The following is a 56,216-nucleotide window of genomic DNA, read 5'->3' as shown; positions in this document are numbered from 1 at the left end:
GTAGACCATGCCGACCTGGCCGATCACCACCGGCAGCCCCTCGGGCGGCTGCGATCCGGCGTAGCCCAGGCCGATCACCGACGCCACCAGCAGCCAGAAGCACCAGCGGTAGATCGGGCGGAACCGGGCGCTGCGCACCCGGCTGGTGTCGAGCCAGGGCAGCACGAACAGGATGGCGATGGCGCCGAACATGGCGATCACGCCCAGCAGCTTCGCCGGGATGCCGAACAGGCTGAAGGTGATCGAGCGCAGGATCGCGTAGAACGGCAGGAAGTACCATTCCGGAACGATATGCGCCGGCGTCTGCAGCGGGTTGGCCTGGATGTAGTTGTCGGCATGCCCCATCAGGTTCGGCGCGAAGAACACGATGAAGGCATAGAAGATCAGGAACACGGCGATGCCGAAGCTGTCCTTGGCCGTGTAGTACGGGTGGAAGGGCAGCGTGTCCTGCGGGCCCTTGGGGTCGATGCCCGAGGGGTTGTTCGAGCCGGTGATGTGGAAGGCGCCGACATGGATGACGACGACGCCGAGGATCACGAACGGCATCAGGAAGTGGAGCGAGTAGAAGCGGTTCAGCGTCGGGTTGTCGACCGCGAAGCCGCCCCACAGCCAGGTGACGATGTTCTCGCCGACCAGCGGGATGGCGGAGAACAGGTTGGTGATGACGGTGGCGCCCCAGAAGCTCATCTGGCCCCAGGGCAGCACGTAGCCCATGAAGGCAGTGGCCATCATCAGCAGGAAGATCAGGACGCCGAAGATCCACACCAGCTCGCGCGGGCTCTTGTAGGAGCCGTAATACAGGCCGCGGAAGATGTGGATATAGACGGCGATGAAGAACATCGACGCGCCGTTGGCATGGAGATAGCGCATCAGCCAGCCGTAATTGACGTCGCGCATGATGCGCTCGACCGACTGGAAGGCGTAATCGACATGCGGCGTGTACTGCATCGACAGGAACAGGCCGGTGGCGATCATGATCACCAGCATCATCCCGGCGATGGCGCCGAAGTTCCAAAGATAGTTGAAGTTCCGCGGAGCCGGGTACTCGCCGTACTCCTTGTACATCATCGAGAAGATCGGCAGGCGCGAGTCGACCCAGCGGATCACCGGGTTCTGGAAGTTCGCGGGCTGGGCTGAGTGGGCCATGGGAAGTCTCCGGAGCGAGCGGCTCAGCCGATCTTGACTTTGGTGTCGGCGGTGAAGGCGTAGGTCGGCACGGCGAGGTTCGCCGGCGCCGGTCCCTGCCGGATGCGCCCGGAGGTGTCGTAGATCGACCCGTGGCAGGGGCAGAACCAGCCGCCATAGGGGCCGCGATTCTCACCCGGGTTCTGGCCCAGCGGGATGCAGCCGAGATGGGTGCAGACGCCGACGACGATCAACCATTCCGGCTTCTGCACGCGGGCCGAGTCGGGCTGCGGGTCGGGCAGCTGGTTGAGCGGCACGTCCTCGGCCGCCTTGATCTGGTCTTCCGGCCGGTGCCGGATGAACACGGGCTTGCCGCGCCACTTCACCGTCAGGGACTGGCCGACCGCCACCGGGGTCAGGTCGACATCGATCGACGCCAGGGCCAGGACGTCCTTAGACGGGTTCATGCTGTCGATCAGGGGCCAGGCCACGCTGGCGACGCCGACGGCGCCCACCGCGCCGGTCAGGAGATACAGGAAGTCGCGACGAGTACCCCCCTCCCCGGATCCGTGATCCCCGGTCGGCGTATGGCTCGGGCCCGGCGTGCCCTGCAGGGTGGTATCCGACATTGTTGCAACGGTCCTTCTTGGTCGACCTTTATCCCCCGCGCCCCCCCGAGCTGGCTTCGGTCCCCGACGGCGCGAACACGCAATCCGGGCAGGAGGCGGCTCCGGGTCTATACAATGCCATTCCGACCCTTGCAATTCGCTAGAACCGCACAGCGACGCACCACCGCGCCCGAGCCCCGACCGACCATGCGCCTCGTCCTCTTCGAACCCGACATCCCGCAGAACGCGGGCACCATGATGCGGCTGGCCGCGGCGCTCGGCGTCGCCGTCGACCTGATCGAGCCCTGCGGCTTCCTGGTCGACGACCGGCGGCTGCGCCGCGCGGCCATGGACTACGCGGATTTCCTGGATCTCACGCGCTGGACCAGCTGGCGCCGCTATGCCGAAAGCCCCCATCCCGGGCGGCTGGTGCTGCTGACCACCCGGGCCAGCCAGCCCTATACCGGCTTCGCCTTCGCGCCCTCCGACCGGATCATGGTCGGGCGCGAGAGCGCCGGCGCGCCCGACGACGTGCATGATGCGGCGGATGCCCGCATCGTCATTCCGCTGCGGCCGGAGGCGCGGTCGATCAACGTCGCCACCGCCGCGGCGATGGCTCTGGGCGAGGCGATTCGCCAGATCGGGGCCTCGTTCTGACCCCCTGATCCCGCGGCGCCAATGGACGTTTCGCGCCTCCTCCGGCCGTCCTATGGTGCCGCCGCCGCAACGGAGGCCCGCATGAGCCCGACACCCGATCTGGTCGAATCCCGCAAGGCCGAGGCTGCCGCCTGGTTCGCGACGCTGCGCGACCGGATCTGCGCCGCCTTCGAGGCGATCGAGGATGACTATGCCGGCCCGTTGTCGGACCGGCCGCCGGGCCGGTTTGAGCGCAAACCCTGGGACCGGCCGGGCGGGGGCGGCGGTGTGATGTCGACGATGCGCGGCCGGGTGTTCGAGAAGGTCGGCGTCAACATCTCGACCGTGCATGGCGAGTTCTCGGAGGCCTTCCGGGCGCAGATCCCGGGCGCGGCCGGCGACGGCCGGTTCTGGGCCTCGGGCATCAGCCTGGTGGCGCATCTGCAGAGCCCACTGGTGCCGGCGGTGCACATGAACACACGGCGGATCGAGACCTCGATCGGCTGGTTCGGCGGCGGCGCCGACCTGACGCCGATGCTGCCGGACGAGGCCGACACGGCGGAGTTCCATGCCGCGCTGAAGGCCGCCTGCGACCGGCACGATCCCGGCTACTACTCGCGCTTCAAGGAGTGGTGCGACAAGTACTTCTTCCTGCCGCACCGGGACGAGCCGCGCGGCGTCGGCGGCATCTTCTTCGACAATATCGACAGCGGCGGCTGGGACGCCGACTTCGCCTTCACCCGCGATGTCGGGCTGGCCTTCCTCGACGCCTATCCGCGCATCGTCCGCCGCCACATGGACCGGCCCTGGACCGAGGAACAGCGCGCCCACCAGCTGCAGCGCCGCGGCCGCTATGTCGAGTTCAACCTGCTGTACGACCGCGGCACCACCTTCGGCCTGAAGACCGGCGGCAACACCGAGGCCATTCTCATGTCGTTGCCGCCCTTGGTGGCCTGGCCCTGAGCGAGCCGCAGCCCGGCACTGCCGATTTACCGGGTGGACAGCGGAGAATGGCCGTCGTGAACTCGCCCTCTTGGATAGAAATCCCAGGGGAGGCGCAGGAATGGCGGTGCAGGCTTCGGGTCCCATCGGGCTTCGCGACGCGAAACGGCGGCACGCCATCGCGGCGGCCACGATCGGCAACGGGCTCGAATGGTTCGACTTCACCGTCTACGGCTTCTTCACCCCGATCATCGCCCGGCTGTTCTTCCCGGCCGGCGACGACCTGACCTCGATCCTGCTGACCGTCGGCACCTATGGCGTCGGCTTCTTCATGCGGCCGGTCGGTGCCGTGGTGCTGGGCGTCTATGCCGACCGCGCCGGGCGCAAGGCGGCGCTGACCCTGACCATCCTGCTGATGGCGGTGGGCACCGCCCTGCTGGGCTTCGCCCCGACCTATGCCCAGGCCGGCATCGCCGGGCCGCTGGTGATCGTGCTGGCGCGGCTGATCCAGGGCTTCTCAGCCGGCGGCGAGATCGGCGGCGCCACCGCCTTCCTGATCGAATACGCCCCGGCGAAGCGGCGCGGCTACTACGCGAGCTGGCAGCAGACTAGCCAGGCCCTGGCCGTGGTGCTGGGTGGCATCTGCGGCACCATCGTCACCCAGGCGCTGGACCCGGCCGCGATCGATAGCTGGGGCTGGCGCGTGCCCTTCCTGTTCGGCCTGCTGATCGGCCCGGTCGGCTTCTACATCCGCGCCCGGATCGACGAGACGCCGGTCTTCACCGACGACCGCACCCGCAAGAGCGAATCGCCGCTGCGCGACGCCCTGGCCGAGCATCCGCGCGGCATCGCCTCCGGCTTCGGCGTCACCATCCTGTGGACGGTCTGCACCTATGTGCTGCTGTTCTACATGACCACCTATGCCAACAAGCAGCTCGGCATCTCCCTGGCCGACGCCTTCATCGCCACCACCATCGGCGGCGTGGTGCTGATGCTGGGCTGCCCGGTGGCCGGCATGCTGTCCGACCGGATCGGCCGCCGGCCCCTGCTGCTGGCCGCGGCAGTCGCCATCGGCGTGCTGGTCTGGCCGCTCTTCGCCTGGGTCAACGCCACGCCGACCCTGGCCGTGCTGGCCGCGGTGCAGGCCATCCTCGGCCTGCTGCTCGCCGCCTTCACCGGGCCCGCCCCGGCCCTGCTGGCCGAGCAGTTCCCGGCCGGGCTGCGCTCCACCGGCCTGTCGCTGGCCTACAATTTCGCCGTGACCATCTTCGGCGGCTTCGCGGCGGTGATCGTCACCCTGCTGATCGAGGAGACCGGCAGCAAGCTTGCGCCCAGCTTCTATGTCATCGCCGCCGCGGTGGTCAGCGCCCTGACCCTGCTGGCGATGCGCGACCGCACCGGCCAGCCGATCGACTGAGGCCGGCCTCGCCATTCGCCTGCGCAAAACCGTGGCGCAGGGCCGGGCGCATCCGCGGCCCGCACCGCGCGACGAGGCTCCGCCACCCGCGCCTACATCGGCTTCGGATCGAAGCTGTCGGCGCGGGCCAGGGCCCAGCTGTCGGAATAGAGCGGGCTGCGCGACGTGCCGTCCAGTAGCTCGCCCGGCTTGGCGAAGTAGTGCAGCTGCGAGAACAGCCGGATCTCCGCCGTGCCGGTGCGCTGTACCAGATGGTGCGGCCCCAGCTGCGACGGATGCTCCAGCCCCGCCGCCGCCAGCATCTCGGCCAGCGCCTTCATGGTGTTGCGGTGGAAGTTGCGCACCCGCTCGGCCTTGTCCGGCACCACCAAAGCGCGCTGGCGCAGCGGGTCCTGGGTGGCGACGCCGGTCGGGCAGCGGTTGGTGTGGCAGCTCTGCGACTGGATGCAGCCGATCGCGAACATGAAGCCGCGCGCCGCATTGGCCCAGTCGGCGCCGATCGCCAGCACGCTGGCGATGTCGAAGGCGCTGACCACCTTGCCGGCCACGCCGAGCTTGATCTTGCCGCGCAGATCGGCGCCGACGAGGGTGTTGTGCACGAACAGCAGCCCTTCGCGCATCGGCACGCCGAGATGGTCGGTGAACTCGACCGGCGCGGCGCCGGTGCCGCCCTCGGCCCCGTCGACGACGATGAAGTCGGGCAGGATGCCGGTCTCCAGCATCGCCTTGACGATGCCCATGAACTCCCAGGGATGGCCGAGGCAGAACTTGAAGCCGACCGGCTTGCCGCCCGACAGCTCGCGCAGCCGGGCGATGAAGCCCATCATCTCGATCGGGGTCGAGAAGGCGCCGTGGCGCGAGGGCGAGATGCAGTCCTGCCCCACCGGCACGCCGCGGGTCTCGGCGATCTCGGGCGTCACCTTGCGCGCCGGCAGGATGCCGCCATGGCCCGGCTTGGCCCCCTGGCTCAGCTTGATCTCGATCATCTTGACCTGGTCGCCCTGCGCCTGGGCGGCGAAGCGCTCCGGGTCGAACTGCCCGTCGGCGGTGCGGCAGCCGAAATAGCCGCTGCCCAGCTCCCACACCAGGTCGCCCTGGTTCTCGCGATGGTAGGGACTGATGCTGCCCTCGCCGGTGTCATGGGCGAAGCCGCCCATCTTGGCGCCCAAGTTCAAGGACCGGATGGCGTTGGCGCTGAGCGCGCCGAAGCTGATCGCCGAGACGTTGAACACCGAATGCGAATAGGGCTTGGCGCATTGCGGCCCGCCGACGGTGATGCGGAACGTCGCCGGGTCGGGCACCGGCACCGGCCGGGTGGAATGGCCGATGAACTCGTAGCCCGGCTCGTAGACGTCCAGCAGCGTGCCGAACGGCTTCTCGCCGCCCTCGTTCTTGGCCCGGGCATAGACCAGCGAGCGCTGGGCGCGGGAGAAGGGCAGCTTCTCGTTGTCGGCCTCCAGCAGGTATTGCCGGATCTCCGGCCGGATCGCCTCGACCAGATATCGGATATGACCGATCACCGGATAGTTGCGGCGCACCGCATGCGGCGCCTGGGTCAGGTCCCAGATGCCGACCAGGCTGAGCAGCGCGGCGATCAGCGTCACCGGCCACAGCCAGTGCGCCTGCGCGATCAGCGGCAGGGTGACGAGGGTGATCAGCACCAGCAGCACGAAGGCGATATAGCGGTTCAGCAAGGACATCGGCGGCTCCGCGGTTCGCGATTCGCCCCGACGATACGCCGACGGGACGAAGCGGCGAAACCGCCGCGTCCTTCCACGCGAAAAGTTCAGACGAGGTGTCGGCACCGGCCGTGCTCGCCCGTCCTGTGTGCGACCCCGGCCTGACCTCAAACGGCGCGAAGCGCGATAGGCCACATGACAGGAGAACCGAGATGAGAAAGGTCATCACCGCCGCTTTCGTCAGCCTGGACGGTGTGATGCAGGCCCCGGGCGGGCCGGAGGAGGACCCGACCGGCGGCTTCGCCTTCGGCGGCTGGCTGTTCCATCACTGGGACGAGGCCTCGGGCAAGGTGATCGACGAGACCCTCGGCAGCCCCTACGACCTGCTGCTCGGCCGCAAGACCTATGAGATCTTCGCCGCCTACTGGCCGTATGTCGCGGCGGACGATCCGATCGGCAAGGCCTTCAACGCCGCGACGAAATACGTCGCCTCCCGCTCGGCGACGCCGCTGACTTGGCAGAATTCGGTGCCCCTGCGCGGCGACGCGGCCGAGGCGGTGGCCGAGCTGAAGCGGCACAGCGGCCCGCCCCTGCTGCTGCAGGGCAGCACCGACCTGATCCAGACCCTGCTGGCGCACGACCTGATCGACGAGTTCCGGCTGATGACCGCCCCGGTCCTGCTCGGCCCCGGCAAGAAGCTGTTCGGCCGCGGCACCATCCCTGCCGGGCTGAAGCTGGTCAGCAGCCGGACCTCGACCACCGGGGTGGTGATGAGCACCTATGTCCGGTCCGGCGAGGTGACGACCGGGTCTTTCCTGCAGATCGAGCCGACCGAGGCCGAACTGGCCCGGCGCGAACGGATGCGGCGGGAAGGATGAGGCGGTCGGAGGCCGCCGGATCGGGCGGCCTCCGCGATATTGGTCGCTAGGCCGGCAAGGCGCCGGAGCGCTTGGCGGTCCAGGTGGCGACGTAGTCCATCAGCCCCGGGGAGAGGCAGTCATAGGGCGGCAGCCCCAGATCCTTCAGCCGGGAGCGCACACCCTCCATGCGGCTGGGATCGACGCCCGCTTCGATGATCGAGGAGACGAAGGCGGCGAAGGTCGGCGCGGCATAGCCGCTGCTGTCGAACCGCTCCGGATGGATGAAGGACAGGCCCTTGAACGGGTGGTCGCGCTCGACCGGCCCGTACAGATGCACGCCGCACTGCTTGCAGGCGTGCCGCTGGATCAGGGCGCTGGGGTCGACCACCGCCAGCTTGTCGCCATTCTCCAGCACCGTCACCTTGTCGGACGGCACCACGGCGACCACCGAGAAGGCGACGCCCTTCGGCTTCCAGCATTTGGTGCAGCCGCAGGCATGGTTGTGGGCGACATCGCCCTCGATGCGCACCTTGACGGGACGGTCGGTGCACAGACAGGTCAGCGTTCCGCCCTGGAAGCTGCCGGACCCCTGGCGCACGCCGCCGTCGACGACCGGGTGTATGGACTCGCTCATCGCGTTTCTCCCTTTGGTGTTCGTTGACCCGGATGGTCGTTCCGGCGGAAGTGTCGGCCAACCGGGGCGGAATCTCTATTGGACCCTCGGATGAGAAATGGGGTCGAAACCGGCCGCCCGGGCGGGATGCGTGCGTGACCGCCGCGCCTCCCGGCCATTGCCTCTTGGCGGGCGCCGCCGGATCGGTCCAGGATCGGGGCATCGGCCCGCCGGACGGCGATTCGTCCGGGATGCGCGGCCCTGCCCGAGGAGCGATCATGCCCGATCCGATTGAGCGCCGCGCGGTCGGCCGCATCCCGTTGCGCGTGTCCCGCCTGGGCATCGGCGGCGGCAGCCTGTTCAGCTCGATCGGCGACGACGCCGTGGCCGCGCTGGTCGACCATTGCTGGGACCGCGGCCTGCGCCATTTCGACACCGCCGCCCTCTATGCCGGCGGGGTCAGCGAGACGCGCTTCGGCACGGCGCTGGCGGACCGGCCGCGCGACGAGCATGTGCTGTCGACCAAGGCCGGCCGCACCACCGAGGACGGGCAGAACCGCTTCGACTACACCCGTGACGGCATCCTGCGCTCGGTCGAGCGCAGCCTGGCGAAGCTGAAGCGCGACCGGCTGGACATCGTCTTCATCCACGACGTCACCCCCGACCTGCACGGCGACGCCTACGACGCCCGATTTGCCGAGGCGATGGACGGCGCCTACCCGGCGCTGGACGAGCTGCGGCGCCAGGGTGTGGTCGGCGCCATCGGCGTCGGCGTGGGGAACTGGCAGGTGTGCCAGCGCTTCGCCGGGGCCGGCGACTTCGACTGCATGATGCTGGCCGGCGGCTACACCCTGCTGAAGCAGGATTCGGTGGCGTTCCTGGACGATTGCGTGACGCGAGGGATCTCGGTGCTGGTGGCGGCGCCGTTCAACACAGGCATCCTGGCCACCGGTGCGGTCGAGGGCGCGCGCTACCACTACAAGCCGGCGACGCCGGAGGTGATGGAGCAGACCCGCCGGATCGAGGCGGTGTGCCGCCGCCACGAGGTGAAGCTGCCGGCGGCGGCGCTGCAATTCCCGCTGCGCCACCCCGCGGTGATCAGCGTCGTCGTCGGCCACCAGTCGGCTGCGGAGGTCGACCGCAACCTGGCGCTGCTGCAGCACGATATCCCCGAGGCGCTGTGGGCCGAGCTGGCAGCGGAGACTGCGGCGGCGTAGGTCCGGCTACCGGGAGTGGCCGCCCCCTCATCGTCATTGCGAGGAGGCGAAGCCGACGAAGCAATCCAGGGGCCGGTGCGCACCGGCCCCTGGATTGCTTCGCTGCGCTCGCAATGACGGTGCTGGAATCCGAAGAGATTTCCGGCGCCCGAAGATGACAGTCCGATGGGCGCAGGGACCTCTGTCCCTACCTCCCCGCCAGCTCCCGCAGCCGGCCGAGGCTCTCGTCCCGGCCGGGGCGGAGGCCCTGGCCGATCCACCAGCGCTCGACCTCGGCCAGCGCCTGGCCGACGGCGGGGCCGCTGAGGCCGAGCGCGACCACGTCGCGGCCGCGCACCGGCAGGGCCGGCACCGGTTCCTTCTCCAGGGCCGCCAGGGCGCGCTTGAAGCTCCAGCGCTTCGGCGCCGCGGCCCAGGCCAGGCGCAGCCGGTCGCGGCCGCCGGCCCGGCCGTGCCGGTACAGCAGGAGGCGTACCCCGACCTCGTCCGGCGCCTTGTCCAGCGTGCTCTCCCGCAGCCCGACCAGCCGGTCGCGCTCGTCATTCGACAGCTTCAGCCGGGCCGCCACCGCCGCCGCGTCGCCGCGCAGCAGTGCCGCCAGCCGCAGCAGCGGGTCGGAGTCCGGCGCCACCCGGACCAGCCCCTGCAGCCGGTCGATGTCGCCATCCTCGCCGATCACGCGCCAAGCGATGTCCGCCTCCGCCATCTCGCGCCACACCGGCACCGGGTCGGGCGCGGCCAGAAGCTTCAAAAGCTCGGCCTGCACCCGCTCGCCCGACAGCCGGTCCAGCCCGGCGGCGCCGTCGAAACAGGCGGCCAGCGCCGGCGGGTCGAGCTCGCCCTGGCCGTAATGGGCATGGAAGCGGAAGAAGCGCAGGATGCGCAGCGCGTCCTCGGCGATGCGTTGGCCCGGGTCTCCGACGAAGCGGACCCGGCCGGCCAGCGCGTCCGCCACCCCGCCGAAATAGTCGTGCACCACGCCTTCGGGGTCGGCCGACAGCGCGTTCATGGTGAAGTCGCGCCGCGCCGCATCGGCCCGCCAGTCGGCGGTGAACTCGACGATGGCGTGGCGGCCGTCGGTCTCGATATCGACCCTGAGCGTCGTCACCTCGAAGCTCTTGCCGCCGGAGCGGGCGGTGACGGTGCCGTGCTCGAATCCGGTCGGGATCACGCCGAGGCCGGCATTGCGCAGCGCCACCATCACCGCCTCCGGCCGCAGCGGCGTGGCGATGTCGACATCCGCCGCGTCGCGGCCCAGCAGCGCGTTGCGAACGCAGCCGCCGACGAAGCGCGGGTCGAAGCCGGGGATCGACAGCGCGGCGATCACCGCCCGGGCGGCGGGATCGGTGGCCCAGCCGGGCAGCGGCGATAAACGATAGGCTGTCGTCATTCGGCCGTCCCGAGCAGCACGTCGCGGAGGTTCCTGAGGATGCCCGCGGTGACGCCCCAGACATAGCGGTCGCGATAGGGAAAGGCCCAGTATTGCCGTTCCACTCCCTGCACGGTGATGCGGTGCCGCTTCGGGTTGTTCGGGGCCAGGATGAAGGCCAGCGGCACCTCGAAGATCTCCGCCACCTCGAACGGGTCCGGCGCGGTCTCCAGGGGCGGCGTCAGCAGGCCGATGAAGGGCTGGATCTCGAAGCCGGTGCGGCTGATATAGGTGTCGAGCCGGCCGGCGATCTCCACCTTCGCCCGCGGCAGGCCGATCTCCTCCTCCGTCTCGCGCAGCGCCGCCGCCAGCGGGTCGGCGTCGCCCGGGTCGATGCCCCCGCCGGGGAAGGCGATCTGGCCGGCATGGGCGGTCAGGTGCGGCGTGCGCAGGGTCAGCAGGATGGTGTCGCCCTCCGGCCGCCGGACGATCGGCACCAGCACCGCGGCGGGCTTCAGCGTCGCCAGCGGCTTCAGGTCCGGGTTCAGGTCGTGGTCGCCCCTGGACAGGCGGGGGATGTACTGCCGCAGCCGTGCCAGATCGGCCGCGACCGGGGCCGGCCCGCCGCTCACGCTTGGTCCAGCGGGAAGAATGTCCGGTGGCTCCATACCCCCATCCGGCCGTCATGGCTGACGGCGATCTCGGCCAGCTCGTAGAACACCGGGCGCGACAGCAGCGCGTCGAGCCCCTCGGCGATCCGGATATAGGGCGACGGCTCCCCGGTGTCCGCTGCAAAGGTGACGCGGATCGGGTGCTCCGGCCCGGCCTCGCGGACATGATCGAGATTGGTGCGGAAGGTCAGCACCTGGTCCTCGCCCCTGCCCGTGACATCGACCGCCACGGCGACGAAGGGCGCGTCGTCGACCGTGATCCGCCCCCGCTCGGCCGGGGTGATCAGCCAGTAGTCGCCGGCGACGTCGCGCCGCAGCACGGTGGCGAACAGCTTGACCAGGGCCAGGCGCCGGATCGGGCTGCCGTGATAATACCAGGTGCCGTCGCGGCCGATGCGGATGTCGTAGGCCTCGTCCGCCACGGTGGGTTCGCGCCGGGCGCCGGCCAGCGCCGACGCCACGTCTCCGGCCCCGGGCTGGGCCCGTGCGCCTGCGTCAGACTGCGCCTGCTGCTTTTTCTTGGACTCGCCGTCGCTCAATTCCGCCATACTCTTTCAATAAATCCGTCAGTCCCCTCGCAGAGCGGAACGCCGATGCAGACGACCGTCCCGACCGATCTCGACACCCCGGCCACGCCCGGCGACATCGATGCGGCCGTGGAGCGGCTGGCCGCTATCCGCAGCATGATCGGCCGGGTCATCTTCGGCCAGCAAGACGTGATCGACCAGAGCCTCGTGACGATCCTGGCCGGCGGCCATGTGCTGCTGGTCGGCCTGCCCGGCCTGGCCAAGACCCGGCTGGTCGAGACGCTGGGTACCGTGCTGGGCCTGGACGAGCGGCGGGTGCAGTGCACGCCGGACCTGATGCCGGCCGACATCCTCGGCTCCGAGGTGCTGGAGGAGAGCGAGACCGGGCGCCGCAGCTTCCGCTTCATCCCCGGCCCGGTGTTCAGCCAGCTGCTGATGGCCGACGAGATCAACCGCGCCAGCCCGCGCACCCAGTCGGCGCTGCTGCAGGCGATGCAGGAGCACCGGGTGTCGATCGCCGGCCGCTACCTGCCGCTGCCGGAGCCGTTCCACGTCCTGGCCACCCAGAACCCGCTGGAGCAGGAGGGCACTTATCCGCTGCCCGAGGCGCAGCTGGACCGATTCCTGATGCAGGTCGATGTCGGCTATCCCGACCTGGCGGCGGAGCGGCGGATGCTGCTGGCCACCACCGGCATCGCCGACGCTCAGGTCGAGGCGGTGATCAGCCCCGACGCGCTGCAGCGGGTGCAGCGCCTGGTGCGCCGCCTGCCGGTCGGCGAGACGGTGCTGGAGGCGATCCTGTCGCTGGTCCGCGCCGCCCGGCCGGATTCGACCGATCTGCCCGAGGTGCAGCGCATGGTCGGCTGGGGCCCCGGCCCGCGCGCCAGCCAGTCGCTGATGCTGGCCTGCCGCGCCCGCGCCCTCTTGACCGGCCGCCCCTCGCCCTCGGTCGACGACGTCGCCGCTTTGGCTCGGCCGATCCTGCAGCACCGCATGGCGCTGACCTTCGCCGCCCGAGCCGATGGCGCGACCATCGCCGACGTGATCGAGCGGCTGATCTCCCGCCTGGGCTGAGGCCGAGGGTGGCGGACGGCTCCTCACCCCTGACCGGCGCTGCGCGGCGCAAGGCGGCCGATGCGCTGGCGGCGACGCTGCCGCCGCTCTTGATCGCCGCCGACCGCGTGGCCTCCACCGTCGCCCAGGGCGTGCATGGCCGCCGCCGGGTCGGCGTGGGCGAAAGCTTCTGGCAGTTCCGCCGCTACCAGGCGGGCGAGCCGATCGGCCGGATCGACTGGCGCCAATCCGGCAAATCCGAGGGGCTGTTCCAGCGCGAGACCGAATGGGCTGCGGTGCAGACCGCCTGGCTGTGGCGCGACGCCTCGCCGTCGATGGACTACCGCTCCGCCCGGTCGCTGCCGACCAAGCGCGAGCGGGCCGAGGTGCTGCTGCTGGCCCTGGCCTCGCTGCTGAACCGCGCCGGCGAGCGGGTGGCGCTGATCGGCGGCGACAGCCCACCGGCGACCGGCCGCGCCAGCCTGCTGCGCCTGGCCATGGCGCTGGACCGCGGCACCTCCGACGACGCCAGCAAGGCGGTGCCGTGGGAGCTGCGGGTGCCGCGCCACGCCGCCATGGTGCTGCTGGGTGACTGCCTGGCCCCGCTCGACGAGTTCGGCGCCTCGGTCGCCGCCTATGCCGCGCGCGGCGTGCGCGGCCATATCCTGCAGGTCCTCGACCCGGCCGAGGCGACGCTGCCCTTCGAGGGCCGCATCCGCTTCGAGGGCATCGAGGAGGTCGAATCGGCGCTGATCCCCCGCGTCCGGTCGGTGCGCGACGCCTATCGCGAGCGCCTGGCCGAGCACCAGGACGGGCTGGCGGCGATCGCCCGCCGCGCCGGCTGGAGCTTCGCCGTCCATCGCACCGACAAATCGGCCGAGGCGGCGCTCTTGAGCCTGTGGGGCGTGATGTCCGGCGCCGCGACCGGCAGGGCCAGATGGTGACGCCCAGATGGTGACAATCGCTGGCCTCGTCTTCCTGGCGCCCGCCATCCTGGCGGCGCTGATCCTGCTGCCGGTGATCTTCTGGCTGCTTCGGGTGACCCCGCCGGCGCCGCGGCGCCTGAGCTTCCCCGCCATCCGCCTGCTGCTGGGCCTGCAGGCGCAGGAGGAGACGCCGGAGCGGATGCCCTGGTGGCTGCTGGTCCTGCGGCTGCTGCTGGCGGCGCTGATCATCGTCGCCCTGGCCCATCCGGTGCTGAACCCCGGCTCCGCCTTGCCCGGCAGCGGCCCGGTGCTGCTGGTGGTCGACAATGGCTGGGCCTCCGGCAAGGGCTGGCCGGAGCGGCAGCAGGCCCTGCGCGATGCCGTCGACAAGGCGGAGCGCGCCGGCCGCGACCTGGTGCTGCTGGCCACCGCGCCGCAGGCCCCGGGCGAGCCGGTGACGGCCAGCCGGCTGCTGCGCCCGAGCGAGGCCCGCGGCCTGATCGACAGCTTGGCGCCCAGCCCCTGGCCGACCGACCGCGCGGCGGCGCTGAAGGCGGCCGATGCGCTGCGCCTGCCCGGATCGGTCCACGTCGTCTGGGCCAGCGATGGCATCACCGGCGAGAAGGAATCGGCCGGGGTGCGCGACTTCGCCGCCCGGCTGCAGCGCTTCGGCAGCCTGCAGGTGCTGGCCCCGCCGGCCTTCGGCCTGGCCCATCTGGTCGGCACACCGCAGGTGGTCGACACCGCCCTGACCGTGCCGGTGAAGCGCGCCGTCGCCGCCGGCGACGTGCCGCTGGTGCTGCGCGCCACGGCCGAGGACGGGCGCCCGCTGGCCCGCACCGAGGTGCGCTTCCCCGAAGGCCAGCGCCAGGCCGAGGCGCGATTCGACCTGCCGTCGACCGCGCGCAACGCCATCACCGCGGTGTCGATCGAGGGCGAGACCACGGCCGGCGCCACGGTGCTGGTCGATGAGCGCTGGCGCCGCCGGCCGGTCGGGCTGGCCACGCCGCAGGACACCGCTCGCGCCCAGCCGCTGCTGACCGAGAACTACTATCTGCAGCGGGCGCTGGAGCCCTTCGCCGAGATCCGCCGCGGCAGCGTCGCCGACCTCTTGGGCAGCACCCAGCCGACCGACCGGCTGGCCGCCCTGCTGCTGCCCGACGGCACCCTGTCGACCGAGGCCGACCGCCAGGCCGCGGAGCGCTGGATGGAGGGCGGGGGCGCCCTGATCCGCTTCGCCGGGCCGATCCTGGCCGCCAATCCGGACCCGCTGGTGCCGGTGCCGCTGCGCTTCGGCGACCGCACCCTGTCCGGCGCCATGTCCTGGACCGCGCCGATGCCGCTGGCGCCGTTCGCCGCCTCCACCCCGTTCCAAGGCCTGAGCATTCCGGACGACGTCCGCATCCAGCGCCAGGTGCTGGCCGACCCGTCGCCGGACCTGGCCGACAAGACCTGGGCCCGGCTGACCGACGGCACCCCGATCGTCACCGCCGAAAAGCGCGGCCGCGGCTGGCTGGTGCTGGTGCACACCACCGCCGGGCCGGCCTGGTCGAACCTCGCTTTCTCCGGCCTGTTCGTCGACATGCTGCGGCGCCTGGTGGCGCTGGGCAGCGGCATCGGCGGCGACAACGGCCAGGCCGCGCTGCCGCCAGTCCGGCTGCTGGACGGGTTGGGCCGGCTGGTGCCGCCGCCGCCGCTGGCCCTGCCGATCCCCGGCCCGGCCTTCGCCGGCACCGTGCCGGGGCCGGAGCATCCGCCCGGCTTCTACGGCACTGAGGACAGCCGCCGCGCCCTCAACCTGGGGTCCGCCGTGACCAGCCTGGAGCCGATCACCGACCTGCCGACGGGCGTCTCGGTGTCGGGCTATGAGGCCCCGGCCGAGATCGACCTGCGACCCTGGATCTTCGCCCTGGCCTTCGCGCTGCTGATCCTGGACGGGCTGATCGCCCTGTTCATGCGCGGCCTGCTGACCCCGCCGCGGCGCGCCACCACGGCGGCCCTGCTGCTGGCCGGCGCCGTCGCCGCGTCGCTGCTGGCGCCCGGCCCGGCCCGGGCCCAGGCGCAGGACGACAGCCGCATCATCGCCATGGCCAACCATGTGCGCCTGGCCTATGTCGAGACCGGACAGCAGGATGTCGACAGTGTCAGCCAGGCCGGGCTGGAGGGGCTGGCCCAGGTGCTGCGCGACCGCACCTCGGTCAATGCCGAGGGCGCCGTCGGTATCAATGTCGAGAGCGACGAGCTGGCCTTCTTCCCGCTGCTGTACTGGCCGGTGACGCCGCAGCAGCCGGCCCTGTCCGACGCCGCGATCGGCAAGCTGAACGCCTTCCTGCGCACCGGCGGCACCATCTTCTTCGACACCCGCGACCAGGCGATGGGCGGCGGCACGGCCCTGGCCGGACCCGGCGCCGAGAAGCTGCGCGAGCTGACCCAGGGCCTGGACATCCCGCCGCTGACGCCGGTGCCGCCGGACCACATCCTGACCCGCGCCTTCTACCTGATGCAGGATTTCCCCGGCCGCTACACCGGCGGCGACGTCTGGGTGGAGACCGCGGACGCCACGGTGAATGACGGCGTTTCGACCATCATCATCGGCGCCAATGACTGGGCCGGCGCCTGGGCTGTCGGTGCGGGCGGCGCGCCGATGCTGCCGGTGGTGCCGGGCGGCGAGCGGCAGCGCGAGATGGCCTATCGCTTCGGCGTCAACCTGGTGATGTACGCCCTGACCGGCAACTACAAGTCGGACCAGGTGCATGTGCCGGCGATCCTCGAGCGGCTGGGACAGTGACCATGGACGCTGCTTCGGTTGCTTTCGCCCCTCTGTTGCCCTGGACCGTCCTAGGCCCGCTGTTCGGCCTGGCCGTGCTGGCGCTGCTGGTCGGCGCCTGGCGCCGCGCGCCCGGGCTGGGCTGGCGCGCCCTCGCCTTCCTCGCCCTGGCCGCCGCCCTCTTGAACCCGTCGCTGGTGGAGGAGAAGCGCGACCCGATCCACGACGTCGCCGTGGTGGTGGTCGACCGCTCGCCCTCGGACCAGATCGAGGACCGGCCGGCCCGGATCGATGCCGCTTTGGCCGACCTGCGGACCAAGCTGGCGGCGTTCCCCGATCTCGACACCCGCTTCGTCACCGTCGGCGAGGGCGCCAACGCGCCGCTGGACGAGACCCATCTGTTCGAGGCGCTGGGCGCGGCCACGGCCGATGTGCCGCGGCGGCGCCTGGCCGGCGCCATCCTGGTCACCGACGGCCAGGTGCATGACGTGCCCACCGACCCGGCGGCGCGCACCGCCTTCGGCCCGGTGCACACGCTGCTGACCGGGCGGCCGGACGAATTCGACCGCCGCATCGTCGTGGCCCAGGCGCCGAGCTTCGGCCTGGTCGGCCAGGACGTGACCGTGACCCTGCGGGTGGACGACCTGCCGAAGGCCGAGCCCGGCGCCGTCGCCACCGTGACCGCGACCAAGGACGCCGGCGCGCCCGAGGCGCTGCAGCTGCCGGTCGGGCGCGACACCCAGGTGACCTTCCGCCTGGACCATGGCGGGCCGACCGTGTTCGAATTCGCGGTCGAGGGGCTGCCGGGCGAGCTGAGCCAGGCCAACAACCGCGCCGCCATCGTCGTCAACGGCGTGCGCGATCGGCTGCGCGTGCTGCTGGTGTCGGGCGAGCCGCATCCGGGCGAGCGCACCTGGCGCAACATCCTGAAATCCGACCCCTCGGTCGACCTGGTGCATTTCACCATCCTGCGGCCGCCGGAGAAGCAGGACGGCACCCCGATCAACGAGCTGTCGCTGATCTCCTTCCCGATCCGCGAGCTGTTCGAGACCAACCTCAAGGATTTCGACCTCATCATCTTCGACCGCTACCGGCGGATGGGGGTGCTGCCGAACCTGTATCTCGGCAACATCGCTCGCTACGTGCAGGAGGGCGGCGCCTTCCTCGAGGTCTCGGGTGAGGCCTTCGCCGAGCCGCTGAGCCTGTACCGCACGCCGATCGGCAACATCCTGCCGGCGGAACCGACCGGCGACGTGATCGAGCAGGGCTTCCGCCCGACGGTGACCGAGCTGGGCCAGCGCCACCCGGTGACGGCGACGCTGGACGGCTCCACCGGGGGCCCGGGCGGGGGGCCGAGCTGGGGCCGCTGGTTCCGCCAGATCGACGTGGTGCCGCATGGCGGCAGCGTGGTGATGACCGGGGCCGGCGGGCGGCCACTGCTGATCCTGAACCGGGTCGGCGAGGGCCGGGTGGCGCAGATGGCGTCGGACCAGATCTGGCTGTGGAGCCGCGGCTTCGAGGGCGGCGGCCCGCAGGCGGAGCTGCTGCGCCGCCTAGCCCATTGGCTGATGCGCGAGCCGGAGCTGGAGGAGAACGTGCTGCGCGCCGAGGCCGCCGGCCAGCGCATCGAGATCCGGCGCCGCAGCCTGGACCAGAGCAACCCGCCGGTCACCGTGACCGACCCGGACGGCAAGACCCAGAGCGTGACGCTGAGCGAAACCACGCCCGGCCTCTATGTCGGCCGGGTCAACGCCCAGGGGCCGGGCATCTACCGCGTCAGCGACGGCGACAAGACCGCGCTGGCGGTGGTCGGCACCCTGAATCCGCCGGAGCTGAGCGACATGCGGGCCGTCACCGACAAGCTGGCGCCGGTGACCGAGGCCAGCGGCGGCGGCGTCGCCTGGCTGGCCACCGACGGCGTGCCGACGATCCGCCGCACCCGGCCGGACCGGGCGGCGTCCGGCGCCGGCTGGATCGGCCTGCGCGGCAATGGCGACTACACCGTCACCGGCATGACCGAGACGCCGCTGCTGCCACCGCTGATCGCCCTGTTCCTCGGCCTCGGCGGACTGATGGCCGCCTGGCGGCGCGAGGGGCGGTAAGGGCCGCCCCCTCGGCGCCTCCGGCGGACGGCATTGCCGTTGCCTCCGGAAAAGCGTAGTATTTTAACAACATTCTATTCTTCGGACGATTGTTTCGGCTGTTCCAGCGAGCCCTTCGGGGAAGGCCAAGACGATGGTGGAATGGGAATTGACGGCGACGGAGCTCGCCAACTGCAATTGCTCCTATGGCTGTCCGTGCCAGTTCAACGCCCTGCCGACGCATGGGCATTGCCGCGCCGCCGCCGGCTTCCTGATCGAGAGCGGGCATTTCGGCGAGGTCAGCCTGGACGGGCTGCGCGGCGGCGGCCTCTATGCCTGGCCCGGGCCGGTGCATGAGGGCCGCGGCACCATGCAGCTGATCATCGACGAGCGGGCCGATGCCGCGCAGCGCGACGCGCTGCTCAGGATCATGACCGGCCAGGACACCGAGGAGATGGCGACGATGTGGTGGGTGTTCGCCGCCATGTCGCCGAACCGGCTCGAGACCCTGTTCAAGCCGATCGACATCGAGATCGATGTCGACCGCCGCCGCGGGCGCGTCGTCGTGCCGGGCGTGGTCGAGATCGAGGCCGAGCCGATCCGCAACCCGGTGACCGGGGCCGAGCATCGTGTCCGCATCGACCTGCCGCACGGCTTCGAGTACCGCCTGGCCGAGATCGGCAGCGGCACGACCAGGGCCCGCGGCGGGGTCGAGCTGAACCTGGCGGGCACCTATGCCCAGTTCGCCCGCATCCATCTCAGCAACACAGGCATCGTGGCGTAGCTGGCGGGGATGGACACCAGCGCCCCCTCCGCGATCGAGGCGGTGCTGCGTCGCGACCGCCTGGTGACGCTCATCGCCCTCGCCTGCGTCTGCATCGCGGCCTGGACCTCGATCGGCTTCGGGGTCGGCGCGGAGATGCACGGCCCGGACATGCCCGGCATGGCGATGGACCCCGCGGTCCCCATGCCCTGGACCGGCGCCACCTTCGCCCTGATGGCGGCGATGTGGGCGGTGATGATGGTGGCGATGATGCTGCCCGGGGCGGCGCCGATGGTGCTGACCTACGCCGCGCTGCAGCGCCATCGCCGCCGGGCGGCCCCGCATGGCGCGACCCTGCTGTTCGCGCTCGGCTATCTCACGGTCTGGACCGGCTTCAGCGTGCTGGCCGCGGCCCTGCAGTGGCGGCTCGATGCGCTGGCCCTGCTGTCCCCGGCGATGGCGGCCGCCGACACGGTGCTGGCCGGCGGCACCCTGGTGGCGGCCGGTGCCTGGCAGGTGGCCTCGCCGAGGCAGGGCTGCCTCGTCCGCTGCCGGTCGCCGGTCGAATTCCTGACCCGGCACCACCGGTCCGGGCCGTTCGGCCTCGGCCTGCGCCACGGCCTGTTCTGCCTCGGCTGCTGCTGGGCGCTGATGCTGCTGCTGTTCGTCGGCGGCGTGATGAATCTCGCCTGGGTCGGCGGCATCGCGCTGTTCGTGCTGCTGGAGAAGACGATCCCCGGCGGCCCCTGGCTCGGCCACGCCGCCGGCATCGGCTTGATCGCCTGGGGCGGCTGGATGCTGATGGCGGCGGCGTAGGCCGGGATCGCCCGGCCCACGCCGTTCCGCCTCAGTTCATCACGATTTCGACCCGGCGATTCTGCGGCTCGCGCACGCCGTCGGCGGTCGGGACCAGCGGGTCGGATTCGCCGACGCCGCGCACGATGATCAGGTTGTCGGCGACCCCGTCGGCCACCAGTTCGCGCCGTACCGCCTCGGCCCGGCGCACCGACAGCGCCTGGTTGTAGGCGTCGGTGCCGGACCGGTCGGTGTGGCCGGTGACGTCGATCCGGGTCGATTCGCCTCGCAGCGCGTCGGTGGCGGCGGAGGCGACGATCGACCGCGCCTCCGGCGTCAGGCGCGAACTGTCGAAGTCGAAGAACACCAGATAGCTGCGCTGGCCGGTGTCGACCGGTGTCTCAGGTGCGGGCTCGCCCGAGGCAGCGCCGAAGTCGAAGACGTATTTGACGCCGGCCAGGATGGTGTGGTGGGCCGGGGCATCGAGCTTGACCTTGGTGTCGCCTGACGTGAACTCGGCATCGGTCTCGCCGAAATAGCGGTACTCCACATTCACGGCCAGCTTCGGCGTGATGTAGTAGGACACGCCGGCGATGCCCTGATAGGCGAAGAGCGGCGAATCGTAGTCGAAGTCGATATTCGCGTCCTTGGCCTTGACCTTCCAGTTGTTGAAACCGACGCCGATACCGCCGCCGACATAAGGCACGAAGGGCGAGCCGAACTCGAAATCATAATAGACATTGGCCATCAGGCCGATGGTCCGCTCATGGCCCTTGACGTTGACCTTGACGTCGTCAGCGCCGGGAACGGTGATGAACCGGTTCAGCCGGAAGGAATCATAGCTGAGCCTAGTCGTGCCGATGTCGTTCTGGCGGAAGCTGCCTTCGAGATCGGCGCGAATCGCCCCGAAATCATAGCCGATATAGATATTGCCGGCGGGCGCCGTGTCGAAGCCGACATCGGCATGGCCATCCGTGCGCGGGTCGTCGATGGTCCAGCGCTGGTCCTGCCGGAGGTTCACGCCGGCGCCGGCCCCGAGATAGATCCCCCTCGCCTGCTGGGCCATGCCGGGCGTGGCCAGCAGCACGGCAAGAGTCCCTGCCGCGCACAGAGCCAAAATCTTCATGTGCCGCCATCCTGGTCAGAGTTCGGGCCAGGGTGCCTGTTCCCGGCATCTCGATGCAGGGTTTCGCTCGGCCCCCGCCGCATCAATACGGAGGGTTCGAGAGGCGATCAACCTGAAAACAAAGGATTCGATACGAACATCTGGCGACATCTTTACCAGATCGAAAGGTTTGGATGTGAATCGATCTTTAGTTCATCTTTAATCAAATGCCATGCAACTGGCGCGAATCCTGTCCAGCCGCCGGGCGATCTAGCGCCGCCGGCAGTCGAACAGGTGGTTGCGGTTGACGCGGAAGCGGCGGCGCAGATGCGGGCGCAGCAGGGCCCGGCTGTCGACCGCCATCGGCGCCAGCCCGGCAGCCGCCAGCCGGTCGGGGAAATCGCGGCCGTTGATGCGGTAGTGATAGGGATGGCCGAAGCGGCGCATCCGCTCGGCGGGGTCGGCGATCCCCGCCCCCTCCTGCGTCGGCCCCTTCGGGTCGAACGGCACCATCAGCACGGCGCGGCCGCCCGGGCGCAGCACCCGCGCCAGTTCGGCGATCGCCGCCGCATCGTCGGGGATGTGCTCCAGCACATGGTTGGCGATCACCACGTCGAAGGTGCCGTCGGCGAAGGGCAGCGCCGTCAGGTCGGCCTGGACATCGGCGAAGGGGTTGAAGCGGTCGAGCGAGCGATAGCGCAGGTTCGGCAGGCCGCGCAGCCGCGCCTCCAGCCACGGCTCGGGCGCCGCATGCAGCACCCGGTGCCGACCGGTCAGCAGGTCGGTCCGGGCGGTGAGGTAGAGCCAGAGGAAGCGGTGCCGCTCGACGCTGCCGCAGCCGGGGCACATGGCGTTGCGCCGGCCCTCCAGGCCGAAGCGCAGGAAGCGGCGGGCCCGGGTGCCGCAGATCGGGCACTCCAGCACGCCCGGCGGCCCGGCGGGCGCCCGCGGCCGGGCGTAGAGCCGCTCGCGCCGGTACACCGCCGCCTCGTCCAGCCGGTCGCGGGCGATGGCGCCGACGACGCGGCCGAGGTCATGCAGCATGCGACGGCTCCCGCGCCGCCTTTTCGCCCCCGCCCCCTCCCGGGCCGTCGCCGTTCGCCGCCTCGTTGCGGGCGCCGTCGCGCTCGCGCACCGCGGTCGCCAGCACCTGCACCGCCTGCGGCAGCGAGATGTCGGTCGCCGGCTGGAAGGCGAGGCCGGCCTCGCGGAACGCCTTCCAGATGGCGAAGCGCAGATCGGTGCCGACGCCGGCGAAATTGTCGACATCCGAGATGTGGCAGCGCAGCTCGAGGTCCAGGGTGCCGGAAGCGAAGCTCTTGAACGCCACCACCGGCGCCGGGAAGGCGCTGATGCGCTTGTCCTCCTTGGCAATCGCCAGCAACATCTCGCGCGCCTTCTCGACATCGGCCGAAGCGGCGATCGACACCGGGATGTCGACCCGGCCGTTCTTGTCCTTGTGGGTCCAGTTGACGACCTGGGACGAGATCAGGTTGCCGTTCGGCACGATCACCGAGGCGCGCTGGAAGGTCTGGATCTCGGTAGCGCGGACGCTGATGCGCCGCACCGTGCCCTCGGCCCCGCCGACCACCACCCAGTCGCCCACCTTCACCGGCCGCTCGACCAGCAGGATCAGGCCGGCGACGAAGTTCTGGACGATGTTCTGCAGGCCGAAGCCGATGCCGACCGACAGGGCGGAGGCGATCAGGGCCAGGTTCGACAGATCGAGCCCCAGGAGGCCGACAGCGAAGATGGCGACGATCAGCCCGCCGAGATAGCCGATGCCGGTGCGGATCGAGTTCTTCAGGCCGCGGTCGATCTGCAGCTTCTCGATGAAATGCGTGTCCAGCCGGCGCTGCAGGAAACGGGTGGCGACGATGCCGACGGTGAAGGCGACGATGGCACCCAGGATGTTCAGGGGCGCGATGCGGACGCCGCCGACCGTCGCCCCGTCCAGCACCGCCGTGCCGATCGCCGACAGGTCGGTGCCACTGAGCCCCAGCACCGGCGCCAGCGCCACCAGCGCGGCCAGGCCGATGACGATGTCGGTGCAGAGGCCGGTGCCGGTCTCGAACACCCATAGGCCGCGATCGTTGGGGAACAGCGAATGGCGCATCCGGGCCATGCGCCCGACCGGCTGGGTCAGGAACCGGCCGATCGCCTCCTGCGCCACGCTGCGCAGGATCAAGGCAGCGGCGCCGATGCCGATCGCGGCGGCGAGCAGATAGGTGATGTAGAGCGCCAGCTTCTGGTAGCCGATCACCGCGACAACCAGCACCGCGACGGTCAGGAGGGCGGCCAGGATCCGCGCGCGTGGCCAGCGCCCGGACGGCCGGGCGGCCGCCCGCGCGTCATCGGCCGGCTCCCCCTCCGGCAGGGCTTCGAGATCGGCGCGATAACCCCACAGCGATCCCGGCAGCAGGGACAGCAGCGCCAGCGCGCCGGCAGCCAGCGCCGACGCCACCAGCAGCGACCGCAGCTCGTTCTGCATCAACACGCGGCCGTCGGCGATGGCCAGCGTCACCCCGGCCACGGCCCAGACCACCGCCGCCGCCCGCAGCCGGCGGCACAGGGTGCGGGCCGAGGCGTCGGTCAGGTCGATCAGGCGCCAGGGCGGATCGTCGGGCGTCAGCGCCGCCGAGATCGCGGCCGAGGCGACGAAATAGGCGACGATGCCCCAGGCCAGGACCCCGAGGACGATCAGGGCGACATAGCTGGCCGGGCGGTCGCCGAGCCAGCCGGCGCAGACGATCGCGACCGCCAGCGTCATCATCGCCGGCAGCACGCCATGGGCGACGGTGTGCACCAGCGCCGCGGCCACCCGGCGCCGCAGGGTCGGCACGGTCTCGGAGGGGCGGCGGCCGAAGCGCCCCAGCAGCCAGCGCCGCGCCAGCCAGCCGATGCCGAGGACGGCGGCGGCGAACAGGATGCGGCGCGCGATCTCGCCCACCCCGTCCCAGCCGGGGCCGGACCGGTCCTGCAGCGGCAGCAGCAGCCGAGCGCCGAGATAGCCGGCCTGGTCGGGGATCGGCTCCCAGGTCTTCGGGTCGAAGGCGGCCGGCGCCACCGTCAGCAGGTCGCGCCGGAACTGGTCGACGCGGGCGGCATCGGCGGTCTGCTGCAGGATCTGGACCTGGGTCTTGATCGCCTCGGCCTGCCGCACCTGCCCGGAGAACTTGGCGATGGCATCCGCCAGCTGCTGCCGCTGCTTCGTCACATCGGCCGTTTCCGGCGGCGCGCCTTCCGCCGGCGGCGGGCCCAGCGCGTCGCTGACCTGCTTGATCTTGCCGAGGGTGTCATTCGCGGCATCGGCTGCCGCCTGGGCCTGGTCGCTGACGGCGGCCAGCTGGGTGCGCAGCCCGTTGTAGTCGTCGTCGGACAGGTTCTGCACCGACAGCTTGACGTAGAGTTGCCGCAGCGTGCTCTGCCACCCGGCGTTCTGCTGGTCGAAATCCGGGTTGGTCTGGGCCGCGGCCGGCAGGGCGGCGCAGACCAGGCCGAACAGCAGCAGCAGGCGGGGGAACAGCGCGCGAAGGGTCATGACCGGCCGGGTGAATAACCGCGATGGGGTGGGAGAAGCCTCCACCCTGCATGCCAAAGCGGCGACAAGAAGGCGAGACCGCCTGGCGTCGCAGCAGCAATGCATCCGATTACCGGGCGAAGCGGGACGCGATCAGGCCGTGGCCAGGGACGGGGGCATCTTGCTATGAATGCGGGATCAATCGGCCGGGGCGCGCCCACCTGGCCGGCACGGTGAGAAACGATCGATCGGGGAGACCCCATGAGCAGCGACACCAGCCTGTTTCCCGTGTCCGATGACTGGGCCAAGCGCGCCTGGGTGGATGCCGCCCAGTACAAGGCGATGTATGAGCGCTCGATCAGCGATCCCGAGGGCTTCTGGGCCGAGCACGGCAAGCGCGTCGACTGGATCAAGCCCTTCACCAAGGTGAAGGACACCAGCTACACCGGCGACGTCCATATCCGCTGGTTCGCCGACGGCACGCTGAACGCCGCGTACAACTGCATCGACCGGCACCTGGCGAAGCGCGCCGACCAGACCGCGATCATCTGGGAGGGCGACGACCCCAAGGACAGCCGCCACATCACCTATCGCGAGTTGCACGAGCAGGTGTGCCGGCTGGCCAACGTGCTGAAGGCACGCGGCGTCAAGAAGGGCGACCGGGTCACCATCTACCTGCCGATGATCCCGGAGGCGGCCTATGCCCTCCTGGCCTGCGCCCGGATCGGCGCCGTCCATTCCGTGGTGTTCGGCGGCTTCTCGCCCGACAGCCTGAAGGACCGCATCCTCGACTGCGGCTCGACCGTGCTGATCACCGCCGATGAGGGGCTGCGCGGCGGCCGCGCCGTGGCGCTGAAGGCCAATGCCGACGAGGCGCTGAAGAGCTGCCCGGAGGTCGACAGCGTCATCGTCGTGCGCCGCACCGGCGGCAAGGTCGGCTGGACCGAGGGCCGCGACCTCTGGCTGCACGAGGCTGCCGCCAAGGTCTCCGCCGACTGCCCGCCGGAGGAGATGGGGGCCGAGGATCCGCTGTTCATCCTCTACACCTCCGGCTCGACCGGCAAGCCGAAGGGGGTGCTGCACACCACCGGCGGCTATCTGGTCTACACCGCGATGACGCACCAGTATGTGTTCGACTACCATGACGGCGACATCTACTGGTGCACCGCCGATGTCGGCTGGGTCACCGGCCACAGCTACATCCTGTACGGGCCGCTGGCCAACGGCGCCACGACGCTGATGTTCGAGGGCGTGCCGAACTATCCGGACACCTCACGCTTCTGGCAGGTGGTGGACAAGCACAAGGTCAACATCTTCTACACCGCCCCGACCGCGATCCGCGCCCTGATGCGCGACGGCGAGGAGCCGGTGAAGACCACCAGCCGCGCCTCGCTGCGCCTGCTCGGCTCGGTCGGCGAGCCGATCAACCCCGAGGCCTGGCTGTGGTACCACCGCGTTGTCGGCGACGGCCGCTGCCCGATCGTCGACACCTGGTGGCAGACCGAGACCGGCGGAATTCTCATTACCCCGCTGCCCGGCGCCATCGCCCAGAAGCCCGGCTCCGCCACCCTGCCCTTCTTTGGCGTCGAGCCGCTGATCGTCGACAATGACGGCAAGCCGCTGGACGGCGCGACCGAGGGCAATCTCTGCATCGCCGACAGCTGGCCCGGCCAGATGCGCACGGTGTTCGGCGACCATGAGCGCTTCGTCCAGACCTATTTCTCGACCTTCAAGGGGCTGTATTTCACCGGCGACGGCTGCCGCCGGGACGAGGACGGCTACTACTGGATCACCGGGCGGGTCGACGACGTCATCAACGTCTCCGGCCACCGCATGGGCACCGCCGAGGTCGAGAGCGCGCTGGTCGCCCATGCCAAGGTGGCCGAGGCCGCGGTGGTCGGCTATCCGCACGACATCAAGGGCCAGGGCATCTACGCCTATGTCACCCTGATCGCCGGCGAGGCACCGACCGAGGATCTGCGCAAGGAGCTGGCGCAATGGGTGCGCAAGCAGATCGGCCCGATCGCCACGCCGGACCTGATCCAGTGGGCGCCGGGCCTGCCGAAGACCCGCTCCGGCAAGATCATGCGCCGGATCCTGCGCAAGATCGCCGCCAACGAGCATCAGGCGCTGGGCGACACCTCGACCCTGGCCGACCCGGCGGTGGTGACCGACCTGGTCGACAACCGGATGAACCGGGGGTAGGCGCCGCTTCGCGACGGGAGAATGCCGTGTGGACCGTTGAAGACGCGAAGGTCCATCTGTCCGAAATCCTGCGGCGCGCCAGGGCTGGCGAGCCGCAGGTGATCGGAACGCGAGATCCCTGCGTGGTGATCTCCGCCGAGGCTTTCGCCGCGTTGACGAGACCTGACGACCAACATCTCGGCTGCTGGCTGATCCAGCATGCGCCTTCCGGGATCGAGATCGAGCTGCCTTCTCGTAAGTGAGGATCCCTCGGCTGCAGGCTATGGAGCTCGCAGATCAGTCGGTGTAGTACGCGTCGCCTCTCCCGCTTGCGGGAGAGGTCGGAGCCGCGCCAGCGGCTCCGGGTGAGGGCTTCGCGGCGGTGAAGCCCGGATCACCGCTACAGGATGGGCTGGTTCGTGCGCTCGCTCGCGGCGAGGCCTGTGAGCGCGGCAAGGCCGCTGGCCCTCACCCGGACATCCTTCGGATGTCCGACCTCTCCCGCAAGCGGGAGAGGCCACGCATAGCACCTTGCGATTGCCGGTCAGGCACGCACCGTCGCCGCGCGCAGCCTGACATCGGTGCGCGGGCCGGCGCCGGGGCGGAGCAGTGTCACCAGCAGCGCGGCGACGAGCCCGGCCGCCGCGAGCACATAGAGCCCCGCCGCGGTGGACTGGAAGCCCTGCTCCACCGCCGTCTTGACGTTCGGCGCGAAGAAGCCGCCGAGATTGCCGATGGCATTGATCGCGGCGATCCCGCCCGCGGCCGCCGCGCCGCCGAAATAGCCGGTCGGGAAGGTCCAGAAGATCGGCTGCGAGGTGATGATCCCCATCGTCGTCAGGCACAGCGCCGCGATGGCGATCGCCGGCGGCGCATTGGCCGAGATCACCAGGCCGGCGGCAATCCCCAGCAACGAGACGAAGGCGAAGCTGCGGCGGTAGCCGGTGCGCACCGCGAGGCCCGGCCAGAATGTCGCCGCCACGATGGCGCAGGCCCAGGGAATCGCCGAGACCAGGCCGACCATCAGCCCGACCTTCATGTCCAGCAGGGCGGCGACCTGGGTCGGCAGGTAGAAGGCGACGCCGTAGCCGCTGATCTGGATCAGGAAATAGATCGCCGCGAAATGCAGCAGCCTGGGGTCGGTCAGCACCGCGCGGAAGCCGACCCGGCCGGCCGCCTGCTTCTCCCGCTCCTCCGCCGCGATCGCCCGGCTCAGCGCCTCGCGCTCCTCGGCCGACATCCAGCGCGCCTCGGACGGGCGGTCGGTGAGATAGAAATAGGCCCAGACGCCGACCAGGGAGGCGAGCAGACCCTCGATCAGGAACATCAGCTGCCAGCCATGCAGGCCGAACAGCCCGTCGAGGTCGAGCAGCACGCCGGAGACCGGGCCGCCGAGCATCAGCGCCAGCGGCGAGCCGAAATAGAACAGCCCCATCACCCGGCCGCGCGCCTTGGCCGGGAACCAATAGGTCATGAACAGGATCGCGCCGGGGAAGAAGCCGGCCTCGGCCGCGCCGAGCAGCAGCCGGATCACCGAGAAGGCGGTCTCGCCATGGGCGAAGGCCATGGCCGCCGCGACGATGCCCCAGGTCACCATGATCCGAGCCATCCAGACCCGCGCCCCGACCCGATGGAGGATCAGGTTGCTGGGCACCTCGAAGGCGGCATAGGTCAGGAAGAAGATGCCGGCGGCGAAGGCGAAGACCGCGTCGCTGATGCCGGTCGAGGCCTGATAGGCCTGCTTGGCGAAGCCGATATTGGCCCGGTCCAGATAGGCCATCATGTACATCAGGATCAGGAACGGCACGAGCCGCCACGTCGCCCGCCGGATCGCACGGTCCAGCACGGCCTCGTCCGGCGGCGCCGCTGCCGGCGCCGGTGGTGTCGTCGTCATCTTGGCTCCCTCTCGGCTGCTTTGGTTTCGCCCGGGCCGGTCCGGGCGATCGGGCTACAGGACCTTGCCGGGGTTGAGCAGCCCGCGCGGGTCCAGCGCGTCCTTCAGCCGGCGCATCAGCGCCAGCTCCGCCTCGCTGCGCACATAGGGCAGGAACGGCTTCTTGGTCAGGCCGATGCCGTGCTCGGCCGACACCGTGCCGCCGAATTCGCGCACCATGGCGTAGACGGTCTCGACGATCTCCTGCTTCGGCTGCGGCTCGACGCCGGGCACGCCGGCGACGATGTGCAGGTTGCCGTCGCCGATATGGCCGTAGAACAGCGCGAAGATGCCGGGCAGGCGCTGCTCCAGCGCCGCGCGGCAGGCCCGGACGTAGTCGTCCATCGCCGCCACCGGCAGGCCGATGTCGAAGGATTCATGCGGCCCCAGCACCTGTTTGAACTCGGCCGCGGCGTCGCGCACGCCCCAGAAAGCGCGGATGTCGCTGAGCGACTGCGCCACCGCCGCATCGGCGATCACGCCCTCCTCGGCCTGGCGTTCGAGCCAGGCCTGGAAGCGCGGCCCGTCCACCGCCTCGTCGATGCCCTGCGCCTCGACCAGCACATAGCCGGCATGGCCGCCGGAGATCGGGCTGCGGATGCCCGGCACCTTCTGCGTCACCACGTCCCAATAATCCGGCCACATCACCTCGAAGGCCGACAGCAGCGGCCCCAGCCCGCGCCGGGCGGCGTTCAGCAACCGGACCGTGTGCTCGTAGCTGGACAGGCCGCACAGCGCCGCCATGGTGCAACCCGGCTTCGGAAACAGGCGCAGCACCGCCCGGGTGATGACGCCCAGCGTGCCCTCGCTGCCGATGAACAGGTGCTTCAGATCGTAGCCGGCATTGTTCTTCAGCATCTTGTTGAGGCTGGTGACGACCTCGCCGCCCGGCAGCACCACCTCGATCCCCAGCACCATCTCGCGCGCCATGCCGTAGCGGATCACCCGGTTGCCGCCGGCATTGGTCGAGAGGTTGCCGCCGATGGCGCAGGAGCCGCGGGCGCCGAGGTCGAGCGGGATGAAGAAGCCGGCCTCGTCCGCCGCCTGCTGCACCGCCTGCAGCGGCGTGCCGGCCCGCACCGTCATGGTGGCGGAGGCGGTGTCGACCTCCTCCACCCCCACCATCCGCTCCAGCGACAGGGCGACCGAGCCGGCGACCGGCCGCGCGCCGCCGCACAGCCCGGTCAGCCCGCCCTGCGGCACCACCGGGACGCCGTGCTCGGCACAGATCCGCATCGCCGCGGCCACGCCCGCCGTGTCGACGGGGCGGACCACCGCCAGCGGCCGCAGCGGGCCGAGCGTGCTCCAGTCGGATTCGTTGCGCGGCGGAATGTCGGGGCCGGCCAGGACCGAAGCAGCGCCGAGCGCGGCGGCCAGGGACGGGATCAGGGCATCCGGAAGCCGGTCGGGGGCCGTCGCCTGCTGCACCATCCTGTCCTCCCTCTCGCCCGGACCTGCCGTCCGCGCTTCGCCGCGCCGGGGATGCAATGCCTATTCCGGGCATCCAATCCGCTGTTTCATGTCAGACATAACATCTGACATGTTAGTGAGGCAATGGTGAATGTCGGACAAACCGTTCAGGCACGGGAAAGCGCCCGCGCCCGGCCGCGCGGTGACCTGTCAGCAGGGCTCGGAGGACGGAAAGGACGGTCAGGCGACGGCGCGCAGCGCCACCACCGCCACGACGCCGACCAGGATGGTGGCCAGCAGCGGCAGGCGGGTGGCGGCAAGGGCGGTGACCAGCGCCGCCGCGGTCTCGGGCCAGCCGGTGGCCAGCACCATCGGCGCGATCACCGCGGTCAGCACCGCCGGCGGCGCCGCGTCGAAGGCCGCCTTCATCCGGCCCTGCAGCCGCAGCCGCCCGGCCAGGAACAGGCCGGAGATCCGGGTCAGATAGGTTACCGCCGCCATGCCCAGGATGGCGGCCAGGGTCGCGGGATCGACGCTCACGCCGGCACCTCCTCGGGCTCCGCGGCCAGCCAGGCGGCGGCGATGCCGGCCAGCGCCCCGGCCGCGACATGCCAGGGCGGGCCGGCGAAGCGGTAGACCAGCGCGGCGGTGACCAGGCTGGCGGCGATGGTGAATGTGCTGCGATGGCCGCGCCAGAAGCCGACCACCAGGCCGATGAACAGGGCGGTGAAGGCGAAGTCGGCGCCGATCCGGGCCGGGTCGCCGATCGCCGCGCCGACCACGGCGCCGAGCGTCCCCCACACCAGCCAGTTCAGGTAGAAGAACCCGCCCATCCCCAGGAAATAGGCCGGCGTCAGCGCGCGCCCCGCGGCCCGCCGCTCCGCCATCGCCCAGTTCTCGTCGGCCAGCACGGCATAGCCGAGCAGGCGCTGCCCCCAGGTGAAATGGCCGGTGCGGCGGGCCAGCGACAGGCTCATCAGGATGTGGCGGGAGTTGATCAGCAGGGTCGACACCACCAGCGTCGCCACCGGCACCGGCCAGGACCACAGGTCGATCGCCGCGAACTGGGCACCGCCGGCGAAGACCAGCGCACACATCAGCGCCATTTCGGCCGGCGACAGACCCTTGGCGGCGCCGAGCGCGCCGCAGAGCAGGCCGATCGGGATCGCGGCGATGGCGGGCGGGAGGATGTCGCGGATGCCGTCCAGGGCATCGCGCCGGAGGTCTCGGGTCATGCGGCAGCCGATGGGGTCAGGGGTGGAAGCCGGCCCGGTAGGCGCCGGGGGCGACGCCGAGCCGCGCCTTGAAGGCGTGGGTCAGATGGGCCTGGTCGCAGAAGCCGGTGGCGGCCGCGACCTCGGCCGGCGCCTCGCCCGCCCGCAGGCGGCGGCGGGCGGCCTGAACGCGCAGGTTCAACAGATAGGCGTGCGGCGTCATCCGCAGCTCGCGCCGGAAGGCGCGGATCAGGTGGTGGCGCGACAGCCCGGCCTCGGCGGCGAAATCGTCGAGCGACAGCTCCTCGGCGTAGCGGTCGCGCATCAGCTGGGTCACCCGGGCGATCCGGCCCGAATCCGAAGCCGGCTCGGCCGGGCGGAACGCGGCGTGGCGGATCAGGCAGCGGCCATAGGCGCGCAGCAGCAGCTCGTCCATCGCCAGGGCGTCGCCCCTGGCCTGGGCGGCGAAGGCCTCGGCGAACAGGGCCACGGTGTCGGGGTCGTGCACTGCCGGCTGGGGGAAGAACGGCGTCTCGGTCACCGGCCGGCCGGCAATCTCCGACGCCAGGCGCCGCATCAGCGCGACCGAAGGATAGGTCATGCGGTAGCGATAGCCGCCGCCATAGGGCTCGCCGTCATGCGCGTCCTCCGGGTTGACCAGAGCGAGGTCGCCGGGGCCGCCATAGCGCTGCTCGCCACGGGCGAGGAAGGTCTCGCAGCCGGCGAAGATGCCGCCAATGGCGTAGGTCTCGTGCATGTGCAAGGCATAGCGATGGATGCGGAACGTCGCCTCCAGGCATTCCAGCCCGTCGAAGCCCGACGCCGTGAAGAACCGCGACCGCTCGCCCTGCGCGAGCGGCTCGGCCGCCACCGCCTGTTCCTGCGTGATGCTGTCCATCGGCCCGATCATAGGGCCGGCGCCGGACGCGTCTTGTAGAAAATCGGCATGGCGGAGCGGGCCCGCTTTGCACCGTCACGACCGATACACCCAGCGGGCATTGGCGGCGGACACGCTGCCGGGGCGATAGTCTGGCGGTACCAAGGGGCCCGTACCACAGGAAACGAACGCCATGAGCACGATCAAGGAAGTGCAGTCCTGGAGCGCCGAGGGCTATGCCCGCAACGCCCGCTTCGTCGCCGACCTCGGCCAGCCGGTGCTGGAGCTGCTGGCGCCGAAGCCCGGCGAGCGCATCCTCGATCTCGGCTGCGGCGATGGCGCCCTGACCGCCAGGCTGGTGCGGGCCGGCGCCATTGTGGTCGGCGCCGACGCCTCGGCCGAGCTGGTGGCCGCCGCCCGCGCCCTGGGGCTGGACGCCCGCATCGCCGACGGCCAGGCCCTGGCCTTCGGGCCTGAGTTCGACGCCGTGTTCAGCAACGCCGCGCTGCACTGGATGAAGGGCGCCGACGCCGTCATTGCCGGCGTCCGCCGCGCGCTGAAGCCGGGCGGCCGCTTCGTCGGCGAGTTCGGCGGCCACGGCAATGTCGCGGCGATCGTCACCGCCCTGGTCGCGGCGCTGAACGCCCGCGGCCTGGACGGCGCCGCCCGGTTCCCCTGGTTCTTCCCGACCCCGGCCGAATACGCCGCGAAGCTGGAGGCGCAGGGCTTCCGGGTCGACAGCATCGGGCTGGTGCCGCGGCCGACGCCGCTGCCCACCGGCATGCGCGGCTGGCTGGACACCTTCGCCAACCCCTTCCTGGGCGGCATCGACGACGCCGACCGCGCGCCGATCCTGGATGAGGTGCAGGCGCTGCTGGCGCCCAGCCTGCGCGACCAGTCCGGCAACTGGAGCGCGGATTACGTCCGGCTGCGCTTCGCCGCGACGCTGGCGCCGTGACCGCGGCGGCGGAGGCCGAGAGCGGACGGCGCGGCGAGGCGGTCGGCTATCTGCTGGCGATCCTCGGCGTCCTCGCCTTCTCCACCCGGCCGGTGCTGATCCGGCTGGGCTATGCCGAGGGTGTCGACGCCGAGACGCTGCTGGCGCTGCGCATGGGCCTGTCGCTGCCCTTCTTCGTGGCGATGTGGGCGTGGAGCCGGCGCCGCGCCGCGGGGCCGCTGTCGCCGGGCGACCTGCTGCGCACCGCGGCCCTGGGCCTGCTCGGCTACTGGATCGCCAGCTATTGCGATTTCCTGGGGCTGCGCACGGTGCCGGCCGGCCTCGGCCGGATCATCCTGTTCCTGTACCCGACCTTCGTGCTGGCGCTGTCGGCGCTGCTGCTCGGCCGGCGGCCGCAGCGGCGGGAGATGCTGTGCCTGCCGGTCGCCTATGCCGGGCTGGCCCTGGTACTGGACGCTTCCGCCGCCGGATTCGACGCGGCCCGGCTGGGCGGCGCCGGGCTGATCCTGCTCAGCGCGCTGGCCTATGCCGGCTATCTGGTGGGGGGCAGCAGCACGGTGCCGCGGATCGGCAGCACGCGCTTCACCGCCATCGCCATGATGGCGGCCTGCGTCGCCTGCATTGCCCAGTTCTTCGTGCTGCGCCCGGCCGACCACCTGCTGGTGTCCGGCAAGGTGCTGGGCATCGCCGCCTGGATCGCGCTGATCGGGACGGTGCTGCCGGTCTGGGCGACGAGCGAGGCGCTGAAGCGGATCGGCGCCACGCGGGCGGCGCTGCTGGGGGCGCTCGGTCCCGTCTCGACCATCCTTCTGGCCTGGGCCGGGATGGACGAGGCGATGACCGGGCTTCAGGTTGTGGGGGCGCTTCTGGTGCTCGGCGGCGTCGGGCTGCTCACCCTGCCGCGCCGCCGGCCGGAGGCTAAGACAACGCGGCGACGATCGCCGTGATGATGCCGAGGACGGCCGGGATCGCCACCCAGGCGACCGCGACCTCCGACCAGGACACGCAGGCGGACCGGCTCTCCGATTTCGAAGTACGCCAGCCGCCGCTCTGCGCCACCGTATCGTCCGGCGCGAAGCCGGTCGTTCCGATGAGGCTCATTTCTCCAACTCCGCGCTGCATTCCAGCGCAACGCCCCGGCCGGACATCCGACCGAGGCGCGTCCTTACCTTGACGGAATTGGCGCGGCGTGGCTGTGACCGCGGGCACAGCCGGCGCGGAAAATCCGAGTGGCGGGCCTGCGCGTCAGCTCAGCGCCAATGGCCCTCGACCCAGAGGCCGCGGCTCCAATAACCGGGAACCCAGACCCGGGCCGGCGGCGCGGCATAGACCACGCGCGGCGGCGCCTGGTAGACCACCGGCGGCGGGCCGTAATAGGCCGGCGGGGGCGCGTAGTAGACCGGGGGCGGCGGCGCATAATAGACCGGCGGCGGGGCGTAGAGCGGCAGGCCGATGCCGATGCTGACACCGGAATGCCAGCCGCCATGCCATCCTCCTCCCCAGCCCCAGCCTCCGCCGCGCCACCAGGCCTCGGCCGGGGTGGAGACCATCAGCGGCAGCGCCAGGGCGGCGCCGATCGCGGCGAGCACTGCAGTGCGGCGCGGATTGACGTGGAACAGCTTCAGCATGGTGACACCATTCGTCTGAACGCGGCACGCCGAAGCGGGCGTGTCCCCAATCACACGAAGAGATGGTGCGTTGCCGTCGCGGACGGCAAGTCGATTTAACCCAATTTAATGCGACGGATGACACGGGGGCATAGTGCCCCGTGCCATCCGAACACTGGTCCTCAGGCCTGGACGGTCTTCTGCGCCTGCTCGCCCAGCTTCTCGATGCCGAGGCGGATGGTCTGGCCGGCCTTCAGATACTTCGGCGGCTTCTGGCCCATGCCGACGCCCGGCGGGGTGCCGGTGGAGATGATGTCGCCGGTGCGCAGCCCCATGAACTGGCTGAGATAGCTGACCAGGAACGGCGTCTTGTAGACCATCGTCTTGGTCGAGCCGTTCTGGTAGCGGTGGCCGTCGACCTCCAGCCACATATGCAGGTTGTCGTAGTCGCCGACCTCGTCCGGCGTCACCAGCCAGGGGCCGGTCGGGCCGAAGGTGTCGCAGCTCTTGCCCTTGGTCCACTGGCCGTGGCGCTCGGTCTGGAAGGCGCGCTCGGACACGTCGTTGATGACGCAGAAGCCGGCGACATGGCTCATCGCGTCGGCTTCCGACACATACTTGGCCGGCTTGCCGATGACGATACCGAGCTCGACCTCCCAGTCGGTCTTCTCGCTGCCGCGCGGGATCTCGACGTCGTCATTCGGGCCGACGATGGCGCTGGTGGCCTTCATGAAGATGATCGGCTCCGGCGGCACGGTGGCGCCGGTCTCGGCGGCGTGGTCGGAATAGTTCAGGCCGATGCAGATGAACTTGCCGGTGCCGGCGACGCAGGCGCCGTAGCGCGGATTGCCGGAGACGACCGGCAGCGTGGCCGGGTCGAGGCCCTTCAGCCGGGCGATGCCGGCCGGGGTCAGCGCCTCGCCGGCGATGTCGGGGACCACGCCCGACAGGTCGCGGATCCGGCCCTCGGCGTCGAGCAGGCCCGGCTTCTCCTGCCCCACGGGGCCGTAGCGCAGCAGCTTCATCGGTGTTCTCTCCCTGGAATTCGGGTGGTGGGCGGCTGGAAGCCGCGGGTCAGATGGTGATGCCGCCGTCGACGTTGATCGCCTGGCCGGTGAGGTAGGAGGCCTCGTCCGAGGCCAGGTACACGGCCAGCGACGCGATCTCCTCGGCGGTGCCGAGGCGGCCCATCGGCTGCCGGGCGACGAAGGCGGCGCGCGCCTTCTCGACATCGCCCTGCGCCGCCATGCGGTCGTGCAGGCTCGGCGTCTCGACCGTGCCCGGGCAGATCGCGTTGCAGCGGATGCCCTGGCCGACGAAATCGGCGGCGATCGACTTGGTCAGCCCCAGCAGCGCTGCCTTGGTGGCGCCATAGATGAAGCGGTTCGGCAGGCCCTTGATCGAGGAGCAGACCGAGGCGACGCTGACGATCGACCCGCCGCCGGCCGCGATCATCGCCGGCAGGAAGGCCCGGCACATGTGGTAGGCCGAGCGGACATTGAGGTTGAAGGAGAAGTCGTAGTCCTTCTCCTCGCAGTCGAGGATGGTGCCGGCATGGACGAAGCCGGCGCAGTTGAACAGCACGTCGACGGCGCCGCGTTCGGCCGCATAGGCCTTGATCGCGCCGTGGTCGAGCACGTCGAGCCGGGAGACCTTGATGCCCGGCGCCTCGGCCGCCAGCGACTGCAGCGCCGCCTCGTTGATGTCGGTGGCGTAGACCGTCGCCCCTTCGCGGGCGAAGGCCAGCGCCGCCGCCCGGCCGATCCCCTGCCCCGTCGCGGTCAGCACCGCCGTCTTGCCCGCCAGCCTGCCAGCCATCTCGCCCGCCCGGTTGTTAAGTCGGACGTATTCCTCGCCCCGGAGGGCCCGCCCGTCAAGCCGGAAGCGTATCACCGCTGGTCAAAGCGTGGGCAAGGGCGTTAGGAAGAGGAAAGAGTGTTGCTGACGAGCGTGGAGACGTCATGAAGCGGACCCGGACCGCGGTGATCGGGGCGGGCTATTTCGGCAGCCTGCACGCCGCCAAGCATGCCGAGCTGCCCGAGGCCGAGCTGGTCGCGGTCTGCGACACCGATCTGGGCCGGGCCGAGGCGCTGGCGACGAAGCTCGGCACCCGGGCCGTCACCGACCTGTCGGAGCTGATCGGCCAGGTCGACGCGGTCAGCATCGCGACGCCGACCAACGCCCATTTCGACACCGCGCGCACCTGCCTGGAGGCCGGGATCCACGTGCTGATCGAGAAGCCGATCAGCAACACGCTGGAGGAGGCCGACGCGCTGAGCCGCCTGGCCGCCGACCGCAAGCTGGTGCTGCAGGTCGGGCATCTGGAGCGCTTCAACCCGGTGGTGCAGGGGCTGACCAAGATCCTGGACCGGCCGCGCTACATCGAATGCCAGCGCATCTCGGCCTTCAAGCCGCGCGGCACCGACGTCAATGTCGTGCTCGACATGATGATCCACGACATCGACCTGGTGCTGAAGATCGTGGGATCGCCGGTCGAGCGGATCGACGCCGTCGGCGCCCCGGTGCTGAGCGAGGCCGACGACATCGTCAACGCCCGGCTGCAATTCGCCAATGGCTGCACCGCGGCGGTGACGGCCAGCCGGGTCAGCTGGAAGCGCCACCGCACCATGCGGATCTTCCAGCAGGACGGCTACATCATGGTCGATCTCAGCGAGGCCAAGCTGACCTTCATCCGTAAGATCCGCGGCCGCGACGGCCAGCCGGAGCTGTACCAGGAAGAGCAGCAATTCGAGAACGGCGACCCGCTGAAGCTGGAGATCCAGAGCTTCCTCGACAGCGTCGGCAACGGCCGCCCGCCAGCTGTCAGCGGGCCGGAGGGCCGGGCCGCGCTGGCGGCGGCGCTGGACATCACCCATCAGCTGGCCGACTGGCGCCGGCGCTTCCAGGACGACGACGCAACCGGAAATTGAATCTCGCGGGAGGGGGAGGGAAGCGTTGAAACCGGGGCGTCCAGATATCAAGTCTTCGGATCAAAGACTTACCCCCAGAGATCCGAGCCATGGATGACCCGTATGCCGTGCTGGGCGTGCCCCGCACCGCCAGCGAGGACGAGATCCGGCGGGCCTATCGCAAGCTCGCCAAGAAGCACCACCCCGACCTGAACCAGGGCGACGCCCGCGCCGAGGAGCGGTTCAAGGCGGTGTCGGGCGCCTATGACCTGCTGAGCGACGCCGAGAAGCGCCGCCGCTTCGACGCCGGCGAGATCGACGCCACCGGCGCCGAGCGCGCCTATGCCCGCCGCCCCGGCGGCTGGCCCGGTGCCGGGGCCGGAGGTCGCGCCGGCGATACCCGCTACCAGCGCGCCGACAGCTATGACGCCTTCACCGATGCCGGCGACATCGACGACATCCTGCGCGGCATGTTCGGCCAGGGCGGCGCCCGGGCCGGCGGCAGGGGCGGCGGCAAGGGCCGCGACATCAGCTACACGCTGCGCGCCGAGTTCCGCCTGGCCACCGAAGGCGGCGAGACCACGGTGACGCTGGCCGACGGCCGGTCGCTGAAGGTCACCCTGCCGGTCGGGCTGACCGACGGCCAGACCATCCGGCTGCGCGGCCAGGGCGAGAAAGGCAGCCGCGGCGTGCCCGGCGACGCGCTGATCGAGGTCCGCATCATCCCCGACCCGGTGCTGGAGCGCGACGGCAGCGACATCCGCATGACCCTGCCGGTGTCGCTGCAGGAGGCGGTGCTGGGCGGCCGGGTCGAGGTGCCGACCCTCGTCGGCCCGGTGATGCTGACCATCCCCAAGGGGTCGAACAGCGGTGCTGTGCTGCGGCTGAAGGGCAAGGGCGTGCGCAGCCCGACCGGCGACAGCCGCGGCGACCAATATGTGAAGCTGGCCGTCACCCTGCCCGACCCGGCCGATCCGGAGCTGGCGCGCTTCGTCGAGGAGTGGGGTGCCCGCCACCCTTACGACCCGCGCAAGGGCAAGGTGCGGTAGGCCTCCCGGGCCGCGCCGTGGACAGCGGGGGCGGTCGTTGCCATATTGGAGACATGGCTATTGCCAGAGTGGCCCTATGACGGACGCCCCTGAGAGCCTGATCCTTCGCTATCTCCGCCAGATCGACCACAAGGTCGATCGGTTGGCAGAAGACGTGCACGACCTCAAGGTCCGGATGACTTCGGTGGAGGAGAATCTGGCGGGCGTCCAACGACGCATCGACCGCGTCGAGGCCCGTCTGGACCGGATCGAGCGGCGCCTGGATCTGGCAGACGCCAGCGCCTGAGGCGCAGCGTCGGCCCCTGCGACAAAAGCAGATTTGACGCCGCCGCGGGCCGGCGCGATAAGCCGAGCCCATGCAGTCGACCCTAGCCGCCGCGGCCTTGCGCCCGCCCGCCGCCGCATCGGCCATGCGCCCCGTCGCCGCGTGGCTGTTCCTCAGCGCCGCCATGGTCTTCGCCGCGGCGGTGATCGGCGCCATCACCCGGCTGACCGAGAGCGGCCTGTCGATCGTCGAATGGGCGCCGATCACCGGCACGCTGCCACCCCTGTCCGACCAGGCCTGGGCCGACGCCTTCGCCGCCTACAAGGCGACGCCGCAATACCGCTACATGAACGCCGGCATGTCGCTCGAGGCGTTCCAGCACATCTTCTTCTGGGAGTGGCTGCACCGCTTCTGGGACCGGCTGACCGGCCTGGTCTTCGCCGCCGGCCTGGCCTGGTTCGCCTGGCGCCGGGCGCTGGGCTGGCCGCTCGGGCTGCGCCTGCTGGGCCTGCTGGTGCTGGGCGGGGCGCAGGGCGTGCTGGGCTGGCTGATGGTGGCCAGCGGCCTGAACGAGCGGCCGTCGGTCAGCCACTATCTGCTGGCGGCGCATCTCGGCCTGGCCGTGCTGCTCTACGCCCTGATCCTGTGGGCCGCCTACGGACTGACGCTGCCGCGGCTGGGCGACTTCGCCCGGGCGCCGTCGCTGCGCCGGCACACCTCGATCGCCATCGCCTGCGTCGCCGTCACGATGTGCTGGGGCGCCTTCGTCGCCGGGCTGGACGCGGGCCAGGTCTACAACACCTTCCCGCTGATGGACGGGCGGCTGCTGCCGCCGGAATCCTTCAGCATCATCCCGGCCTGGCTGAACTGGTTCGACAACACCGCCCTGGTGCAGTTCACCCATCGCTGGCTGGCGATCGGCACCGCCCTGGTGGTGCTGTCCCTCGCCTTCCGCTGCAGCCGCACGCCGGTGGTCGGCTGGGGACATCTGGTCGGGCTGATGGTGGTGGTGCAGCTCTGCCTCGGCATCTCCACCCTGCTGACCAAGGTGCCGGTCTGGCTGGGGGCGATGCACCAGGCCGGGGCCCTGCTGCTGCTGGCGCTGCTGCTGGCGCTGCGCTTCGCCAGCCGGCCGACTCCGGAACCCAGATGACGGCAAGACGATATCAAGAACAAAATCCGTACGGACTTGATGCTTTCCCGCCGCGACTTGTCCGACATTCGGGGTTTCCCCGCCGGAGCTGCGGCGAACAGTGAAATCGATTGCCCGGCTATGGTCGAAGCGATACCGTCCCAGCCATCACGCTCATCGGCGGCACGCCGATGACGAGCGTGCCCATGCATAGGGCGCTCGCCGTCATGGCAGCAGGGGGCAGGCACATGCACAGCTTCAGCAGGATCCTGGCGCGCGGGCTTCTGGCCGCCGCCCTTCTGGCCGGCGTGTCCGGCGCGGCGACGGCCGAGATGGTGCTCAACCGCGGCAACGGCGCCGAGCCGTCGTCCCTCGATCCCCACAAGATCGAGGGCAACACCGAAGCCAACATCGCGACCGACCTGTTCGAGGGCCTGATGACCTACGGCCCCAAGGGCGATCCGGTGCCGGGCGCGGCCGAACGCGTCACCCCGTCGGATGACGGCCTGACCTACACCTTCAGGCTGCGGGCCGACGAGAAGTGGTCGGACGGCACGCCGGTCACCGCGGCCGACTTCGTCTACTCGTGGCAGCGGCTGATCGACCCGAAGACCGGTTCGCCCTATGCCTATTACCTGGACCCGGTGGTCAATGCTCGGGAGATCCGCGACGGCCAGAAGCCGCTCGACGCCCTCGGCGTCCGGGCGGTCGACGACCGCACCTTCGAGGTGAAGCTGACGGCACCGACACCGTATTTCGTCTCGGCGCTGGTGCACCAGTCGACCTATGCGGTCAGCAAGGCTAATGTCGACAAGTTCGGCGGCGACTTCGTCAAGCCCGGCAACCTGGTCTCGAACGGCGCCTACAAGCTGGCCGAGGCGGTGCCGCAGGGCTACATCAAGCTGGTCCGGAACCCGCAGTTCCACGACGCCGCGAACGTCGCGATCGACACGGTGATGTACTTCCCGACCGAGGATGGCAGCTCGGAGCTGCAGCGGTTCCGGGCGGGTGAGCTCGACATCACCTTCGACCTGCCGAGCGAGCAGATCCCCAGCTTGAAGAAGGAGATTCCCGAGCAGCTGCACATCGTCCCGTTCCTGGCCACCTATTTCTACGCCTTCAACATGACGCGCGAGCCGTGGAAGAGCAGCCCGGAGCTGCGCCAGGCCCTGTCGCTGGCGGTCGACCGCGACGTGCTGATCAAGAACATCACCCGGGCCGACCAGGTCCCGGCCTACAGCTTCGTACCGCCCGGCACCGACAACTTCCCGGCCTGGACGCCGAAGGCGGCCGGCATGACCCAGGCAGAGCGCGACGCCAGGGCCAAGGAGCTGTACGCCAAGGCCGGCTACGGCTCGGACAAGCCGCTGAAGCTGACCATCACCTACAACACCAGCGAGAACCACAAGCGTCTGGCGGTCGCCATCGCCGCGATGTGGAAGCGGACGCTGGGCGTGGATGTGACCCTCAACAACGAGGAATGGGCCACGTTCCAGAGCACCCGCAACAAGAAGGAGTTCCCGGACGTCGCGCGGCATGGCTGGTTCGGCGACTACAACGACGCCTTCACCTTCTTGCAGCTCGAGCTCAGCGACGTTGGCGACCAGAGCACCTCCGGCTACGCCAACCCGAAATTCGACGCGCTGATGGCCGAGGCGACGAAGACGACCGACCCGAAGCAGCGCGGCGCGCTGCTGCAGCAGGCGGAGAAGATCATGGTCGCCGACATGCCGGTGCTGCCGCTGTATTTCTACACCACCAAGCACGCCGTCTCGCCGGCCGTGAAGGGCTGGACGGACAATGTGCAGGATTTCCATCTTTCGCGGTGGCTTTCCGTCGCACGGTAAGGTCTGACAATTCCATGGGCGCAATTCTTCATCCGGTCCGGGACCGGGGCCTAATCCCGCCGGCCTGTTTCGTAACCCGGCCGGTTTCGGAATCGCGGCTGAGATGAGGCCAAGAAGAAAGTAAAGAACAAGCGCAGGCCTGATTCGACACTTTCCTTTTTGCGACTTTTGCAAGGCATGAAACCCGCACCGGACTCATAGCAGACCCGCGAATTCGATTGCTCAAATGCGGTCGAAACGATACCGTCCACGCCATCACTCCTCGCTGGTGGGAGACGGACGAGAGCGCGTCCGAGCGGGAGCGCTTTGCAAACAAAACCAGTGACCGGGAAACCGGAAACAGTAGGGGCGAACACATGCACAGCTTCACCAAGATCCTGGGGCGCGGGCTGCTCGCCGCCGCCCTGCTGGGCGGCGTATCGAGCGCGGCCCTCGCCGAGACCGTGTTCAATCGCGGCAACGGCGCCGAACCGGAGACCCTGGACGTCCACAAGTCGACGGGCGTTCCGGAATCCTTCATCCAGATGGACCTGTTCGAGGGCCTGCTGACCTCGGACGCCAAGGGCAAGCCGGTTCCCGGCGCGGCGGAGAGCTGGACCGTCTCGGATGACGGCCTGACCTACACCTTCAAGATCCGCCAGAACGCCAAGTGGTCGGACGGCTCGCCGCTGACCGCCGCGGACTTCGTGTTCTCCTGGGAGCGGCTGATCGATCCCAAGACCGCCAGCGACTACGCCTACTTCCTCGACCAGGTGGTCAACGCCAAGGACATCCGCCAGGGCAAGAAGCCGCTGACCGATCTCGGCGTCAAGGCGGTCGACGACCACACCTTCGAGGTGAAGCTGCTCGCCCCGACCCCGTATTTCCTGTCGATGCTGGTGCACCACTCGACCTATCCGATCAGCAAGGCCAATTACGAGAAGTTCGGCGACGATTTCGTCAAGCCGGGCAACATGGTCTCGAACGGCGCCTTCATGCTGGCCGAGGCGGTGCCGCAGTCGCATGTGAAGGTGGTCAAGAACCCGAATTTCTACGACGCGGCGAACGTCAAGATCGACACGGTGATGTTCTTCGCCACCGAGGATCAGAACGCCGAGCTGCAGCGCTTCAAGGCCGGCGAGATCGACGCGACCTATGACATCCCGCCGCAGCAGATCAAGCAGCTGCAGTCGTCCGACGCGTCCGAGACCCGGCTGGCGCCGTATTTCGGCACCCATTTCTATGCCTACAACCTGACGCATGAGCCGTGGAAGAGCACGCCGGAGCTGCGCCAAGCGCTGTCGCTGGCGATCGATCGCGACGTCATCACCGGCAAGATCATGAACGCCGGCGAGATCCCGGCCTACACCTTCGTCCCGCCGGGCACCGACAATTTCAACGGCTGGGCCCCGGACGATTCCAAGCTGTCCCAGGCCGATCGCGACGCCAAGGCGAAGGAGCTGCTGGCGAAGGCGGGCTACGGCCCGGACAAGCCGCTGGACGTCGAGCTGATCTACAACACCAGCCAGCTGCACAAGAACGTCGCTGTGGCCATCGCCGCGATGTGGAAGCAGAAGCTGAACGTCAACGCCTCGCTGATCAATCTGGAATGGAAGACCTTCCTCGACACCCGCGACAAGAAGGACTTCAAGGACATCACCCGCCACGGCTGGATCGGCGACTACAACGACGCCAACAACTTCCTCGAGCTGGAGCGCTGCGACATCGGCGAGCAGAGCACGTCGGCCTACTGCAACCCGAAGTTCGACGAGCTGATGGACAAGGCCGCGCGTGAGTCCGACCTGACCAAGCGCGCCCAGATCCTGCAGGACGCCGAGAAGGTGATGATCGCCGACGCGCCGATCATTCCCTTCGCCTTCTACGCCAGCAAGCACATGGTCTCGAGCCATGTGAAGGGCTGGGAGGACAACGTTCAGGATTATCACCTGAGCCGTTGGGTCACCGTCGAGCGCTAAGAGAACCCTGGCCATGACGATGCTCGCCACTCTGCCTCCGGCCGGGTGGCGGGCATCGCCTTTTCAGCGCCCGGCGCATCCATCCGCCCCGCCGTGCGGGCGCAAGGACCCCTGACATGCTGAGCTACACCGTCCGCCGCATCCTCGGCGCCATCCCCACCCTCCTCATCATCATCGCCGTCGCCTTCTTCATGATCCGGCTGGCACCCGGCGGTCCGTTCGATGGGGAGAAGCCGCTGCCGATCGAGATCAAGCGCAACCTGGAAAAGGCCTATCACCTGGACGAGCCGCTCTACATGCAGTTCGGCCGCTACATGGCCAACATCCTCCAGGGCGATTTCGGCCCGTCCTTCAAGTACAAGGATTATTCGGTCAACGAGCTGATCAGCGAGGGCTTCCCCTATTCGCTGCAGATCGGCCTGATCGCGATCCTGGTCGCGGCCGTGGGCGGCATCTTCTTCGGGACGATGGCGGCGCTCAAACAGAACTCGATGGGCGATTACGGGGCGATGACGCTGGCGATGATCGGGATCACCATCCCGAACTTCGTCGTGGCGCCGCTGCTGATCCTGGTCTTCGGCGTGATGTGGCGGCTGTTGCCAGCCGGCGGCATCACCGCCGGCTGGACCTCCTTCATCATGCCGATCATCGCGCTGGCCCTGCCGCCGACCGCCTATATCGCCCGCCTGACCCGCGCCAGCATGATCGAGGTGCTGCGGTCGAACTTCGTGCGCACCGCCCGGGCCAAAGGCCTGCCGGAGCGGGTGACGATCATGCGCCACACGCTGAAGGCCGGGCTGCTGCCGGTGGTCTCCTATCTCGGCCCCGCCACCGCCGGCATCATCACCGGCTCGGTGGTGATCGAGCAGATCTTCAGCATCCCCGGCATCGGCCGCTACTTCGTCCAGGCGGCGCTGAACCGCGACTACACGCTGGTGATGGGCGTGGTGATCTTCTTCGCCGCCCTGATCATCCTGTTCAACCTGCTGGTCGACCTGCTGTACGGCGCGCTCGACCCGCGCGTGCGTTATGATTGAGGTCCGGCCATGACCGACGCCACGATCGGGACCCTCCCTCCCCAGCCCAAGCAGATCAAGGGACGCAGCCTCTGGCAGGACGCCTGGCGCCGCCTGCGCGGCAACAAGGCCGCCGTGGTCAGCCTGTTCGTCCTGGGGCTGATCGGCATCGTCTGCATCGCCGGGCCGCATTTCCTGCCCTGGGGGCTGGACGATGTCGACTACACCTCGTTCCAGGCCGCGCCGAGCTTCGCAGCCGCGGAGGATGGCACCGCGGCCCATTATTTCGGCACCGAATCCAACGGCCGCGACCTGCTGGTCCGCACCCTCTACGGCGGCCAGATCTCGCTGCTGGTCGGCATCGTCAGCACCCTGGTCAGCCTGATCATCGGCGTCACCTACGGCGCCACCGCAGGCTTCCTGGGCGGCCGGGTCGACAACCTGATGATGCGCGTCGTCGACGTGCTCTATTCCCTGCCGTTCATGTTCTTCGTCATCCTGCTGATGGTGTTCTTCGGCCGGAACATCGTGCTGATCTTCGTCGCCATCGGCGCGGTGGAATGGCTGGACATGGCCCGCATCGTCCGGGGCCAGACCCTGTCGATCAAGCGCAAGGAGTACATCGAGGCGGCCCATGCCTGCGGCGTCTCGACCTGGCGGATCATCCGCAAGCACGTGATCCCGAACACGCTGGGTCCGGTCATCGTCTACATGACGCTGACCGTGCCGAAGGTGATCCTGCTGGAAAGCTTCCTGTCCTTCCTCGGCCTCGGCGTGCAGGAGCCGATGACCAGCTGGGGCGTGCTGATCTCCGACGGCGCCCGCAACCTGAACATCGCCTGGTGGATGCTGGTGTTCCCGGCCGTGTTCCTGGCCGTCACCCTGTTCTGCCTCAACTTCATCGGGGACGGGCTGCGCGACGCCCTCGACCCGCGCGATCGCTGAGCCCCAGGCCAATAGACAATGACCGCAACCCTCGTGACCTCCCCCACCCCGATGACCGGCACCGTGGCCTCCGCTCCCGCCCAGGCCGAGACCATCCTGGCGATCCGCAACCTCGTCACCCGGTTCAAGACCGGCGACGGTGTGGTCGCCGCGGTGAACGGCATCTCGCTCGACATCGCCGCCGGCGAGACGCTCGGCGTCGTCGGCGAGAGCGGCTCGGGCAAGAGCCAGCTGTTCATGTCGGTGATGGGGCTCCTCGCCTCCAACGGCCGGGCCGCCGGCAGCGTCCGGTATCGCGGGCAGGAGATCCTGGGCCTGCCGCCGGCGAAGCTGAACAGCTTCCGCGGGTCGAAGATGTCGATGATCTTCCAGGATCCGATGACGTCGCTGAACCCCTATCTGACCATCGCCCGGCAGATGACCGAGGTGCTGGTGCAGCACAAGGGCATGACCCAAGGCCAGGCGACGAAGCGATCGATCGAGATGCTGGACCTGGTCCGCATCCCGGAGGCGAAGCGGCGCATCGGCATGTATCCGCACGAGTTCTCGGGCGGCATGCGCCAGCGCGTGATGATCGCCATGGCCCTGTTGTGCCAGCCGGACCTGCTGATCGCGGACGAGCCGACCACGGCGCTCGACGTCACCGTCCAGGCCCAGATCCTGGACCTGATGCGCGACCTGAAGCGCGAGTTCAACACCTCGATCGTGCTGATCACCCACGACCTCGGCGTCATCGCCGGCCTGGCCGACCGGGTGATGGTGATGTATGCCGGCAACGTGATCGAGACCGGATCGGTGCGGGACATCTTCTACAGCCCGCAGCACCCCTACACCGAGGGGCTGCTGCAGAGCATGCCGCGGCTGAACTCCGACCGGCATGCAGAGCTGCCGTCGATCGGCGGCCAGCCGCCGAACCTGCAGGACCTGCCGCCGGGCTGCAACTTCCAGCCGCGCTGCCGCTACGCCCATGCCCGCTGCCTGGCCGAGGAGCCGGCGCTGCGGCCCTGCGGCGAGGGCGAGGCCGGGATGCGGGCCAAGGCCTGCCACCTGACCCAGCTGCCCCTGACCGAGGCCGACCGCGCCGTCATCGACGCCGATCGCGCCGCCCGGACCCGTCATTGAGGCCCGCGCCATGACCGACACCCCCAACAATTCCCCGGACGGCAAGACCATCCTGTCGGTGCGTGACCTGCGCGTGCATTTCGCCATGCCGAAGCGGCACATGTGGTCGGGCCACCGCGACTACCTCAAGGCGGTCGACGGGGTCAGCTTCGACCTCAAGGCCGGCGAGACGCTGGGCGTGGTCGGCGAATCCGGCTGCGGCAAGTCCACCCTCGGCCGCGCCGTGCTGCAGCTGATCCCGCCGACTGCCGGCCAGGTGGTGTGGATGGGCGAGAACATCGCCAATTTCGACAGTGGCGCGATGCGCGAGAAGCGCCAGGACCTGCAGATCATCTTCCAGGATCCGCTGGCCTCGCTGAACCCGCGCATGAATGTGGGCGAGATCATCGGCGAGCCGCTCGAGGTGTTCGAGGGCAAGCTGAGCAAGAAGGAGCGGCGGGCCAAGGTCGAGGAGATCATGTCCCTGGTCGGGCTGCGGCCGGAGATGATCAACCGCTACCCGCACGAATTCTCCGGCGGCCAGGCGCAGCGCATCGGCATCGCCCGGGCGATGGTGCTGAACCCGAAGCTGATCGTGTGCGACGAGCCGGTCTCGGCCCTCGACGTCTCGATCCAGAGCCAGATCGTCAACCTGCTGATGCGGCTGCAGCGCCAGTTCGGCCTGTCGCTGATCTTCATCAGCCACGATTTGTCGGTGGTGCGCCATATCAGCCACCGCATCATGGTGCTGTATCTCGGCAAGCTGGCCGAGATCGCCGACCGCGACGACATCTACGACAATCCGCGCCACCCCTACACCCAGGCGCTGATCTCGGCGGTGCCGCTGCCGGATCCGGATGCGGAGCGCAGCAAGAAGCGGATCGTGCTGACCGGCGACCTGCCGAGCCCGCTGAACCCGCCCACCGGCTGCTATTTCCGCACCCGCTGCCCGAAGGCGCAGGATCTGTGCGCGCAGGTGGCGCCGCAGCTGACCGATGTCGGCAACCCCGGCCACCAGGCCGCCTGCCACTTCTGGGACACGCCGACCCCGGCGCGGCGCGACGAGGCGGCGTAGCTCACATCCCAACCCCGTCATCCCCGCGAAAGCGGGGATCTTGCTACGCCCCGTGACGCCTGGACCGGAAAGGGATTCCCGCTTTCGCGGGAATGACGGCAAAGGGAACGGTCCGCCAATCGGACAAACAAAAAGGGCGCCGGAAACCGGCGCCCTTCGAATTTGGTCCTGGTCCCGGAGGATCAGGCGGCCGCGGCCAGCGAGGCGGCGACGGTCGTGAAGTGCTCGACGATCGACTCCTTGAATGCCGGCATGTCGAGGTCGTCGCGGGCAGTGATCAGGTTGCCGTCGACCACCACGGTCTCGTCGACCAGCTTGGCGCCGGCGGCCTCGAGGGTCTCGCGCACGGCCTCGTTGGCGACCACGGTGCGGCCCTGGATGCGCTCGGACAGCGCCAGCAGCTGCGGCGCGCCGCCCAGGGCGGCGACCGGCTTGCCGGCATCGGCGAAGCCGCGGAGGATGCGCTTGGTGTGCGGGTTGGCGGCCAGCTTGGCCACGCCGCGCTCACCGCCCGGGATCAGGACGGCGTCGAAATCCGCGGCCAGCGCGTTCGACAGCGGCACGTCGACGGCGAAGTAGTGGCCCCACGCCTTCTCGTGCCAGCCATTGACCAGCCCCTGCTCGGTCGAGACGATCTTCAGGGTGGCACCGGCGGCGAGCAGGGCCCGCTGCGGCTCGGTCATCTGGACTTCCTCGAACCCGTTCGACACGAGGATGGCGATCGTCTTGCCGGCGAGAGGCTTGTCGTTCTGCATGTATTATTCTCCCTTGCTGAAGCCGGTCCCGGCGGATCCCCTCCGGACCCACATGGCGGCTGTCGGGACGCGCGCAAAGGCGGCGTCCTGCGCTGCAGATCGCGTATCGCGGGGCAGCGGCGAAACCATGCCGGGATGGTGATTGAATTCGACCGTAGAAGTGGCGGCGGGGAGATCGAAAGTCAATGCCGGAGACCCATCGCATGGGTGCATTGCACAATGCTGGGGCTCGGTCCGCTTCCGAAATCATTGTCCGGACTGAGATTGCCGCCCGAGAGGCGCGGAGGCCGGACGCAAAACCGCCGCCCTGAGGGGCGGCGGTTCGAGTTCAACGTTCGGTGCGGCGCCGGTCTTGAGTGCCGGCGCGCGGATCACCGCGACGAAATGGTCGGTGTCAGGCCGGCAGACCGGAGGTTGCCGACATCGCCCGATCCGACGCACGTCCCATCAGGGAAGCCGCGGAGATCATGGTCACCGGAGCGCTAGACATCGGATCACCTCCTTTCGTTTGTTGCACCTGCGATAAAGGTCGGGCGAATGGCCGGCCCTGTCAAGGGCGGACGCCCTCAATGGGCCAGGCCGGCCGCGATATTGACCGCCAGAGCCAGGATCACGGTGTTGAAGATGAAGGCCAGAATGCCGTGGCCGAGGGTCACCCGGCGCATATGGGAGTCGGTCACCTGCACGTCCGAGACCTGGGCCGTCATGCCGATGACGTAGGAGTAGTAGAGGAAGTCCCACACCCCCGGCTGCTCATTGCCGGGGAAATCCAGCCCGCGCGCATCCTGGCGCCTGCCGTGCCCGCCTTCCGCCTTGCCGTAGTAGAGATGGGCGTAGCGGAAGGCGAAGACGGTGTGCAGCGTGGCCCAGCCCAGCGCCACGCCGGCGACCGCCAGGACCAGATGCAGCGGCGTGGGCCCCTGCGCCTGGTTCAGCAGGCTGAAGATCGAGGCGACGCCGAGCCCGGCCGCGATCACCGTGATCAGCACGATCAGCGGCAGGCCCTCATCGTCGATATCCGCACGGTGCCGGAAGGACTCCGCCGTCACATGCCGGGCCAGAACCGCGGTCCAGGCGAGATACAGGCCGAAGAAGGCGTCGCCGGCGATCACCGCGGCGATCGGGCCGCTGGCGCTGCCACCCAGGGCGAACCAGAGCGCCACGCCCAGCACCGCGCCGGCGTAGAAGCGGGTGTGGTGCCGCAGATGGTTGCGGATGGTGCCGAGCAGGGCGGCCTCCCTCGCAGCGTCGCTGCCCCGAGGAACGCATTCCCGCGACCGGCTGTCCAGGGCCGTTTCGGCCCGCCAGAATGTCGTCCCCGGTGAAGACCCTTGTTGCCTCTCCCGCTTGCGGGACCGTTTCGCAACGTCCTTCCCCGCCGTCATTGCGAGGAGGCGAAGCCGACGAAGCAATCCAGGGGCCGGTTCGCACCGGCCCCTGGATTGCTTCGCTGCGCTCGCAATGACGGTGTGTGGGATTGCGGGAGGGTCTCGCGGAGAGGCCCCGCCCTAGCCGAACCGTTTCGCCAGCCGTGCCAAGGCCTCGTCCAGCACCGCGTCCTGCTTGGCGAAGCAGAAGCGGGCGACGGTCGGGAGCGGGGTCTCGGCATAGAAGGCCGAGACCGGGATGGCGGCGACGCCGACCTCCTCGATCAAATGCCGGCAGAAGGCCTGGTCGTCGCCGTTGAAGCCGGTCGAGCCGATGTCGAGATTGACGAAATAGGTGCCGTCGCAGGGCAGCACCCCGAGGCCCAGCGCCGTGAGGCCGGCGGCGAAGCGGTCGCGCTTGCCCTGCAGCTCGGCGGTCAGGCCGTCGAAATAATCGTCGCCCTTGGCCAGACCGTAGGCGACGGCGGCCTGCAGGTTGGGCGGGGTGGTGAAGGTCAGGAACTGGTGCACCTTGCCCAGCAGCGCCGCCAGCGCCGGCGCGGCGGTGACGTAGCCGACCTTCCAGCCGGTCAGCGAGAAGGTCTTGCCGGCCGAGCCGATCTTCAGGCAGCGCTCGCGCATGCCGGGCCGGGCGATCAGCGGCTGGTGCCGCCGGCCATCGAACACCAGGTGCTCATAGACCTCGTCGCAGATGACGGTGGCGTCCGAGCCCTCGACGAATTCGGCGAGGAGGTCGAGCTCGGCCGCGCCGAACACCTTGGCCGCGGGGTTCAGCGGGTTGTTGAACAGCACCGCCTTGGTCCGGGGCGAGAAGGCGCGGGCCAGCGCCGCCCGGTCGAAGGACCAGTCGGGCGGCGCCAGATGCACGAATTTCGGCACGCCGCCGGCGCGGCGGACCAGCGGCAGATAGGCGTCGTAGAGCGGCTCGAACAGCACCACCTCGTCGCCCGGCTCGATCAGCGCGAACAGGGCCGCCGCCAGCGCCTCGGTGGCGCCGGAGGTGACCACGACCTCGCTGTCGGGGTCGACCTCCAGCCCGTAGAAGCGCTTCTCATGCGCCGCCACGGCCTGGCGCAGTTCGGGCAGGCCGAGCATCGGCGGATACTGGTTCCAGCCGTCGGTGATGGCGGTGGCAGCGACCCGCAGCACATCCTCCGGCCCCTTCCCGTCCGGAAAGCCCTGGCCGAGATTGACCGCGTTGTGCTGGCGGGCCAGCCGCGACATGACCTCGAACACCGTGGTGCCGAGGCCGGAGAAGATGGCGTTGCCGGGCTTCATCTCGGGATTCGCGCCGCTGCCGTCAGTGCCGGGTGGCGGGGGAATCGTCGAGCTCCTCGTCCTCCGGCCCCTCCTCGACCACGTCCAGCATCTCCTCGAACCGGTCGAGCAGGTCGGAATAGTCGCGGTTGGCGCGCAGGAACTTGCGGAACGCCTTGTCGTTGCGGATGTCGGCGTCGAACCAGGCGTCGGCGGCGCGCTGATGCTCGGGATGGGCCGAGAGATGATAGAACGCCGCCTGCTCGACCGTCGTGACCTCGCGCTCGTCCAGCATCTCCAGCACCACGCCGACATAGGTCGGCAGGCCGGTCAGGAAGGCGATCTCGTTGGCGGCGGCGGCCAGCTCGTCCTCGTCCAGCGGCTCGTCCGGCGCCTCGCCGGCGGCGGCCGCGGCGGCCTGGGCCGCCTCTTCCATCTTCCGGATCTCGTCGCGCAGAGCGGCGAAGTCGCTGTCGTCGCCGATCAGCGCCTCGTTCGGCGTGCCGCCGATCGCCGCCTCGATCGCCAGCAGCGTGTCGAGCAGCTTGCGCTTGCGCACCACCCAATTGGCCCCGCTGCGGACGTCCTCGGCGATCGACCGCAGCCGCTCCTGCTCCTCCGGCCCCATATCGGCCAGCAGCGATGTCTCGGGCTTGGCTATCGCGGTCACGGCTCTCGTCCTGTCTGTCGTCCTGCGCCCCGGCGGCGCGGGGCGCACCCTATCACAGGGCTCCCCACACGGCAGCCCCGCAGATGCCGACGCTTGACCCCCGCCGGCCCCGCGCCTATTTCGACCGCACGATGGCCAAGCTCCCGATCCTGATCGTCCCCGATCCCCGTCTCAAGACCAAGGCGAAGCCGGTCGCCGCGGTGGATGACCGAATCCGCAAGCTGACCGACGACATGCTTGAGACGATGTATGCCGCGCCGGGCATCGGCCTGGCCGCGCCGCAGATCGGCCTCCTGGAGCGGATCATCGTCATCGACGTCGCCGGCAAGGGCGAGCCGCCGGCGCCGCTGCGGCTGATCAACCCGGAGATCACCTGGGCGTCGGAGGACCTGCAGACCGCCGAGGAAGGCTGCCTGTCGCTGCCCGAGCAATGGGCCGAGGTGGTGCGCCCGGCCGAGGTCAAGGTCCGCTACCTGGACGAGACCGGCGCGCGGCAGGAGACGCATGCGACCGGCATCCTGGCCACCTGCGTGCAGCACGAGATCGACCATCTGAACGGCGTGCTGTTCGTCGACCACATCTCGGCGCTGCGCCGAAACATGATCCTGCGCAAGGTCCAGAAGTGGAAGAAGGAGCACGCCTGACGGCGGTGCCTCTCACTCACGGTCTTGCATTCCTTTTCTGTCATCCGCGGGCTTGACCCGGGGATCCAGGGGCTTTCAAAGCCGCTCTCGGTGGCCCCTGGATTGCCGGGTCAAGCCCGGCAATGACACAGTGGAGCAGGCGAGCCTCCGCCCCTACTTCTCCTTCTCCGCGTCCCAGTAGCTGGTGCCGCCGATGTTCAGCGTGTCCGGCGCCGTGACGTCGTCGCCCGGCACGCCGATGCGCAGCCGGGTGACCGTGCCGTCATCGGCCGACAGCTGCAGCGTGTAGCCGTCCAGCCGGTAGCGGCCTTTCGAATCATGGGACTTCAGCGCGCCGCCGACCGAGAAGCCGTTCTCGCTCATCACCGCGCCCATGCCGCCGCTGAAGACGCCGACCGAGCCGCCATCCGGCCCGGTCCCGACCGGGCTCTGCGAAAAGAAGCTGCCGCCCTGGTGCCGCTCGAAAGTGCCGTCCGGCCGGAAGGTGATGTCGATGCGCGAGGTGACGCCGCCCATCGACACGTTCAGGTAGTAGTAAGCGTGATCCAGCCGGGAATCCGGCGGGAACGGCTTCAGCACGGTGAAGCTGGCCAGGTCGGCCCGCTCCCCCGCCGCCGCGGTCATCACGTATTTCCGGTCCGGCTTCTCCCAGCGCGACCAGTCCTGCGGTGCCCGGCGGCGGACCTGGTCGGCATCGAGATCGGTCGGCGGATAGTCGAACTCGTAGTGATAGGCGGTGCCGTCCTTCAGCAGCAGGTAGCTCTCCTCGTTGCGGTCGGTGTAGCTGCCGCCACCGGGGTTGATGCCGACCTGGAACTGCTCGCGGAACAGCATCGCCTCGATCTGCCCGGCGGGGACGCCCTTGTCCGGCCCGGCATCGACCTCCTGCGCATTCGGCGGCCGGTATTCCAGCCCGCCATCCTCCGGCAGGGTCGACCGAGCGATGCGCGACGGGTCGGCCAGCACCCGGCAATAGGACAGGTTGAACACCTTGAAGGCGTAGACCCGGCTGATCTGGGCGACCACGGCGACGTCCTGCCCCTTGGCCTGCTTGAAGCGCGCCTCCTCCGCCTTGTCGGCGAAGCTGCAGCTGGCGGTCCAGATCGATTGCCGCTCCGGCAGCCATTGCCGCAGCCGCTCGTCGCCGTCCGACCGGCCGCTCAGGACCACGGGCCCCAGCTTCTGCATCGCCGCGGTGACGGCATCGACCTTGTCGTCGTCCCGCTGGCCGGGGGCGCGCCGGAACAGCTCCTCCGCCACCGCCGAGAGCTGGGCGATCGAGAACAGCGATTTCGGCTTCGGCGTCAGGCCGGTCTCCTCCGGCAGGCTGGCCCTGGCGATGCCGCCGGCATCGTCGAGCAGCCGGCAGCCTTCCATCGTGATCAGCTTGAAGTCGTAGACCCGGTCGATCCGGCCGGAGACGACCACGTCCTTGCCGATCTGGCGGCCGAACAGTGCTTCCTCGGCACCGTCCTCGAAGTCGCATTTCACCTTCCACAGCGACTGCTGGTCTTCCGTCCATTGCTGCAGCTCGTCGTCATCCACCACCCGGCCGGAGACGGCGATCAGCCCGACCTTGCCCAGGACGGTCGAGACCCAGTCGGTCTGGTCGGTGTCGCCCTTGTCCTTCGGCACCTGGCGCCAAGCCTCGGCCGCCAGGGCCGAGAGCTGGCCGGCGGAATAGAGTGTCTTCGGCAGCGGCGCCGCCGGCCCGGCCATGGCCTGCAGCACGCTGCGGGCCGAAGCGGCGTTGGCAAGGGCGAACGTCCGGCCGCCGAACAGCGCCGGCAGGGCGGCGCAGACCAGCGGGCTTTTCTGGATCATCGCATCGGCCTGGGCCTGGATGGCGCCGTCCATCTTCGACCGGGCATTGGTCAGGCCGCTGTTGCCGGCCAGCACCCGTTCCATCAGCCGCTCCAGCCCCTCGGCATCGTTCGCCTTGCGCCAGGACTCCAGCGCCGCCGCATGGGATGCGGCGCCGGAGGCGTCGGCCTTGTCGCAGCTGGCGACCACGGCGCGGGTGAGGGCGAGCGGAATGTAGATCGAGGTGATCGCCTCCGCCACTGCCTTCGGGTCCGGCGACCCGGCCGCGATGGCGGGTGGCGATGAGGATAGGGCCGCAAGCGCTGCGGCGGCGACCAGGCCTGCCAGGAATCTCATCCGTCCCCTCCCCCGTCGGATTCCGGCGCCAGACTGGCCCGGCCTCGCGGCGGGAACAAGGCGAAGATCAGGCGGCGCGCGGCCCTTCGCGCAGTCCCTCACGCATCGCCTCCTCACCGTCGCGCAACGCCTGGACATAGGCCGGCAGTTCGGGCGAGGGACCCTGCCAGCCGAAGGCGGCGGCGATCTCGGCGGTCGGCACCGTGCCGCCGCGGCGGCGGAACACGGCCTTGACCACGGCATGCGCGGCGACGGCGCCGCGGGCGTCCTCGAAGCCCTGCTCCAGATACAGCCACTTCTCGTCCCAGCCGAGCAGCCGGCTGCGCAGCCGGTAGCCGGCGAAGGCGGCGAGCGAGCGGCGGTAGCGGATGGTCGCCCCGCCCAGCACCGGCGCCCAGCGCCGGCGCCACAGCAGGCCGACCAGCCCGACCCGCAGCATCAGGTCGGTGCGGCCGAGATCCATGACGGTCAGGTACCGGCCGTTGTTCATGTGCAGGTTGAAATCGAGGTCGTTGGGCCAGACCCGGAACCGCACCACGCTGTCGTCCAGCAGGCCGAGCCGGCGGCCGAGCAGCGCCGCGACCACCACGCGGATGAGGCGGAGATAGAGGTTCATGGGCCGTGCCCTTCCTGCGTCGAGGTGAACGCCCCCTCACCCTCCCCGAGGAGCTACGGCATTCACGCATTGCCTCCTTTAAGTCCCCCCTCCCCTTGCGGGAGGGGGTTAGGGGGAGGGGGTTCTCTCGGCGCGAGCGGACCTGGACTGTCGCAAATCGACGCGGATGCCGAGTTCGGTGTCCTGCCTACTCGCGCGCGGACGCTGTGCAACCGGAGAGATGGTTGACACTATGGACCGGGGACATGGTTGACAGTTTCCACGGTTTGTTCTGGTGCTATAGGGCGGCCCGGCCGGGCCGCCCTGCAGCGGCGAAGGGTTCGAGTGTTACGGTCGATCAGGCCGAGATCGACGTCTGCGAAGCGGACGATCCAGTCGCCGGACTGGGTCTCGGCGACGCCGACGGTTTCGCCGATCAGGGCCTGGGAGATGAAGACCTTGTCGCCCTGCCATTTGATGTCGCCGGCGGCCGGACACGGCGGACGGCATGATCGGGATCGTACCAGGGCTCCTCGATCCGGTTGGGATAGAGCCGTGGCGAGTGGCAGTAACGGCTGGCTGGGGTGTTCTGGTCG

General features: G+C 69.8%; 52 protein-coding genes (1 of these 52 running past the window's edge). 27 read left to right on the top strand and 25 right to left on the bottom strand.

All coding sequences use genetic code 11. The features are described from left to right. On the bottom strand, positions 1-1,146 hold the 5' portion of the coding sequence (locus BWR60_RS18710) for a cytochrome b (RefSeq protein WP_088152545.1). 126 nt of this gene lie to the left of the window's left edge; the window shows 1,146 of its 1,272 coding nt (coding positions 1-1,146); its start codon is at positions 1,144-1,146; its stop codon lies off the left edge, out of view. Positions 1,147-1,169: 23 nt separating this feature from the next. Further along, entirely contained in the window at positions 1,170-1,754 is a 585-nt protein-coding gene (gene petA / locus BWR60_RS18705) for a ubiquinol-cytochrome c reductase iron-sulfur subunit (RefSeq protein WP_088152544.1), read from the bottom strand. Between the two features lie 186 nt (positions 1,755-1,940). Between petA and BWR60_RS18700 the strand changes: the two genes are divergently transcribed. The 3 genes from BWR60_RS18700 to BWR60_RS18690 all read left to right on the top strand — a co-directional run bounded on the left by BWR60_RS18700 (position 1,941) and on the right by BWR60_RS18690 (position 4,728). Then, entirely contained in the window at positions 1,941-2,390 is a 450-nt protein-coding gene (locus tag BWR60_RS18700) for a tRNA (cytidine(34)-2'-O)-methyltransferase (protein ID WP_088152543.1), read from the top strand. A gap of 81 nt (positions 2,391-2,471) precedes the next feature. Next, positions 2,472-3,332: an oxygen-dependent coproporphyrinogen oxidase gene (hemF, locus tag BWR60_RS18695; protein ID WP_088152542.1), complete on the top strand. Its 861-nt coding sequence runs from the start codon at positions 2,472-2,474 to the stop codon at positions 3,330-3,332. 100 nt (positions 3,333-3,432) lie between these two features. Continuing rightward, positions 3,433-4,728, top strand: coding sequence for an MFS transporter (locus tag BWR60_RS18690; RefSeq protein WP_088152541.1), 1,296 nt, complete (start codon positions 3,433-3,435; stop codon positions 4,726-4,728). 92 nt (positions 4,729-4,820) lie between these two features. Here the strand turns inward: BWR60_RS18690 and BWR60_RS18685 are convergent, their stop codons facing one another. Then, the gene (locus BWR60_RS18685; RefSeq protein ID WP_088152540.1) at positions 4,821-6,428 is read right to left on the bottom strand and encodes an FMN-binding glutamate synthase family protein; all 1,608 of its coding nucleotides are present in this window, start codon (positions 6,426-6,428) and stop codon (positions 4,821-4,823) included. A gap of 191 nt (positions 6,429-6,619) precedes the next feature. Between BWR60_RS18685 and BWR60_RS18680 the strand changes: the two genes are divergently transcribed. Next, entirely contained in the window at positions 6,620-7,285 is a 666-nt protein-coding gene (locus BWR60_RS18680) for a dihydrofolate reductase family protein (RefSeq protein WP_088152539.1), read from the top strand. Positions 7,286-7,331: 46 nt separating this feature from the next. Here the strand turns inward: BWR60_RS18680 and gfa are convergent, their stop codons facing one another. Beyond that, positions 7,332-7,901: an S-(hydroxymethyl)glutathione synthase gene (gene gfa / locus BWR60_RS18675; RefSeq protein WP_088152538.1), complete on the bottom strand. Its 570-nt coding sequence runs from the start codon at positions 7,899-7,901 to the stop codon at positions 7,332-7,334. A gap of 257 nt (positions 7,902-8,158) precedes the next feature. Here gfa and BWR60_RS18670 point away from each other — a divergent pair, with 257 nt between their 5' ends. Continuing rightward, positions 8,159-9,097: an aldo/keto reductase gene (locus BWR60_RS18670; protein WP_230983099.1), complete on the top strand. Its 939-nt coding sequence runs from the start codon at positions 8,159-8,161 to the stop codon at positions 9,095-9,097. A gap of 187 nt (positions 9,098-9,284) precedes the next feature. On the opposite strand, the gene BWR60_RS18665 is transcribed toward BWR60_RS18670, so the two are convergent. From BWR60_RS18665 to BWR60_RS18655, 3 genes are read right to left on the bottom strand one after another with little or no spacing between them, the layout of a single operon-like run. Beyond that, the gene (locus BWR60_RS18665) at positions 9,285-10,487 is read right to left on the bottom strand and encodes a CCA tRNA nucleotidyltransferase (protein ID WP_088152537.1); all 1,203 of its coding nucleotides are present in this window, start codon (positions 10,485-10,487) and stop codon (positions 9,285-9,287) included. Continuing rightward, on the bottom strand, positions 10,484-11,098 hold the full coding sequence (locus BWR60_RS18660; protein ID WP_230983098.1) for a CoA pyrophosphatase: 615 nt from the start codon (positions 11,096-11,098) through the stop codon (positions 10,484-10,486). Before BWR60_RS18660 ends, BWR60_RS18665 begins: the two co-directional genes overlap by 4 nt. Continuing rightward, positions 11,095-11,598, bottom strand: coding sequence for a DUF1285 domain-containing protein (locus BWR60_RS18655; RefSeq protein WP_230983097.1), 504 nt, complete (start codon positions 11,596-11,598; stop codon positions 11,095-11,097). Before BWR60_RS18655 ends, BWR60_RS18660 begins: the two co-directional genes overlap by 4 nt. A gap of 132 nt (positions 11,599-11,730) precedes the next feature. Here BWR60_RS18655 and BWR60_RS18650 point away from each other — a divergent pair, with 132 nt between their 5' ends. From BWR60_RS18650 to BWR60_RS18625, 6 genes are all read left to right on the top strand, one after another. Continuing rightward, complete coding sequence (locus BWR60_RS18650; RefSeq protein ID WP_088152534.1) at positions 11,731-12,738, top strand: AAA family ATPase; 1,008 nt, start codon at positions 11,731-11,733, stop codon at positions 12,736-12,738. Between the two features lie 8 nt (positions 12,739-12,746). Then, positions 12,747-13,661 carry a DUF58 domain-containing protein gene (locus BWR60_RS18645; protein WP_088152533.1) on the top strand — a complete coding sequence of 305 codons (915 nt, stop codon included), beginning with the start codon at positions 12,747-12,749 and terminating at the stop codon, positions 13,659-13,661. A gap of 7 nt (positions 13,662-13,668) precedes the next feature. Next, positions 13,669-16,431 carry a DUF4159 domain-containing protein gene (locus BWR60_RS18640; RefSeq protein ID WP_088152532.1) on the top strand — a complete coding sequence of 921 codons (2,763 nt, stop codon included), beginning with the start codon at positions 13,669-13,671 and terminating at the stop codon, positions 16,429-16,431. 2 nt (positions 16,432-16,433) lie between these two features. Further along, positions 16,434-18,512, top strand: coding sequence for a hypothetical protein (locus tag BWR60_RS18635; protein WP_088152531.1), 2,079 nt, complete (start codon positions 16,434-16,436; stop codon positions 18,510-18,512). Positions 18,513-18,660: 148 nt separating this feature from the next. After that, positions 18,661-19,275: a DUF1326 domain-containing protein gene (locus BWR60_RS18630; RefSeq protein ID WP_218823574.1), complete on the top strand. Its 615-nt coding sequence runs from the start codon at positions 18,661-18,663 to the stop codon at positions 19,273-19,275. Between the two features lie 9 nt (positions 19,276-19,284). Beyond that, a complete protein-coding gene (locus BWR60_RS18625) occupies positions 19,285-20,070 on the top strand; it encodes a DUF2182 domain-containing protein (RefSeq protein ID WP_088152529.1) in 786 nt (261 codons plus the stop codon). Between the two features lie 31 nt (positions 20,071-20,101). Here the strand turns inward: BWR60_RS18625 and BWR60_RS18620 are convergent, their stop codons facing one another. The 3 genes from BWR60_RS18620 to BWR60_RS18610 form a co-directional block, all read right to left on the bottom strand. Next, positions 20,102-21,175 carry an OmpA family protein gene (locus BWR60_RS18620; RefSeq protein ID WP_088152528.1) on the bottom strand — a complete coding sequence of 358 codons (1,074 nt, stop codon included), beginning with the start codon at positions 21,173-21,175 and terminating at the stop codon, positions 20,102-20,104. Between the two features lie 249 nt (positions 21,176-21,424). Further along, positions 21,425-22,198: a class I SAM-dependent methyltransferase gene (locus tag BWR60_RS18615; RefSeq protein ID WP_088152527.1), complete on the bottom strand. Its 774-nt coding sequence runs from the start codon at positions 22,196-22,198 to the stop codon at positions 21,425-21,427. Next, positions 22,188-24,695, bottom strand: coding sequence for a mechanosensitive ion channel family protein (locus tag BWR60_RS18610; protein ID WP_179221834.1), 2,508 nt, complete (start codon positions 24,693-24,695; stop codon positions 22,188-22,190). Before BWR60_RS18610 ends, BWR60_RS18615 begins: the two co-directional genes overlap by 11 nt. A 240-nt stretch (positions 24,696-24,935) precedes the next feature. On the opposite strand from BWR60_RS18610, the gene acs reads away from it, so the two are divergent. Together acs and BWR60_RS18600 are read left to right on the top strand one after the other, a co-directional pair. Continuing rightward, entirely contained in the window at positions 24,936-26,879 is a 1,944-nt protein-coding gene (gene acs / locus BWR60_RS18605; RefSeq protein ID WP_088152525.1) for an acetate--CoA ligase, read from the top strand. A 26-nt stretch (positions 26,880-26,905) separates the two neighbouring features. Next, positions 26,906-27,121 (top strand): type II toxin-antitoxin system prevent-host-death family antitoxin, encoded by a 216-nt coding sequence (locus BWR60_RS18600; protein ID WP_088152524.1) that lies wholly within the window; start codon positions 26,906-26,908, stop codon positions 27,119-27,121. Between the two features lie 281 nt (positions 27,122-27,402). On the opposite strand, the gene BWR60_RS18595 is transcribed toward BWR60_RS18600, so the two are convergent. From BWR60_RS18595 to BWR60_RS18575, 5 genes are all read right to left on the bottom strand, one after another. Continuing rightward, positions 27,403-28,752, bottom strand: coding sequence for an MFS transporter (locus BWR60_RS18595; RefSeq protein ID WP_088152523.1), 1,350 nt, complete (start codon positions 28,750-28,752; stop codon positions 27,403-27,405). Positions 28,753-28,806: 54 nt separating this feature from the next. After that, positions 28,807-30,222, bottom strand: coding sequence for an FAD-binding oxidoreductase (locus BWR60_RS18590; RefSeq protein ID WP_088152522.1), 1,416 nt, complete (start codon positions 30,220-30,222; stop codon positions 28,807-28,809). A 219-nt stretch (positions 30,223-30,441) separates the two neighbouring features. Further along, entirely contained in the window at positions 30,442-30,741 is a 300-nt protein-coding gene (locus BWR60_RS18585) for an AzlD family protein (protein ID WP_088152521.1), read from the bottom strand. Next, positions 30,738-31,436, bottom strand: a complete 699-nt coding sequence (locus BWR60_RS18580; RefSeq protein ID WP_088152520.1) for an AzlC family ABC transporter permease — start codon at positions 31,434-31,436, stop codon at positions 30,738-30,740. Before BWR60_RS18580 ends, BWR60_RS18585 begins: the two co-directional genes overlap by 4 nt. 16 nt (positions 31,437-31,452) lie before the next feature. Beyond that, positions 31,453-32,313 carry an AraC family transcriptional regulator gene (locus BWR60_RS18575; RefSeq protein WP_179221833.1) on the bottom strand — a complete coding sequence of 287 codons (861 nt, stop codon included), beginning with the start codon at positions 32,311-32,313 and terminating at the stop codon, positions 31,453-31,455. Positions 32,314-32,485: 172 nt separating this feature from the next. On the opposite strand from BWR60_RS18575, the gene BWR60_RS18570 reads away from it, so the two are divergent. Next, positions 32,486-33,250: a class I SAM-dependent methyltransferase gene (locus BWR60_RS18570; protein ID WP_088152518.1), complete on the top strand. Its 765-nt coding sequence runs from the start codon at positions 32,486-32,488 to the stop codon at positions 33,248-33,250. Then, a complete protein-coding gene (locus BWR60_RS18565; RefSeq protein WP_088152517.1) occupies positions 33,247-34,197 on the top strand; it encodes a DMT family transporter in 951 nt (316 codons plus the stop codon). Before BWR60_RS18570 ends, BWR60_RS18565 begins: the two co-directional genes overlap by 4 nt. On the opposite strand, the gene BWR60_RS18560 is transcribed toward BWR60_RS18565, so the two are convergent. The 4 genes from BWR60_RS18560 to BWR60_RS18545 form a co-directional block, all read right to left on the bottom strand. Continuing rightward, complete coding sequence (locus tag BWR60_RS18560; RefSeq protein WP_088152516.1) at positions 34,169-34,351, bottom strand: hypothetical protein; 183 nt, start codon at positions 34,349-34,351, stop codon at positions 34,169-34,171. The two genes, BWR60_RS18565 and BWR60_RS18560, sit on opposite strands and share 29 nt — an antisense overlap. A gap of 149 nt (positions 34,352-34,500) precedes the next feature. Next, positions 34,501-34,878, bottom strand: a complete 378-nt coding sequence (locus BWR60_RS36420) for a hypothetical protein (protein ID WP_144445665.1) — start codon at positions 34,876-34,878, stop codon at positions 34,501-34,503. Between the two features lie 161 nt (positions 34,879-35,039). Next, the gene (locus tag BWR60_RS18550; RefSeq protein WP_088152515.1) at positions 35,040-35,882 is read right to left on the bottom strand and encodes a fumarylacetoacetate hydrolase family protein; all 843 of its coding nucleotides are present in this window, start codon (positions 35,880-35,882) and stop codon (positions 35,040-35,042) included. A gap of 49 nt (positions 35,883-35,931) precedes the next feature. Next, positions 35,932-36,675, bottom strand: a complete 744-nt coding sequence (locus tag BWR60_RS18545) for an SDR family oxidoreductase (protein ID WP_088152514.1) — start codon at positions 36,673-36,675, stop codon at positions 35,932-35,934. Positions 36,676-36,818: 143 nt separating this feature from the next. Here BWR60_RS18545 and BWR60_RS18540 point away from each other — a divergent pair, with 143 nt between their 5' ends. The 10 genes from BWR60_RS18540 (at position 36,819) to BWR60_RS18495 (ending at position 48,151) form a co-directional block, all read left to right on the top strand. After that, complete coding sequence (locus tag BWR60_RS18540) at positions 36,819-37,787, top strand: Gfo/Idh/MocA family protein (protein ID WP_088152513.1); 969 nt, start codon at positions 36,819-36,821, stop codon at positions 37,785-37,787. 89 nt (positions 37,788-37,876) lie between these two features. Continuing rightward, the gene (locus tag BWR60_RS18535; protein ID WP_088152512.1) at positions 37,877-38,815 is read left to right on the top strand and encodes a DnaJ C-terminal domain-containing protein; all 939 of its coding nucleotides are present in this window, start codon (positions 37,877-37,879) and stop codon (positions 38,813-38,815) included. A gap of 76 nt (positions 38,816-38,891) precedes the next feature. Beyond that, a complete protein-coding gene (locus BWR60_RS18530) occupies positions 38,892-39,101 on the top strand; it encodes a hypothetical protein (protein ID WP_088152511.1) in 210 nt (69 codons plus the stop codon). 70 nt (positions 39,102-39,171) lie between these two features. After that, on the top strand, positions 39,172-40,233 hold the full coding sequence (locus tag BWR60_RS18525; protein WP_088152510.1) for a COX15/CtaA family protein: 1,062 nt from the start codon (positions 39,172-39,174) through the stop codon (positions 40,231-40,233). Between the two features lie 227 nt (positions 40,234-40,460). Next, positions 40,461-42,059, top strand: a complete 1,599-nt coding sequence (locus BWR60_RS18520; protein WP_088152509.1) for a peptide ABC transporter substrate-binding protein — start codon at positions 40,461-40,463, stop codon at positions 42,057-42,059. 356 nt (positions 42,060-42,415) lie between these two features. Beyond that, positions 42,416-44,014, top strand: a complete 1,599-nt coding sequence (locus BWR60_RS18515; protein ID WP_088152508.1) for a peptide ABC transporter substrate-binding protein — start codon at positions 42,416-42,418, stop codon at positions 44,012-44,014. A 116-nt stretch (positions 44,015-44,130) separates the two neighbouring features. Further along, positions 44,131-45,051 (top strand): oligopeptide ABC transporter permease OppB, encoded by a 921-nt coding sequence (gene oppB, locus BWR60_RS18510; RefSeq protein WP_088152507.1) that lies wholly within the window; start codon positions 44,131-44,133, stop codon positions 45,049-45,051. A gap of 9 nt (positions 45,052-45,060) precedes the next feature. Beyond that, entirely contained in the window at positions 45,061-45,975 is a 915-nt protein-coding gene (locus BWR60_RS18505; protein ID WP_088152506.1) for an ABC transporter permease subunit, read from the top strand. 18 nt (positions 45,976-45,993) lie between these two features. After that, on the top strand, positions 45,994-47,097 hold the full coding sequence (locus BWR60_RS18500; protein ID WP_275542391.1) for an ABC transporter ATP-binding protein: 1,104 nt from the start codon (positions 45,994-45,996) through the stop codon (positions 47,095-47,097). A 10-nt stretch (positions 47,098-47,107) separates the two neighbouring features. Beyond that, positions 47,108-48,151, top strand: coding sequence for an ABC transporter ATP-binding protein (locus tag BWR60_RS18495; protein WP_088152504.1), 1,044 nt, complete (start codon positions 47,108-47,110; stop codon positions 48,149-48,151). A 182-nt stretch (positions 48,152-48,333) separates the two neighbouring features. Here BWR60_RS18495 and BWR60_RS18490 read toward each other — a convergent pair whose 3' ends face one another. From BWR60_RS18490 to BWR60_RS18475, 4 genes are all read right to left on the bottom strand, one after another. After that, positions 48,334-48,906, bottom strand: coding sequence for a DJ-1/PfpI family protein (locus BWR60_RS18490; protein ID WP_088152503.1), 573 nt, complete (start codon positions 48,904-48,906; stop codon positions 48,334-48,336). 566 nt (positions 48,907-49,472) lie between these two features. Next, the gene (locus BWR60_RS18485) at positions 49,473-50,291 is read right to left on the bottom strand and encodes a DUF1345 domain-containing protein (protein ID WP_088152502.1); all 819 of its coding nucleotides are present in this window, start codon (positions 50,289-50,291) and stop codon (positions 49,473-49,475) included. A gap of 123 nt (positions 50,292-50,414) precedes the next feature. Beyond that, the gene (locus BWR60_RS18480; protein ID WP_088152501.1) at positions 50,415-51,572 is read right to left on the bottom strand and encodes an aminotransferase; all 1,158 of its coding nucleotides are present in this window, start codon (positions 51,570-51,572) and stop codon (positions 50,415-50,417) included. Positions 51,573-51,594: 22 nt separating this feature from the next. Beyond that, the gene (locus tag BWR60_RS18475; RefSeq protein ID WP_088152500.1) at positions 51,595-52,221 is read right to left on the bottom strand and encodes a hypothetical protein; all 627 of its coding nucleotides are present in this window, start codon (positions 52,219-52,221) and stop codon (positions 51,595-51,597) included. A 131-nt stretch (positions 52,222-52,352) separates the two neighbouring features. Between BWR60_RS18475 and def the strand changes: the two genes are divergently transcribed. Beyond that, a complete protein-coding gene (gene def / locus BWR60_RS18470; protein WP_088152550.1) occupies positions 52,353-52,865 on the top strand; it encodes a peptide deformylase in 513 nt (170 codons plus the stop codon). Positions 52,866-53,018: 153 nt separating this feature from the next. Here the strand turns inward: def and BWR60_RS18465 are convergent, their stop codons facing one another. Next, on the bottom strand, positions 53,019-55,025 hold the full coding sequence (locus tag BWR60_RS18465; RefSeq protein WP_144445664.1) for a hypothetical protein: 2,007 nt from the start codon (positions 55,023-55,025) through the stop codon (positions 53,019-53,021). A gap of 67 nt (positions 55,026-55,092) precedes the next feature. Next, positions 55,093-55,641 (bottom strand): thioesterase family protein, encoded by a 549-nt coding sequence (locus BWR60_RS18460; RefSeq protein ID WP_088152498.1) that lies wholly within the window; start codon positions 55,639-55,641, stop codon positions 55,093-55,095. Between the two features lie 245 nt (positions 55,642-55,886). Between BWR60_RS18460 and BWR60_RS36415 the strand changes: the two genes are divergently transcribed. Beyond that, positions 55,887-56,132, top strand: a complete 246-nt coding sequence (locus tag BWR60_RS36415) for a hypothetical protein (RefSeq protein ID WP_144445663.1) — start codon at positions 55,887-55,889, stop codon at positions 56,130-56,132. Positions 56,133-56,216: the final 84 nt, after the last annotated feature.

Source organism: Inquilinus limosus (assembly GCF_002195995.1).
Lineage (GTDB): Bacteria > Pseudomonadota > Alphaproteobacteria > DSM-16000 > Inquilinaceae > Inquilinus > Inquilinus limosus_C.
This window is presented reverse-complemented; position numbering and strand designations above follow the sequence as displayed.

Bases quoted from the DNA above. Each gene is read 5' to 3' on its own strand.
- BWR60_RS18485 (WP_088152502.1), bottom strand. From the start codon at position 50,291: ATGACGGCGGGGAAGGACGTTGCGAAACGGTCCCGCAAGCGGGAGAGG.
- BWR60_RS18560 (WP_088152516.1), bottom strand. From the start codon at position 34,351: ATGAGCCTCATCGGAACGACCGGCTTCGCGCCGGACGATACGGTGGCG.
- def (WP_088152550.1), top strand. From the start codon at position 52,353: ATGGCCAAGCTCCCGATCCTGATCGTCCCCGATCCCCGTCTCAAGACC.
- BWR60_RS18680 (WP_088152539.1), top strand. From the start codon at position 6,620: ATGAGAAAGGTCATCACCGCCGCTTTCGTCAGCCTGGACGGTGTGATG.
- BWR60_RS18570 (WP_088152518.1), top strand. From the start codon at position 32,486: ATGAGCACGATCAAGGAAGTGCAGTCCTGGAGCGCCGAGGGCTATGCC.
- BWR60_RS18580 (WP_088152520.1), bottom strand. From the start codon at position 31,436: ATGACCCGAGACCTCCGGCGCGATGCCCTGGACGGCATCCGCGACATC.
- BWR60_RS36420 (WP_144445665.1), bottom strand. From the start codon at position 34,878: ATGCTGAAGCTGTTCCACGTCAATCCGCGCCGCACTGCAGTGCTCGCC.
- BWR60_RS18640 (WP_088152532.1), top strand. From the start codon at position 13,669: ATGGTGACAATCGCTGGCCTCGTCTTCCTGGCGCCCGCCATCCTGGCG.
- hemF (WP_088152542.1), top strand. From the start codon at position 2,472: ATGAGCCCGACACCCGATCTGGTCGAATCCCGCAAGGCCGAGGCTGCC.
- BWR60_RS18670 (WP_230983099.1), top strand. From the start codon at position 8,159: ATGCCCGATCCGATTGAGCGCCGCGCGGTCGGCCGCATCCCGTTGCGC.
- BWR60_RS18545 (WP_088152514.1), bottom strand. From the start codon at position 36,675: ATGGCTGGCAGGCTGGCGGGCAAGACGGCGGTGCTGACCGCGACGGGG.
- gfa (WP_088152538.1), bottom strand. From the start codon at position 7,901: ATGAGCGAGTCCATACACCCGGTCGTCGACGGCGGCGTGCGCCAGGGG.
- petA (WP_088152544.1), bottom strand. From the start codon at position 1,754: ATGTCGGATACCACCCTGCAGGGCACGCCGGGCCCGAGCCATACGCCG.
- BWR60_RS18530 (WP_088152511.1), top strand. From the start codon at position 38,892: ATGACGGACGCCCCTGAGAGCCTGATCCTTCGCTATCTCCGCCAGATC.
- BWR60_RS36415 (WP_144445663.1), top strand. From the start codon at position 55,887: ATGGTTGACAGTTTCCACGGTTTGTTCTGGTGCTATAGGGCGGCCCGG.
- BWR60_RS18635 (WP_088152531.1), top strand. From the start codon at position 16,434: ATGGACGCTGCTTCGGTTGCTTTCGCCCCTCTGTTGCCCTGGACCGTC.
- BWR60_RS18700 (WP_088152543.1), top strand. From the start codon at position 1,941: ATGCGCCTCGTCCTCTTCGAACCCGACATCCCGCAGAACGCGGGCACC.
- oppB (WP_088152507.1), top strand. From the start codon at position 44,131: ATGCTGAGCTACACCGTCCGCCGCATCCTCGGCGCCATCCCCACCCTC.
- BWR60_RS18620 (WP_088152528.1), bottom strand. From the start codon at position 21,175: ATGAAGATTTTGGCTCTGTGCGCGGCAGGGACTCTTGCCGTGCTGCTG.
- BWR60_RS18500 (WP_275542391.1), top strand. From the start codon at position 45,994: ATGACCGCAACCCTCGTGACCTCCCCCACCCCGATGACCGGCACCGTG.
- BWR60_RS18685 (WP_088152540.1), bottom strand. From the start codon at position 6,428: ATGTCCTTGCTGAACCGCTATATCGCCTTCGTGCTGCTGGTGCTGATC.
- acs (WP_088152525.1), top strand. From the start codon at position 24,936: ATGAGCAGCGACACCAGCCTGTTTCCCGTGTCCGATGACTGGGCCAAG.
- BWR60_RS18480 (WP_088152501.1), bottom strand. From the start codon at position 51,572: ATGAAGCCCGGCAACGCCATCTTCTCCGGCCTCGGCACCACGGTGTTC.
- BWR60_RS18515 (WP_088152508.1), top strand. From the start codon at position 42,416: ATGCACAGCTTCACCAAGATCCTGGGGCGCGGGCTGCTCGCCGCCGCC.
- BWR60_RS18495 (WP_088152504.1), top strand. From the start codon at position 47,108: ATGACCGACACCCCCAACAATTCCCCGGACGGCAAGACCATCCTGTCG.
- BWR60_RS18550 (WP_088152515.1), bottom strand. From the start codon at position 35,882: ATGAAGCTGCTGCGCTACGGCCCCGTGGGGCAGGAGAAGCCGGGCCTG.
- BWR60_RS18690 (WP_088152541.1), top strand. From the start codon at position 3,433: ATGGCGGTGCAGGCTTCGGGTCCCATCGGGCTTCGCGACGCGAAACGG.
- BWR60_RS18525 (WP_088152510.1), top strand. From the start codon at position 39,172: ATGCAGTCGACCCTAGCCGCCGCGGCCTTGCGCCCGCCCGCCGCCGCA.
- BWR60_RS18535 (WP_088152512.1), top strand. From the start codon at position 37,877: ATGGATGACCCGTATGCCGTGCTGGGCGTGCCCCGCACCGCCAGCGAG.
- BWR60_RS18595 (WP_088152523.1), bottom strand. From the start codon at position 28,752: ATGACGACGACACCACCGGCGCCGGCAGCGGCGCCGCCGGACGAGGCC.
- BWR60_RS18505 (WP_088152506.1), top strand. From the start codon at position 45,061: ATGACCGACGCCACGATCGGGACCCTCCCTCCCCAGCCCAAGCAGATC.
- BWR60_RS18465 (WP_144445664.1), bottom strand. From the start codon at position 55,025: ATGAGATTCCTGGCAGGCCTGGTCGCCGCCGCAGCGCTTGCGGCCCTA.
- BWR60_RS18575 (WP_179221833.1), bottom strand. From the start codon at position 32,313: ATGGACAGCATCACGCAGGAACAGGCGGTGGCGGCCGAGCCGCTCGCG.
- BWR60_RS18615 (WP_088152527.1), bottom strand. From the start codon at position 22,198: ATGCTGCATGACCTCGGCCGCGTCGTCGGCGCCATCGCCCGCGACCGG.
- BWR60_RS18540 (WP_088152513.1), top strand. From the start codon at position 36,819: ATGAAGCGGACCCGGACCGCGGTGATCGGGGCGGGCTATTTCGGCAGC.
- BWR60_RS18590 (WP_088152522.1), bottom strand. From the start codon at position 30,222: ATGGTGCAGCAGGCGACGGCCCCCGACCGGCTTCCGGATGCCCTGATC.
- BWR60_RS18520 (WP_088152509.1), top strand. From the start codon at position 40,461: ATGCACAGCTTCAGCAGGATCCTGGCGCGCGGGCTTCTGGCCGCCGCC.
- BWR60_RS18460 (WP_088152498.1), bottom strand. From the start codon at position 55,641: ATGAACCTCTATCTCCGCCTCATCCGCGTGGTGGTCGCGGCGCTGCTC.
- BWR60_RS18665 (WP_088152537.1), bottom strand. From the start codon at position 10,487: ATGACGACAGCCTATCGTTTATCGCCGCTGCCCGGCTGGGCCACCGAT.
- BWR60_RS18650 (WP_088152534.1), top strand. From the start codon at position 11,731: ATGCAGACGACCGTCCCGACCGATCTCGACACCCCGGCCACGCCCGGC.
- BWR60_RS18625 (WP_088152529.1), top strand. From the start codon at position 19,285: ATGGACACCAGCGCCCCCTCCGCGATCGAGGCGGTGCTGCGTCGCGAC.
- BWR60_RS18490 (WP_088152503.1), bottom strand. From the start codon at position 48,906: ATGCAGAACGACAAGCCTCTCGCCGGCAAGACGATCGCCATCCTCGTG.
- BWR60_RS18610 (WP_179221834.1), bottom strand. From the start codon at position 24,695: ATGACCCTTCGCGCGCTGTTCCCCCGCCTGCTGCTGCTGTTCGGCCTG.